This window comes from Legionella quateirensis (assembly GCF_001467955.1).
Lineage (GTDB): Bacteria > Pseudomonadota > Gammaproteobacteria > Legionellales > Legionellaceae > Legionella > Legionella quateirensis.
In genome coordinates this window covers 216,325-273,995 of record NZ_LNYR01000012.1, presented here as the reverse complement: position 1 = coordinate 273,995, position 57,671 = coordinate 216,325, and the positions used below count along the sequence as shown (strand labels likewise).

Below are 57,671 nucleotides of genomic sequence, written 5' to 3'. Positions count from 1 at the left end.
TATTTGTTGATGGGAATAATCTCATCAATAGATGGTCAGAACTTCCCCAGAATATTTATTCATTATTTAATATTGGAGAAACTGGGTTTGGTACAGGTTTAAATTTTCTTCTGACTTTAAAATTGTGGGAAGAATACGCACCAAATTCAGCACATTTGCACTATTTTTCATGTGAAAAACATCCCTTACAATTGACTGATATAGAAGACTGTTTAACTCTTTGGCCTGAACTATCGATACAAACGAATCAATTGCTGGAACAATACCCTGTTCTCACACAAGGATACCACTACTTATCATTTTGTAACGGTCGAGTTAAACTTACTCTGATGTTGGGTGATGCACTGGAGTGTTTTGAGCAATTATTAGTTTGTGGTGATTCTCAACTGGAACCAAAATTACGATCTAAATACATCAATGCGTGGTATCTGGATGGTTTTTCTCCATCCAAAAATGAGGAGATGTGGTCATATTCTCTCTTTTCAATATTAGCCATGTTATCGCAAGAAGATTCTACTTTTGCAACATACACTGCAGCTGGTGTAGTAAAAGCCGCTTTGTCCAAAGCAGGCTTTACAATAGAAAAGAAAAAGGGTTTTGGTCCCAAACGCCACATGCTTACAGGTACCTATAAAAAGTCACAGCCCTATAGAATAAAGCATCGTCAAACACCCTGGCATACAGGTATTCCTTTTAAATCTTCAAATAAATCAGTACACATAGTTGGAGGTGGACTTGCTGGGTGTTTCATTGCCCATTGTTTAGCCAACAGGGGTTGGATGGTAACACTATTCGAGGAAAAAACGACGGTGGGTGCGGCGGCTTCAGCCAATCATCAAGCTGTATTATTTCCCAAATTGTCTGCTTATAAATCACCATTAACTCAGTTAATGCTTTCATCATTTCTTTATGCGAGTAGAGTTTATAATGATCTGATTAAACATCATCCAGAGCTTGGTTGTTTAAGCGGATCGCTATTATTGGCTTATAACCAAAAAGAACAGCACGCCCAACAAAATCTTAAAAATTGGCTGCACTATTATCCCGAACTAGGGGAACTAGTAGATCCAGATAAAGCGTCAGAATTGTCTGGCTTGAATATCAGTCAGTCAGGTCTTTTTATACCTCATTCAGGATGGATTAACTCACCGCGTCTTTGTCAGATTTTAGTTGATAGAAAAGAAATCCTTTTGAACGAAAACACACCGGTTGATTCTTTTCACTTTGATGGTTCAAGCTGGATCGTTAATAATAAATCTGCAGACGCTTTAATTTTATGCACTGGAAACAAGATAAATTCGTTCAGTGAATTAAAAGATCTACCGATTAAGCACATTCGAGGACAAATGTCTTCAATTCGCTCAACACCTGACAGCTCGAAACTTAAAATTCCTCTATGTGGAGAAGGGCATGTTTTACCTGCTATAAATGGGATGCATTATTTTGGTGCCAGTTATAACCTTGGTGATTTCTCTGAACACACTTTTACCGAGGATGATATAAGCAATTTAAATAAACTGGTGAAAATCTCATCGCCAGATTTATGGTCTAAAGAAATTATTGATCATTGGGCAGCGGTCAGGGCTTCTACCCCGGACTATCTTCCTGCGGTAGGTCCTGTTGCAAAAGAAAGTGAATTTATTGAGTTATTTTCAGGTTTAGAATCAAACTCCAAAAGATGGATTGCACAACCTGGCCCTTATATTCCTGGACTATTCGTTTGTGCTGGATTTGGCTCCCGAGGGTTAACTACTATCCCATTATGTTCTGAGTGGTTGTCTTCATTAATCAATAATGAAATCAGTTGCCTGCCAAGAAGTCTTATTCATGCAATAGCACCCAGTCGGTTTTTGCGAAAAAACATAACTCGTGGAATGTATTGATTTTATTAGGAAAAACCTGAAATTCATCCCCCCGATGTGTTGACGATTCAGTGATAAATTATTAAATTGTTAGTGGTATTTATTTAATTAATAACTCAGGCTTAACTTGAACTTTCTTTATCAGCTATAATCAACATTTTCATCATGTGAGCAGATTGTGCATAGTATTGACTTTTTTCAAATTGATGCGTTTACTGATAAAGTATTTCATGGAAATCCAGCAGCTGTATGTTTACTTGATGATTGGCTCAATGACGAGCTGCTTCTGGCAATAGCCGCAGAAAATAATTTATCTGAAACGGCTTTTATCATTGAAGCCCATAATGGATTCCATATACGCTGGTTCACCCCAAATGGAGAAATCTCCCTGTGTGGACATGCAACGCTAGCTGCTGGCTTTGTCTTGTTTGAATTAGAGAGATGTTCAACTGATATCATCACCTTTAATAGTATGAGTGGACAACTTTCTGTATTAAGAAGGAAAGACCGACTTACTCTTGATTTTCCCAGGTTGAATTATGTTAACACCCATTCTTCAGAGAATATTACACAGCTTATCGATCAACCTGTATTAGAAACATACGACAGTGATCTCGATTATTTGATCCTTCTCGCCAATGAGGCACAGGTCATTAACGCTCAAATTGACTTAAAAAAGCTCATTAAACTGCCTAAACGAGGCTTAATAATTACCTCTGCATGTACTGAGGCTGATTTCTATTCTCGTTGCTTTTATCCAAGGCACAGTATTTCGGAAGATCCTGTAACCGGCTCCGCTCACTGTGTTTTAACACCATTCTGGGCAAATAAATTAAATAAATCCAATTTACGTGCGATTCAGGGCTTACACAGAAAAGGGGAGTTATTTTGCGAGTTAATGGATAATCGTGTGTTTATTTCTGGTTATTGCCGATGGTATCTCAAAGGACATTTAGTAATTTAGTAAAATCGATTGAGATGGACTTCTCATTAGAGCATAATAATAACCCTTTAGGTCAAAGGAGTAATATGGAATGACCAGTTCAATGGGAAAAGCGTTCAGACTTGCAGTGGAGGATAATAGACCGCTACAGGTCTTGGGTACCATCAATGCTTATACTGCAATGTTAGCTGAATCAGCTGGATGTAAAGCCATCTATCTTTCGGGTGCTGGCGTAGCTAATGCATCCTTTGGTTTACCCGATCTTGGAATGACTAGTTTATCGCAAGTTCTGGAGGATGCGCGACGTATAACCGATGTATCTCCATTACCCCTTTTAGTTGACGTCGATACTGGATGGGGACATGCCTTTAATATTGCTCAAACAATCAAGTTGATGGAAAAAGCAGGTGTAGCTGCCATTCATATCGAAGATCAGGTATTAGCTAAGCGATGTGGACATAGGCCTAATAAAGCTATTGTCTCAGAAAAGGAAATGGGCGATCGAATTAAAGCCGCGGTTGATGCCCGGAAGAATCCTGATTTTGTCATTATGGCAAGAACTGACGCTTATGCAGTTGAAGGAATGAGTTCAGCGATAGACCGTGCTCAACTGTGTGTTGAACTGGGCGCTGATATGATATTTCCTGAGGCAATGACGACTTTGGATGACTATCGAACATTTACTCAAAGTATTAAAGTACCCGTTCTGGCTAATATTACTGAGTTTGGTAAAACACCATTATTTACCAGAGATGAACTCAATGATGCGGGTGTCTCATTAATTCTCTATCCGCTGAGTGCTTTTAGAGCAATGTCGCAAGCGGCACTAACAACCTATGAAACTATAGTCCAACAAGGCACGCAAAAGTCAGTTCTTGATGCAATGCAAACACGAGAGGAACTGTACACTATTCTTGGATATCACAAATACGAAGAAAAACTGGACCAACTGATGGAGGAAGAAAATGAGTAGTAAGAGTGGAGGTTTAGCCGGTGTTGTTGCTGGACAATCAGCAATTGCTACTGTTGGCCTGGCAGGTAAAGGTTTAAATTACCGAGGTTATTCAATTGACGATTTAGCTGAATATGCAAGCTTTGAAGAGGTTGCTTATTTATTGAATTATGGCCATCTTCCAACACAAAGTGAACTGGATAAGTATACAAAAAAACTGATAAGTCTGAGAGGCTTACCGGAGCAATTAAAAACCGTATTGAAGTTGATTCCCAAAAACACACACCCTATGGATGTGTTAAGAACCGGCTGTTCTTTTTTGGGTAATATTGAACCTGAAGAAAATTTTTCGCAACAATACGAAATTGCAGATAGGCTATTGGCGTTATTCCCTGGAATTATGTGTTATTGGTATGCCTATCATTATGAGAATAGGGAAATTTCCGGTTACAGTGATGAGAATACCGTTGGTGGTCATTTCCTGGCTTTATTGCATAATAGAAAACCCAGCAAAATCGAATCGGATATGATGAATGTGTCACTCATACTCTATGCAGAACATGAATTTAATGCATCAACCTTTGCTGCACGAGTCACAGCAGCTACATTGTCTGATTTTTATTCTGCGATAACCAGCGCGATTGGAACTTTGCGTGGGCCTTTGCATGGTGGTGCTAATGAAGCGGCAATGGAACTGATTGAACAATTCAAGACACCTGATGAAGCCGAAGCAGGGTTAAAGCAGATGCTGGCGAATAAAGCGTTAATCATGGGATTTGGGCATAGGGTCTATACAACAAGTGATCCGCGTTCTGATATCATTAAAAAGTGGTCCTTCAGGTTAGGTGAAGCAAAGGGTGACCTGATGTTGTACCACATTTCTGAACGCATAGAAGAGGTCATGTGGAGTGAAAAGAAATTGTTCCCCAATCTCGATTTCTATAGTGCCTCTGCATATCATTATTGCGGTATACCTACACATTTGTTTACTCCTATTTTTGTGATGTCCCGAATCACAGGTTGGTCTGCACATGTATTCGAACAGAGAGCCAATAATAAATTAATCAGGCCTACTTCAGAATATATTGGACCAGAACAAAGAGCATTCATTGAAATTAAGAACAGAGGTTAATATGAGCAGTTATGTAGAAGATAATGTTAAACCTGATTACGATCAGGTTATCGCGGATATTGCTGATTATGTTTTAAACACTAAAGTAGATAGTGTACTTGCTTATGAGACAGCACGTCTCTGTTTAATGGATACTTTAGGCTGTGGTCTATTGGCGCTAAATTTTTCCGAGTGTACAAAACTCATGGGACCCATAGTCCCTGGAGCCACACTTTCAGGCGGAGCTCGTGTTCCTGGAACCAATTATGAACTGGATCCTGTTCAGGCAGCCTTTAATATTGGAACTATGATTCGTTGGCTGGATTTCAATGATACATGGCTTGCAGCTGAGTGGGGGCATCCATCGGATAATTTGGGTGCTATATTAGCTGTTGCAGATTATTTATGTAGAGAACATTGTGGTAAGGGACGTGCGCCAATTTTAATGCAGGATGTACTCACCGCAATGATTAAAGCTCATGAAATTCAAGGTTGTCTTGCTCTGGAAAATAGCTTTAACCGTGTAGGATTAGACCATGTATTTCTCGTTAAAATTGCCAGTGCAGCTGTTGCAGCGCAACTCTTCGGCGCCGATCGCGATATGATGTTAAGAACTTTGTCGCAGGTTTTTGTTGATGGCCAAAGTTTAAGAACATATCGACATGCGCCCAATGCAGGCTCCAGAAAATCATGGGCCGCAGGAGATGCCACATCACGTGCAGTTCGTCTGGCTTTAATTGCTAAAACAGGTGAAATGGGTTATCCCAGTGCATTAAGTGCTCCTACCTGGGGATTTTATGATGTTTTATTTGATAAAAAACCGTTTAAATTTCAACGCTCTTATGGCAGTTATGTCATGGAAAATGTTCTTTTTAAACTTTCCTATCCGGCAGAGTTTCATGCGCAAACAGCCGTAGAATGTGCTGTTGCATTACATCCTTTAGTGACTCAGCGATACAATGATATTGCACGAATTGAGTTGGTAACACATGAGTCTGCTATACGTATAATCAGTAAACAAGGTGCTTTGCATAATCCCGCTGATAGAGATCATTGCCTGCAGTATATGGTGGCAATTGGTTTACTCTTTGGTGATTTAAAAGCGGAACATTATGAAAATACAGTAGCAACAGATCCAAGGATAGATGCTTTAAGAGCCAAAATGCACGTCACAGAAAATGAGCGTTTTTCTCGTGAATATCATGATCCGGAAAAACGATCTATAGCAAACAGCATCAAACTTGTTTTCAATGACGGTACAGAAAGTGAATTAATCACTGTAGAGTATCCAATTGGTCATAAACGACGACGTGAAGAAGGAATTCCTGTTTTGATATCCAAGTTCAAGAATAACCTGAGTTCACGATTACCAGCTAACCGAGTAGAACAGATCATGAATGCAATGAGTGATACCAATACTCTTGCTGCTATGAAGGTTAGTGATTTTATGGCGTTATGGGTTGTACACTAACTTGCTGAGAGCTCAGGCAATGATTTAATTGCCTGATATAAACTTCAAAAGCCCTTGATTTGTTTTGTGTAACAACAAATCATATTGTTAATCGGGATAAGCCAGGGGCTTGCTGCAATTACTGCTAAGTTCTGTTGTTTACTTCGTCTCATTAGGATGTGTTACCATTTTAACGTTTGATTTATTGAGATCATTTCGTCAACGGCAGCATTAGACGATTTCTTTAATGTTGGCTCACTCGGTGAATAAATGCCGCCTTGAGAGTCTAATGAATCTTATAATCCAGGGTAACAAGGGGGTTTATCAGGCATCTTGGATTTATTTGTTGACTCCAGTTTTCCAATCAAGCCAATAAAGAGGCCTATTATAATTAAAATGGTTCCTATAAGTTGAGATTTATTGGGAAGATTATTCATAATCTGATAAGAAAAATACAATGAGAAAATAGGTATTAAAGTAGAACTTATCGATATTTCATCAATTTTTGCATACTTCAAACCTAGAAATTTGAAGTAGGTATTAAAAGCTACGATTATCCCACCATAAATCAACATCCATCCCCATAAGAATTCTGAGAAAATGTCATCAAAATGTCCCCAGCCGAACATAGCTAGCGCAATATAAAAGAAAAAGACCACACCCAGACCCATGCGGAAAAGATTTAACATTCCTAGTGGAATTATTTTACTTGTATGTAACCCAATTAAACCAGAGAAAGTACTGCTGAACACGGCAAGAAATACGCAAATCTCTCCGGAGTAAGCATGGGATTTCATAAAACTATTTAAAGCACCTTCAGATTGATTGGCAGAAGCTAACACACGTGGTGTAGCCTCTGAAGTAAAACCCCATTTTTGTAATACTGCTATAGTAATAAGGCCAAGGAGGGTAAATACTGAACCAATCAAAACTTTAGGTAGAGGTTTTTCATTTAAAAATAACCATCCAAAAAACAACGTTAAAGGAATTTGGAACGTTGAAATAATAACCACATTGACAACGTCAGTATTCATGATTCCGAGGAAATATAATGTTGGAGTAAGAACGCCGGATGAGAATGCTGACAATGTTATCCAAATCCAATTTCTTCTGGATATTGATTTCATTTTAAATGTTCGGTTCTCCTTAAAATAAAGAAGATACAGTGTAATAAGTGCGATTAAATTGCCAACAAATAGTAAATTACAAAAAGAAATAGGGTTATGACCATTAATCAGGTGTTCATTTCCAATTTGAATTAATTTTGCGGTAACTGGGGTGGCAGCACTCGAAATAACGGCGCTGAGGCTAATGAAAATCATTCCCTTATACTTGTTTTTTATGTTCAAATAATATCCAGACAAGTGCTTGTATTATTAACTAACTATATAGTCAATTTTTTTTATAGGACAGTCAATATTATTTATACTAAAGAAGCAGGATTTATCATGGGATTAGGTGCATATTAAACCGTTATTTTCATTAGTTCCCGATATTCTTCTTTTGATTTCATATTGAGCTCTTCTTTTTAAAAAGCTCAGTTATGGCAATTTCAAATTCATTGATAGGTGTATTCCCCCAAACAGTTACTTATAAAAAACTCAAACAAGAAAATGAACAGTACTTAACTCATCAATTATCCCAACAGATCTCCTGAAACCGGTAATGTGCCTGTATTTTGAAATCCCTAACTAAATTCAGGATATGGAAATTATGGTGTTATCAACAATATTTATACTTTAGATTCTAATTATTCTGCTGATCTGAATTTGGCCTATAATTGTCAAATAAGATCTGTTTTAATCATGTACCACTGTATGGTGTTCAGTGTGCAATTATCCTTCTAGAGGCTGTATATGAAAAGCAAAGTGGAAGATATTTTTTTTTATCGCAGCAAGCAATTTCAAGATCAAACTAAAAATACTTGGGGAATGAGTTTATTTACTGAAAACACCCAAACACCTCAAACCTTTTCAACATTTTGGGACAATATTCATGCTATCCAATCCAATAAGGGGAAAGAAGAATATGCAAACAGCCAATGCAATATATTAAAAAATATAAAAATTAATGATATGAAAATTGAATTTATCCCTAATAAAGGTTTGTATATTTCGGATATAAATGATGAGGATGTTTTTGCTGTACTTGATTACCGAGACAGTTCAAATGGGGAGCTCAGAGGATTAACTCTTAAAAATGTTCTGGAAAACTATTCCAATACCAAGGCAAATGAATCGGTTTACGATGCACTGAATAATCTATTGCATAGTCATCACAACCCGACTTTTAGTGGGGCAGTTAAACCACTTAAGATTGCTGAGCATGTGCAGAATATTGTATTTAAAGCGATTGATAGCGTGCTTAGTTGGGTTGATAAACTGAAACCGGCAAAAGCATACTCGGAAGAGTGGACGAAAAACGAACAACTGATCAATGAGCGATTCCCTAAGTTTCTTACAGAATTAGATAAGGCCAATATGGAACAACTTCAAGAACGTTTACATAGCAATGATTTTCAAGAAGAACCGTTTTCTACTGCGCGAGAAGATGCAATTCGGCAATTATTAAATTACAGAAAAACACTTTTTGTAGAGACAGATACTGTAGGTATAAATTTAAAAGATGAACGTAAAGCCAGTAAATGCCATTTCAGTGAACAAATGATCAATGCATTGGTAACGACAAAACCAGCAACGGGACAAAGTTATAAATCCTATATTGAAACTTGTATAAAGAAAGCAGAGCAACAATTGACTCCAGAAGAAGTCAACGATTGGCCAAAAGGTATTTTCTCTCATCGTTTGAGAGATATTGTCAGTGAAATAAAGGATAAGCCAGCTCAATCTAATGAAATTAGAAATAAACCTGAATAGAATCAATTGATCATTAAAATTAAATCAGTCCAGTGACTAACATTGCTTAATAATACTGGCTCTCATAATCCCGCAAACAATTCGCGGGATGTTGGAAATAAATTATTGAGTTGTCATCATAGTCTATATTTTTCGTTGCAGCCCAGCAGAAGCCAACACTTTTGTTGCGATTTCCTCAATAGAGTACTTCGTGGAATTGATATAGGGAATTCCTTCCTTTTGATACATTGCTTCGACTTCAGTAACCTCCAATCGGCATTGTTCTGAAGACGCATACTTGCTATTGGGTCTACGCTCGGATCGAATCTGTTGTAATCTATGTGTATCAATAGTGAGTCCAAATAACTTATGCTTATAAGGCTTTAATACTTCAGGTAAATGAAAACCGATGAGATCATCCTCTGTGAAGGGATAATTTGCAGCCAATATTCCATATTGCAAGGCCATATACAAACAACTTGGTGTTTTTCCGCATCGTGAAACACCAATCAAAATGATATCGGCTTTATCATAACCTCGAGTTTTAACTCCATCATCATGGGACAAGGCAAAATCAACAGCTTCTATTCTATGTGTGTATGATTTATCGTTGGCTACGCCATGAGTTCTACCTACGGTATAAGATGATTTTTCATTTAGTTCATTTTCTAATGGGCCAATAAAGGTACTGAACAAATCAAATACACAGGCATTAGCATTTTTAAACAATTGACGAATTTCAGGATTTACTAAAGTCATAAATACCAAAGGTTTAATACCTTGTTGTTCAAAGGATTGATTTACACGCTGAATCACATTCTCAGCTTTTTGAAGCGAGTCGATGTAAGGTATGGTTTGTTTTTCAAATTCAATATTTTCAAATTGCGTAATAAGACTGTTTCCTAAAGTCTCTGCAGTTATCCCTGTTCCATCAGAAAGCATAAAAACCTGACGTTTCATATAAATCCTTAAAGTATAAGATAAACTATGAATTTTAAACGAATTATGAAATATAACCAGTAAGTGTACTTATTTGTACCCATCTGCTATCTTAAAATTAGATATACTTAGTATATATAACACTGCGGAAGGGTATCATGGAGCAAGATAGATATTCCATTAATAACAAATTGTATGTATTGGGAATTATTAGTTTGATCCTGGCGTTGGGATTATTTTTCTTCAGTATGTACATCCTGCCATTTTTGATATGGAATCTGTATTATGATGTACCTGATTTGGTTAGTAATATAATCATGTTTTTTGAAAATCGATATGAGTACACTGAACCAGCCAGTAGGGTCATTACCTGGTTGATATTCTTTTTGCCCAGTTTACTTGCTGGCTACATCTCATACTATATTTCCAATTACATTGATGATCAAATATTGGGTCTTGCTAAAAAAGTAAGTCCTGAACTTGAAAAAGAAACTACTATAGAACATCAGAAAGAAGTTAAAGAATCATTAGGATTAGCAGCTAAAATAATTTTATTAATGATATTAATTGTTGCTGTTATATTTTTATTACAAATTATCATTCAAAGCACCGCATAACAATGACAGGAGTATTCATGTTCAATATGAAACGTTGGAAAATAAAACGACTGACCAAAAAGATAAAAGCCATGCAAAACAACCGGGTAAATAATCAACCTGGAGATGAAGTCATTAAAAGAGAAATTCTTTGTTATTATGAGTTGGCCGGATTATTCAAAAAACTGAAAGGTAACAAAAATTTTCCTTATTCTGAAATCATGTTAATTGAATGTTATCGTAAAGCAGCCGATCTGGATGACTCCGCCGCTCATTACCAATTAGCCCAAATCTTTATTGATGAAGCTAAATACAGACAAAATCTAGACAATGAAGGCGTATTTAATAGTCCAGCAAACCTGAAAAGAAGTCAGCAACTCTATGAAGAAGCACATGCACATTTATTGGCGGCTGAAAAATTAGGTCATATTGCTGCAAAAAGACTAAGAGGACTCTGCTTGATTAATGGCTGGGGACTTGATGTAGATAAAGATAAGGGATTTGAGCTGATTGTTGAAAGTATTGAGCAGGAAGGAAGTTGGGATAAAATTCCGCAAATTTTCGCCTCTATGGGATTGAATAAACCTGAGTTTTTTTCTGCAATTATGCAACGAAGAAAACCATCACATTAAATCTGCGCTTTGCTCTGGTAGATTCCGACTATCAAGTCTGCCAGATAATACTAGTGCAACTCTTCAATAAACTTACACCCCCTAAATTTGATTGTTTTTTTGCTTTATAGTACAATATGGCAACATTTTCAATGGAGTTAAATTCCTATGCCCCAGTTATCTAAGCCCGCGTTTAAATTAAACCAAGCCGTTTCTTTGGCGGAGTTCAGATTATTAACTGATTGGATTCATCGAATGAACAATCAAAGAATATATCGCGATGATCTTTCTGATAAAACTTTGGCTGACATGTACAGTACAATAGGTAAGATCAGATTAATTAGATGCCATACTTCATTTCACTCTCTGGCAACTGATTTTACAGGAAAAAATCATCTGATTAACCTTAAAATTGGCGTTAATCCAATTTATAAAAAACCCGATGAACTACTGGGGATATCATCAGCTTGTCAAGCTAATAAGTCTCTCCATTATGGTATGTCAAAAGAGAAATTAAATTTAAGTACTGACTATTATAAAAACTTGAGGTTAATACCTGGTACAGAAGAATTGTCAGAATGGGTTAAAGATGATGAGGCATACACAAATATACTTAACAATCCGACGCCAATACATCGTATCCCTTTATTTACAAAAACTATACCTCTGGATCAATTCATTCCAATAAACAAGTTTAATGAACTGGTGGCATGGATACATCGAATACGTGATCTCACACAGACTCCAGAGGATACTGCACCCGAACGATTGAAGGAAATGTATCAACTTATTGGTAAAATTCGAATAGGAATTCTAATTAACATTTATCAATACAGTACGGGTAATTATATTGATGGTCGTTCACCCAAGGGAAACATGCTCGTTGGCGCTCATAAAGAATATGCAAACCCGCAAACCTTGTTTAACTTGTGGCAACAGAATACTAATGATGTACTGTTCAATATTGTTAACGACTTTTCACTCAAATATTGGGACCTTAAATCAATAATTCAGAATTTACCTGAAGAAACAGAAATCAAATCTTGGGCTTCATATTTTGATTTGACTATTCAAAGAAAGTTATCCATCGATGGAATTATTGTTTCCTATAAAGATGTAAAAGCGGAACTAAATTCTACGATTGCAGATTGTTTGAATAGAATTAAATTATTGGAACACGATAAGCACATAAACCCTAAGGTATTGGAAGAAGCTCGGCGATTAGCAAATACATTATCCATGGCAACCAATGAGTATCTGCAATCCATCACGGATTACACAGAGAACAAGGGTAAACCTCAAAAGATATTTATTGATAAGTGTACTGATGCAATTCACAAAGCAAAACCATTATTGGAAAAAGAATTGGGTTGGGGAGATTATTTAACTAATTTATTAAAAACTCTTGCAAATGCATTGATACATGTCACTAATTTTCTGACGGGATCTAAATGTACTTTATTTACTTATGCAACCACTCCATTAGTGGCTGAGTTCGAAGAAGTTAAAGAGAGTTTAAAGAGTAGTTTAGCTGGAAGTCAATATAATACGAACAAGTAACTTTTCTTACAATTCGGATAAAGAAACGTCATCTCGAACGAAGTGAGAGATCTCCTGCAAACGGCAAGGTGCCTGCATAGGAAGATCCTTCACTACCTTCAGGATGACGAAATTCAACCGTCATCCCGAGTGTAGTGAGGGATCTCCTCAATGAGGCAAGGAACCTGCATCGAGAGATTTACTACGATCGTGATGACGTACCACGAAGAAACGTCATCACGAACTGAGTAATCCCTTCATAATTTTTAAATCCGAAAAGGAATTTATTTAAGTCTTAATGGCCCTATAAATACCCGTCATTGCGAGCAACGCGAAGCAATCTAGAAAGGAGCCTTATTGGACTGTGTTCTGGATTGCTTCACTTTGTTCGCAATGACGAAGGTTTATACTGAATAGTAGAACATTATCGTCGTTAGTATTATGAAGGGATATCTCAGATCACGAACGAAGTGAGTTATCTCCTGCAATCGGCAGGGTGCCGATAGACTTACAGCCAAAACTGTAAATACCAGGAAATTATTGCGTGTCCCCAAAACATGGAAATCAGTCCAGCGACACATAGAAAAGGTCCAAAAGGTATCGTTGTATCTCTTGATTGTTTGCTTACATGCAAATAGATCATACCAATAATTGCTCCGCTAATTGATGAGAGCAAGAGAATTAAGGGTAGATATACCCAGCCGAACCAGGCTCCAAATGCAGCGAACAGCTTAAAATCACCATGTCCCATTCCAACTTTACCGGTAATTAAATAGAACAACTGGATAAACAGCCATAGCCCTACATACGCACCAGCACAACTCAAAACAGCAACAGGAAGAGGTACAAATAAATTCTGGGTGTTGGCAATCAGACCGATCCAGAGAAACCCTAGTGTCAGGCTGTCAGGTAATAGTTGATGATCCAGATCTATAAAGATTAATGAAATTAACGTCCAAATTCCTAATAAAACAAAAAGCAATTGTAAAGTAAATCCAAAATGCCAACTTGCAAATAAGGACAACAGCATCGTTAGCAATTCTATAAAGGGGTAACGCAGCGAGATGGGATGCTTACAGGAAAAACAACGGCCTCTTAATAACAAATAGCTAAGAATAGGGATGTTCTGCCATGCCTTAACCTGAGTTTTACATTCAGGACAAAAAGATCTGGGCAAAAATAAATTAAGATTCGGCTGTTTCTTTTTATCCTTAATATCCAACAACTCACAGCACTGCTCCCTCCATTCTGTTTGTAACATGATTGGCAGGCGGTAAATGATTACATTGAGCAAGCTACCTATGGCCAGTGAAATAATGATGATGATCAGATACATCAAAGCAGGATTATAGTTTAATAATTCGTGTATCATTTAGAGTTCAATTCCTTTTATGTTCTGAATCATTCTTTAGATTAGACGGCGGATCCCAGTTTAAAGATAGGCAGGTACATAGCAACTACTAAACCGCCAACCAGAATACCCAATATTGACATAATTATAGGTTCCAATAAACTACTTAAAGCATCTACTGCATTATCGACATCTTCTTCGTAAAAATCCGCTACTTTTCCGAGCATCTTTTCTAATGCGCCCGATTCCTCACCAATTGCAACCATCTGAATCACCATATTAGGAAAAAGATGGGTATTTTCCATCGCCATATTCATTTGTTGTCCAGTAGAAACTTCTTCGCGAATTTGTTCCGTGGCATTGGCAAATATGATATTACCCGTTGCTCCAGCAACAGATTTTAAGGCTTCAACAAGAGGTAGTCCTGCAGCAAAAGTGATGGATAAAGTTCGTGTAAATCGTGCTATAGCTGCTTTTTCAAGGATAGGTCCGATTACAGGAACTTTTAATAAAATTCTATCCATATTTTGCGCAAAATTAGGCGAATGATTTTTTGCATAGAGTAAAGCATAAATAAGAGCGCCCAAAGTACCAAATACATAATACCAGTAAGCCTGCATAAATTTCGACATTTGAACTACCGCGGCGGTCAATGCAGGCAAATCAGCCCCAAAACCTTTAAACAAGGATTCAAATTGAGGAACAACAAAGATCAATAATCCAGCAGTTACGATTAGGGCAACAACCATAACAGCAATTGGATAGGTGAGCGCTTTTTTAATTTTCTTTTTTATGGTTTCAATTTTTTCTTTGTAAGTTGCAACTTTATCCAACATCACATCCAGAGAACCTGATTTTTCACCAGCATCAACAAGATTACAAAATAATTCATTGAAAAAAGCAGGGTGCTTGACTAAAGCTTCAGATAAAGTAAGACCTGTTTCAACATCATGCTTAATCGTCTCAATCAGATCTTTAAGTCGTTTATTGGATTGTCCCTTTGCAACTATATCAAATGATTGTACCAGAGGAATTCCCGCCTCGATCATAGTAGCTAACTGACGGCTGAATACTGTGATATCTCCTGGTTTAATTTTTTTATTTTTTCTATCAAAAAAAGGTTTTCTTTTCTTTACTACTTTATTGGCGACAATACCTTGCTTTCTTAGGTCTGCTTTAGCAATGGCCAAGCTTCTTGCCTCAATTTCGCCAATCATTTTTTGGCCCGATTTATTAATTCCTTCATAATGAAATGTAAGTACTGGATTAGCTTTTTTATCCATGAAATTAATCAACGGTTACCCGATTGACCTCCTCTATGGTGGTAATTCCTTGTCTCACCTTTTCCAAACCGGATTCAAAAATAGTAAGCATTCCTTCAGATTGGGCCAGTTTTAAAATTTCCAAAGAATTTCCTCCAGACATAATGAGTTGACCTAGTGTTTTAGTCATGGGAAGTACTTCAAAAAGTCCAACACGTCCACGATAACCATTCGTACATTGATTGCAGCCCACAGATTTATATAATTTGATATCCTGCAAATCACTTTCTTTAAAACCCAGCTCCAATAAACCCTGATTAGTGAAATCATCTCGAACTACTTTACAATGTTCACATAACTTTCTTGCCAGGCGCTGGGCAATTATAATTGTCACTGAACTGGCTATATTAAAAGTCGGGATACCCATATTAACTAACCGGTTTAAGGTTTCTGCAGCACTATTTGTATGAAGGGTTGATAGGACTAAATGGCCCGTTTGTGCGGCTTTAATTGCGATTTCAGCCGTTTCAAAGTCTCTAATCTCCCCAACCATTATAATATCTGGATCTTGGCGTAGAAAGGAGCGTAAGGCTCCTGAGAAGGTTAAACCAGCTTTTGGATTAATATTAACCTGATTAATCCCTGGAACTTTAATTTCAACGGGATCCTCAGCAGTTGATATATTGACTTCAATGGTGTTGAGTATATTCAATGCAGTATATAACGTAACTGTTTTACCACTTCCAGTAGGCCCAGTTACCAGAATCATGCCCTGAGGACGCTCAATGGCTTTAACGAAATGTGATCGTTGAATAGGGCTAAAGCCAAGGGCTTCAATCCCTAATTTGGCTGCTCCGGGATCAAGAATCCTCATGACAACCTTTTCTCCACCCGAAGTAGGGCAGGTACTGACCCTGAAATCAATGGATCGGGCTTTAGAAATCTTCATTTTAAAACCGCCATCTTGTGGAATTCTTCGTTCCGAAATATCAAGACAGGACATTACTTTTATGCGTGCAGTAATACGAGATGACAAACTAACTGGAGGCGTAGCTACTTCATGTAGAATACCGTCTTGTCTGTAGCGAATACGATATTCGCGCTCATAGGGTTCGAAATGGATATCTGACGCACCTTGTTTAATGGCATCCAGCAATATTTTATTAACAAATTTTACAATAGGGGCGTCATCAGTAACCGAAGTAGAGACCTCACCTTCATGTTCCTCATCATCCGCACTGATTTCCAGGCCTTCCAGGTCATTGGAGTCATCAACATATTCAGATAAACCCTGACTTTCTTTTGCAGTCAATAACCGTTCGATTAATACAGACAGCTTATCGGTTTCAACTACGATCGCATTAGTATTTAACCCTGTATGAAACTGTATTTCTTTAAGCGACGTTTGTTTACTGGGGTCATCCGTTGCAAGGTATAAATTACTGCCCCTTGTAAATAAAGGAATCATTGAGTGACGTCGAATCAATTTTTCGTTAACTAAATTGGCTGGAATGGCATCTACATCAATACAATTAAGATCAATCATTGGCACACCAAAGTTTTGTGCCGCAGTTAAAGCAATTTGTTCAGCAGTCAATATATTATTTTTTACTAAATATTGGATTAAAGAAATTTTTTCAGAAGCTGCCGATTTATAATAATCAATAGCCTTAGATTTTTCTAATAGCTTTTCAAGGACAAGAAGTTGCCCGATACCCTGCAGTCTCTGTTCGTCCGTTATCAGAACCATATTTAATATTCAAAGTGTATATTATTTCTAACTATAGTTAAAAACTCATTTAATTTCACGAATTTTACTCACAAATTAACATTTAATCCTATAGTTAAGTTATATATTTGATATCTTTAGTAAAAGTACGTGAAACCTCATCGAGAATGTAATGCGGGACCTTGCCGTGCCTAAATATTAAGAAGGTTCACTGCGTTTTGAATGCATTTATCGAGAAATGATGCTACTTGAATGGATGAAATATAAAGTACGTTATGTATAAGTGAACTTCTTTTATAATAATTTATAGAGAAGAATTTAAATCTACAAAATGAATTGTCTGCATCTGAATCTCGTTGTATTGTAGATAAATGAATAAATAACCATTAAAAACAGGTACTATTTTGTTGATCGCTCAGCAGTTAAAACATTATCAAGCTCTAAACTTGTGGTTTCAAACTCCACTTGGCTTGTCTGTTGTGCACGAGTTTGCCAATCAATTAGAACCTCTAAAAGAATGTTTAAAAGGGGATACTCTGTTACAACTGGGTAATTGTGGTGATAATCCCTGGATGGATTCATTACGTTATAGCAACAAATGGTTAGCTTCTCCGTTTGATCTTCATAAAAAATTCAGTCTGGAATGCTCATTTAGCCAAATACCATTAAATAGAAACAGTCTTGACTGTGTGATTGCACCTCTGGTTTTAGAACCTTTTGATAACAGCTATACCCTGATTGATGAAATTGATCGAATTCTTAAACCTATGGGCCTTGTCGTATTATTAAATATCAATCCCTGGAGTTTATGGGGTGCCGCAATGAAATGCGGATTATTACATTGTTATGATAATCGTAAAATTAAAATGCGTACTGCCTTTAATCTTAATAGAATTTTTCTACAAAGAGGCTACAGGCAATGCTCGTTAAACAATTTTGGTTATATTCCGCCTATTAATAAAAAATCTATTCTAAATAAACTGACCTTTTTTGATGAGGTGGGTAAGATGATTTGGCCATTCCCCTCTGGATTTTATTGCTATATTGCACAGAAATATGAATACATTAGCCCATCTCTATTAACTCAACCGGTAGAACAACCCATTGTTAAAGAGTATAAATCACCCTTGCAACCAGCAACGAATTAATTATTAATGTATAATTATTTGAACAATACACTCATATTTTTGTATACTTCAGTTTGCTTTAAGAAAAGGTTAAATTCATGACGAAAAAAACATTGTTTAAAATCACTTTTGCTAATCAAGAAGCAATTTATGAGATATATGCACGATCTATTAAAGAAAGTGAAATGTTTGGGTTTCTTGAAGTTGAGGAATTGGTATTTGGTGAACAAACGGCATTGGTTGTAGATCCTTCTGAAGAGAAGCTGAAAATGGAATTTAACGGTGTTAAACGTACGTTTATACCTATGCATTCAATCTTTCGAATCGATGAAGTAACAAAACAAGGTACAGCTAAAGTCAAGGACAATCTGGGGTATGGAAACAAAGTCAGTCCATTTCCAGGAACAGGTAAAATAAAAGATTAATTTATTTTTGAGTTAGACCATTCATGTTCTATAACAAATCAGTCTCTATATCGAAGGAAACTAAATGACTATCCCTAGTAAAATAAAGGAAGTTTATGAAAAATCAACCTGTTTATTTACTACCAATGAAGTAGAAGCAGCGCTTGATAGAATGGCCATTAAAATCCATGAAAAACTACAGGATCAAAATCCAGTCATTTTATGTGTCATGATTGGCGGATTGGTTCCCTTAGGCAACTTGCTGCATCGTCTGGATTTCCCTTTAGAAGTGGATTATGTTCATGCAACTCGCTATAGAGGGGATATCACTGGAGGTGAAATTCATTGGAAGGTTAAACCTTCTGTTAATTTAGAAGATCGAACTGTATTAATAGTGGATGACATACTTGATGGTGGAGTAACGCTAGCTGCAATTATTGAAGAAATTAAGGCCATGGGTGCAAAACAAGTTTACAGTGCTGTATTGGTAGATAAATATCGCAAAAGAGTGACTAATGGTCTGCAAAAGGCTGACTTTGTGGGACTTGAGGTAGAGGATCATTACATCTTTGGATATGGCATGGATTACCATGAATACCTACGCAATGCGCCAGGTATTTTTGTTGTGCATCCTGAACACGAATAAGTAGACTTTTGCGTTTTCGGCAGTATCGTTACACAAAGTGTCACTTCTCAATAAACTCGGGATTTTCCCATCATCAGCATCTGGAGCAGGATTCAAATCTGCTTCAGTATCTCTCGCCTGAATCTCTTGGGAGGTTACTACCTGGTAACTAATTGACTGATTTTTATAGGTTTTATATTCTTTAACTGCACATGCATTTACATTTAAAGGGAGAATATTCATGAAAGATCAGATTATAAACAAGATAATCCAACAAAAAATTCTGAAAATAAATCAAGGTTGGTGTGGCCCTGGTACTTGTGTCGGATAGGCCTACGATCAAGTCATGTATACTCTAATTTAAGCAATTTCAATCCAGATAAGAACAGTCAGCTGCTTCAACAGGGGACGAAAGAATCGTCCCCAAAATTAACTTGAAACAATTGAATATTTACCAGATTTCTTCAATGGAAGCCTATATGGCATAGTCTTTAAGTTTAATTCCGTTTGATGCCATAAGAAATTGTTGTCGAAGTTTTTTTATCGCATAATCCTTTGGCAATACCCAGGAGCTCAATTTATTTATCCATCCAGAAATTCGAGATTTGCTTTTCGGAAGTATGAACTGCATCACGGCTTCACCTAAGTCTTGATTCAATTTTACATAATTGCTCATGAGTTGTTGATAAGAACCAAAAGCGATTTCATAATTTCCACCAGCAGCAAACAGCTCTCCGGCCAACACATAGGCTCCTACAATAGCAATACTACTTCCTTGGCCTGAAGTTAATGCAGGGCTATAAGCCGCATCGCCAACCAAGACAACTCGGCCTTTAGACCAACTCTGCATCCGGACTTGTCTTACTGCGTCAAAATAAAAATCAGAAGCGCTATCCATGGCTTTTAATAAAGCAGGAGTCTCCCATTTACCGTGTTGGTAGTGTTTATTAAGTGTCGCCTTGTGCTGTTCAACATCTCGATAATTAAAGATTAATTGGGTATCTTGAAAGAGATAAATTACTTTAAAAGCATCCTGTTTATTAGTAAATGACATGTTAATCTGCATATTATTTTTCGAGTAAAAAACTTCTTCATTTGCGAAATCCAAATAATTTTCAACGCTGTAAATACCATAATAATAGTGTCCGAGATCATATAAAAACTTCTGTTCATCACCAAATATTTGCCTGCGCACATTTGAATGGATACCATCAGCCCCAACAAGCAGATCAAATGTTCTGGATTGTCCATGTACAAATTGAACTTCAATTTCATCATCAGTTTGATTGATGGATTTAATGGAGTCACCCAATATATAATCACAGGTATGTCGCGATGCTTCATAAAGAAGATTTGATAAATCTCCTCTTAGAAGTTCTACATCATCTTTTTCTCGCATTCCCAATTCAGAAGCGGGCATTTCCATAACAGTGTTGCCTTCATCATCAACGAATATCGCTGATTTTGTATGAACATGACATTTCTTGACTTGTTCATATAATCCCATCGCTTTAAGAACATCGATGCATTTTCCTCGAGTATCAACTTTGTATCCCCCAGTTCTTAATTGCTGAGACTGTTCTATAACTGTTACTGTAAAACCATAGCGTTGTAGCCAATAGGCTAGAGCTGGCCCTGCTATGCTTGCACCAGAAATCAGAATTCGTGTATTTTTTAATGGATTAGTTAACATATTTGCTTCTTATTCATGTTTATATTAAAAATTTGGATGTACATTCAGTACAAGTAGGAGCTATTTCTATTTATGAGGTACCGCAGTTATTTCAATTAAGGAAGTTTATATACAACAATCGAAAATTAATGAGAGGTCACTTTACCGCTCATCCAATAGTAACACGTATTGTAGTATCTCTTCAATGAATCGATATGATCTGATTCAGGATAAATGAATTTACCCTGACTCTAAAATCATATGAGCTATACTCAATACAGAAGGGTGTAGCTTATGAACTTGAAAAAACAGTACAATAAAATTTCTTTGTGTGTTTATTTTGCTTTATTGATGGGATTTACTTTTCCACTTTTTGGAGATGATGCCCCTCAGTCAGTTATGGAACAATTCAGTTTACCAGAGGAAATAGACCCCGATGAAAATGGTTGGCTCCCTGATATCGTTGGTTTGCCTGATGAAGAACAGGTTGAAAGCCTGACCGAACATGTTGCTGAGGTGATGGCTGAAGAGCAAGACCCGAAATGTAATGCAATAGACTATAGTCTCAGGATGCTTGTTTTTCAGAACTTTGTAATATATCAGCATATGGCCAATGCACAACACCATTATTTCAAAGAAAATTTGCCTTTAAAATATGCCCATGTACTTGCCATGATTCTAAAAGAAAGCAGTGGTGATCCTACCAATGTCACTGACATGAGTGGCCACTCAATATCCACAAGCAGACCTGATACCAATTTGCAGCGTTGGTATAATTTGTTAAAACTAACAACGAAAAACGGAGTCAGATTTAATGATCAAACTAACTTTGGCTTAACTCAACTGTCAGTAGACAGGTTGTTTGTTGCCTTCAAGTTGGCTCATGGTTCGACTCATAGCAAGGATTTTTTGGAAGGAAAATATGGTGATGCAACTCCTGACAGAGTAACTTTGAATACTGCTATTGCCATTCGCCGAATGATTTGGTTTTATCAGGATATTGCACAAGGACGATTATCACAATTGGAGGAACGTATTCGTCAAGAAGATATTTACAAAACTGAATTTAATGAACGATACCAAACTGGATTAAAGATGGCGCTAATATTCTGTGGTACTCGATATTTGTTTCATATTGATAAGCAATACATCTGGACTAATCAAAATTCAACCTTTGAAAATGCGATGGCATCTATTGCTTTTTGCAAACTGGGTAATGCAGAAACGGGATACGGCAAATATGAAATAAATGAACAATGTTTTGCAGAGTGGGTAACACTTTGTCCTGCTTTAAATATGAATATTGCACTGCTTACACCACTCAGTTATTTTCAGACTAGAGAAAATAAACCCGTCTGTCTGGATACATTTAATCGTCTGCTAAATAAAAAACCTCAAAACCAATAGTCTGATACATCTCACCGATATAATAAGCGAATCCTGTCCGAGCGAACATAATATTAAATGCATTTGACAGGAGATGGCACTACGAATCGATTATGTCGAGCAGTGTCTTGAAAAAAAGCACAACATGGTCAACACTTAGGGTAGTTTAATAGTTTTTTGAGGTTTCAATTATCCACTTTTAGAGACTAATTTAGAGATCCCTATAGGGTACTGAATGACACAAACTATGGCTCTATGAGATTGAATAAATAAGTCAAGACATTGCACATGTTGAATCATCAGTATTTGTACAAAAAATCCATGATTAGTGCCTTTAATCAAGAGGTGTTCAATGAATGATATGAAACAAGTCCAACTTAACCCTGACTGCCGATTTATTTGTTTAAAATGTGGCAAGGAGGATTCTTTAAGCCTCAACTTTCATTGTAAAGCGTGCAATGGACTCATCGCCTGCGACTATCCAGATACTGCGTTTTCCATAGACATGCGCTATTCCGGGATCTGGCGTTTTCATAAAATTTTACCGATTTTATTTCATCCGTTTTATGATTGTACAGAAACTCCTTTGATTCCATTAGTAGAAGGTGAGGGCATCTTGTATGGGAAGAACGAAGGAGTATTACCCAGTATCAGTACCAAATACAGGCAATGTGTCATGTCTGTTCCCAGTTTAATTGCCTTGGGTTGCAAAGAAGTTACTTTGGTTTCTTCGGGAAACACAGGCTCAAGCTACATGTATTGGGCCAATCAAGTTCAGGGTGCCTTACGAGTTCATATTTTTGCATCAACACTTCATGCACAAAGACTTTATTTTACCAATCCCTATGCAACAGTCCATGTAGCAGAAAATAACCTCTCAGCTGCAGATGAGGCCTGCATGGAATTTTCTAAAAAAGAACATATTTTTTATGAAGGAGGGTTCTTTAATCCCTTCAGACGTGAAGGTTTAAAAACCTCATACCTTGAAAGTTTATTACGAATGGATTGGGATGTGGATGTGTTTATTCAAGCAGTCTCCAGTGGTATGGGCATTATTGGGTTTCACAGTCTCGTAAAGTTGCTTTATAAACAAGGCTTTATCAAGAAAATCCCCAAAATTGTTTGTGTACAACAAGATACCTGCCAACCCATGTGTCTCTCCTATACTGAAGGGGCAGATGAGATCATCGAATCTTATATTCCAGAAGATCCCGTGGGATCAGCCAAAGCAATTTTACGCAGCAATCCTAAAAAATCATATCCTTATGTCAAACAGGTGGTCGATGAAACCAAGGGCTGTTTTTGTATGGTAACCCAGGACGAGATAGAACACAGTTTTAATTTTCTGGCAAAAAAATACGTCAATGCATGTCATACTTCTGCCGCTACAGTGGCTGCTTTTGAGAAATTAAAAAACACGGGCTGGATTCAACCTGGCGATAGATGTGTCGCAATGTTGACTGGGGGATTATATCATGGACAGGATCTCTAATGACGAATACTATGAAGGTGTATCTTACGCTCATTTCGGAGAACTTGTGCAAGGATGGTTGCCATCCAACACTCCCTTTTTAGTGTCTTGTCCAATCACTGTGCGATGTATCTGTCGTATATTCAAACACATATTCGTTAAAGACCAAATTCTGGAGTTCAAGAAAGCACAGTTTTTAGAGTTATTTAATTCTCTGGCGCACACTACAATCGACAATAGAATAATGTTTGACAGTGTGATACCTCGCGGAGTTGGGCTCGGAAGTTCAACTTGTGACCTGGTTGCCTTTTTTCGTGCGTTAAATCTGATGGCTGGAAATAAGTATTCTAATGAACTATGTGGACAAATTTTATCGCAAATAGAACCCTCAGACAGTACTTTATACCAGGGATTACTGGTGTTTAATCATTATACTTCTGAACCGATTTATTTTATTAAAAACATTATTTCTGACATGGTGATTGTGGGGGTATTTGATGACAAAATCGTCGATACAATTCAATACAATAAGACAGTGTATTATTCTAAGCGTGAACAGGAACGCTATGCCAATTTATTGAAAGATTTCATCTATTCCTGTGAGCATGGAGATGAGGAATTATTTGGGTCTATCACAACCACAAGTTTCATTATGAACCAAAAACGCAATCCGAACCGATATGTGAAACAGTTAAAACAACTGATGGATGACAAAGTTGTTTATGGGGTAATTGGTTCTCATAGTGGTTCTTGCGCTGGAGTCTATATTTCCCTTAAAGACCATGAGCTTCAAAACAAAGTGGATTACATTAAAAGTTATTTGATTAAACAAGGGTTGAAACCGCTGATCTTTCGAACCGATTTTGGAATTAAAGATTAGGAACTTGTTGGACGTTTACCCAAAAAGTTGCTCACCCTGACTGTTCATAGTTTATACAAGGGAGAGGCTCATGCACGATATCATAATCATTGGTGGTGGCATAGCCGGGCTTTCATTGGCCTATCGATGCATGCAATCCCACAAAGTGATTCTTATTGAACAACAAGATTTTTTTGGAGGCACCACATCGCAATCGCTAGCAGGGTTTTCATCGTCTTATTCTTCAGGACTCTTTACCCCCTATCTGCAAGAGTGTATCAATTTCTACAACAACCTAAATCCAAACATTATCAAACCACGTGGTCGCCTGATTACCTCTTTGTTTCCCTCCGGGCAGATGAGCGACCCCAACTACAAAGACCTCATTCCTATATCTTCAGTTAATGCTCTATCTAACTATGGCTTTGTTTCAGAAACCATTGAGGCCACAAAGCGTTTAATTGATTTTAATCAATTCAAAACCCTCTATTTTGAAAAAAACTATTTCGATCTGGAAATAGAATGCATAAAAAAGGAATACTTATATGCCTTCCAGAGTTGTAAAAACCTGGATCTTCATCCGTTTGAATCCGTCCTAAACATTCAGAAACAACAAAACTGCTGGCAGATAAAAACAGCATCAACTACCTACAGCTCGCCCATAGTGGTTAATGCAACCGGACCATGGACCAATCAATTATTTAAAAATCCATATGTTCATCTGCAACGTCAAGACTGTGCTTTGATTGGTTTTGATGGGTTAACAGAGGAAGCCAACTATATCCCTGCCATCACTGACGATGCGATGAATTTTTTCATAAAACCCAAGTTGCACCAAAACAATGAGTTTATTTTGGCCTCCAACAGCTCAAAAAAGGCGATAAACAATCTCAACTCATCTTCGGTGCCTGATAAAAAAGCCATTGAACACATGCTTGATTTACTCAAACAAGTCACATTGCCAATGCCTTTCTTAAGATCGACTTGGGTGGGCGTAAAAACCATCACCGAAGATTCACTTCCTTTGATTGGTTTTGATGCCAATAAAAAGGGATTATTTTGGTACACTGGTTTTGGTGGATACGGTAATAAACTTGCTCCATTTTTCTCGCAGCTTGCCTTTGACCTAATCATTCAACAGGGTTCGGTTAAGAATGATATTGCTAATAAATTATCACCCAATAGATATTCTATCTCGCAAAATGACGACTGAATCTGGGCGTTATGTCATTCATACTCCCAAGCCACTTTTACTACTTCACTAGGTAATTTTTGTATCATTTTCAATTTTCAATCGAGGGTACTATACTCAATTTAGGCTTTTACCGCAAAGGCACATAGAGCCAATTTTAATAGAGTAGGCTAATGGAAACTACACTAAGTTGTATTGAGCTAATTGAACATTATTGTAAAAATTATGAAATGAAGCCCGCACTTGGTTTTCGTAAAACAGAACTCATAAAAATTAATCATAGAAATAAAATAAATTATTTACCCGAATTTGAAACTCTAAACTATAAGCAAGTTTGGCATCGAATATCATACATTGCTACTGGATGGAATAATTCAAATCTTGTGGGTCCAAATGATTTTGTGGGTATTTGCGCATTCGGTAGTCCCGAGTTTGTTTTAGCTGAACTGTCTTGTCTCTATCTAAGTGCTATCTCTGTTCCATTACAAACAAATATGCGAGAACAAGAACTGACAAAAATTGTTATAGATACCAATATGAGATGTTTGGTTGCCAGTTTAAAACAATTAAATTTGATTTGTAATGCAGTAACGCATTGCTCATCAGTGAACAGCATTATTGTGATCGACTGTCATTTAGAAGATGACGAACAATCCGAGCTGATCAATACAATGCGGACAATGTTTAGAAACAAAAAAATAAATTGTCACATACTGACCTTGGATGATTTAGAGAGTTTGGGAAAACAAACTGTTGCTTTGGAAAAAATCCTTCCACAAAAAGGGGCAGATCAACTTGTAACACTGGTTTACACTTCAGGAAGTACCGGTGTACCCAAAGGTGCAATGATCACAGAAAAAGCATGGAGAGAATTATGGGGTAAACCTGGATTTTATAATTATGATCCTGATATTCCTACAATTTCACTTAATTTTATGCCGCTAAATCATATGTTTGGACGAATGATTGTTATAAATTCTTTTATGCTGGGAGGAATTACTTATTTTACTTTAGAATCAGATATGTCTACTTTTTTTGAAGACATTCTTCTTGTAAGACCCACTGTTTTATATCTCATTCCACGAATTTCTGAAATGATTTATCAGAATTTTCAAATTAATGTAAGTAATCGTTTGCAAACCACTAAAAATTCCAAAAGGTTAGATGTAGAAAATGAAATAATATCTGAAATGAAATACAAAATTTTAGGTGACCGACTGTCTATTGCCATTACAGCATCAGCCCCGACTTCACCTGAAGTAATGAGTTTTTTAAAGCGGTGTTTTGATATACCCGTGATTGATGTCTATGGTTCTACGGAACTAGGTATTCTGCTATTAAATAATCAAACATCACCTCAAAATGTACTAGATTATAAACTGGTGAGCGTACCTGAACTCAATTATTTCACCACGGATAAACCTTATCCCCGTGGTGAGTTATATATGAAAACCAATCGCGCTGTGATTGGCTACTATCAAGATCCGAGTGCGACTGCAGATTTATTTGATGCAGATGGATATATTAAAACAGGTGATATTGTTGAAGAACACGCACCTAACAACCTGTTTTTGATCGATAGGGTAAAAAATGTAATTAAATTAGGAAATGGTGAATTTGTTACTTTGTTGCGTTTAGAGCATATTTTTTCAAGTGGCGGCAGATTAATTAATCAAATATACCTCTATGGAAGTAGTCTGCGCTCTTATCTATTATCTGTTGTAGTACCCAATATCAGTCTTATAAAAGAGAAGCTCGTTGAACAAGGTTTACCTCCAGATACACTGCATATGAAACAAATCCTGCTTCAGGAGATTCATTCAATTGCCAAATCCGCAAAGCTACGATCTTATGAAATCCCATTAGACTTAATCGTGGAAATGGAACCATTTTCTCAAGAAAATCAATTGATAACAGAAAGTAATAAATTAGCACGAACCAATTTAAAGAAAAAATATAAAAAATCACTGGAAGAACTGTATGAGCACATTGAACAAAAGCAACTTGGAGAGCTAGTCAGGGTAGAGCATACAGATTCAAGTACAGAACAAATGATCTGCGCCATTCTTGGTGTACAAAATGGTGAATTTGGCAATTCCAGTTTTGTTGAATTAGGTGGCGATTCATTGGATGCTGTAAGATTGACACATATGATTAAAAATATTTATTCAGTTTCAATACCCGTTAGTCTCGTTTTAAATCCTACTTACAGAATAAAAAGTTTAATCAAAGATGTGAACAATAAACGTCAAGGCACAGCAGCGAGTATCAAAACGCATGCAATTTCTTTTTCAGATGTACACCCATATAAAGCAAACACACCAGAAGATATTAAACTGTTTGCTAGTGATTTAAAGTTGTCGACATTTTTTAATGCCCATGAACTAGAACATGCTAAACAATTATTGAAAGAAAAAAAAGTGGAACAACGTTCCATTGTATTATTAACAGGTGCAAATGGTTATCTGGGACGATTTCTAGCACTGGCTTTATTAGAGAGGTTATCAATTAATGGTGGAACATTAATATGTTTCGTTAGAGCACAAGATGACATCCAGGCCCGTGATCGAATGTTACATTGTTTTCAACACAGTGAATCAACACTTAAAGATCGCTTTAGCCAACTAGCCCAAAAACATCTCATTGTCTATGCTGCAGATTTAACCTCGCCGAACTTTGGTTTAAGTGATGAAATATATAATTTATTGGCAACTGAAGTCGATATGGTTTTGCACAATGGAGCACTTGTAAATCATGTATTTTCCTACGAGCAATTATTTGAAACTAACGTAATGGGAACAGTGGAAGTCATTCGTTTTGCAATTAAAAATAAATTGAAGCGAATAAGTTTTATTTCCAGTGTTGCAGTTTCCAGAGGATTACACGATCGCTCTATTATTTTAGAAACAGAAGATATTCGCAAACAATGGCCAATTCGTTATAACGGAAGAAGTTATGCAGAGGGGTATGCAACCAGCAAATGGGCAGGGGAGGTTTTACTAAAAAATTTCAGTGAGGAGTTTAATCTTCCTGTACATATATTCCGTTGTGGAATGATTCTCGCCCATAGTACATATTCCGGTGAAATAAATGCCGAAGATTTTTTTACCCGATTAATAGCAGGACTAATAATTACAGGAATAGCACCTGATTCATTTTATCAAGTTGCCAATGAAAAAAGCCTTAAACCTTCTTTTGATGGTCTCCCAGTTGACTTTATTGCAAACATCATAGCAGATGATGTATTAATTGCAGCAACGGGGCATGCTACCTACCTTGTTACTAATCCAAAAGGAAATAGTTCAGTAAACTTTGATGTCATTATTAATTGGATAGAACAATTAGGCTATAAATTAGAGAGAATTGAACATTATGAAGAATGGTATCATGAATTTACCAAACGCTTGGAACGATTAACAGGTATAAAAAATAAATACTCACCCTTGCATATCATTTACAAATGGGAAAAACCCGGAGATATTGAGCAGGAAACAAAACTAGATAATTCACAATTTTGTAACTTAGTAAAACTGCGCTCAAATTCCGATTTACCAAGTATCAATAAGGCATTTATTTATAAATGTTTAATGGATATGTACACCCTAAAAATAATCGACTTGCCGCCCGCAAAAGGGGATTAAGCGGCTTATTACATTATAAAACCACCCTTTTACCGACGCACATTCCTATGCTTAAGATTACGTTAAGGAAACATATTTATAATAATCATTATTTAATTTTATGTTTTACAAATTATGACCCAAAAAAATATAATTCTGCCGAGAAAGCGATTTAAGGATACAAAGCAACAACTCGTGGGCGGTAATTCAACACCAATTATTACTGTTAAAAAAACAAAATCTAATGAACATAAAAATTTTGCTTTGAAAAAATTTCAAAACTTCAATGCGGAAGAAAATTGTGCGTTAGAGAAATTAAGTTATGACCTATTGGAGTTATGTGGGGTAAAAGTTCCTAAAACGTATATTCTTCCAGATGAAAAAGGAAAATATTCTATTTTAGTCTCTCGTATTGAACCTGGTTACAAAGATTTATTGATTTGGATGGGAGGAAAATTAACTGCAAAGGATAGGATAATAGTTTTTGATACAAAGACGCACATGGAAAGCTTTCCTAAACAATATGTTTTAGCAAAACATACCCGTAATAATCAGAATAAACCAATTATTGGCCTTTATGAAAATGTTGCAGTATTTGCTTTTCTAGGAGATTGGGATGCAGTGGGCAACACCTTACAAAATGTAGGATTAGTCGAATATGATGAATACTGCCAACTTGTTAAAATTGATCCAGGGTACTGTAATTATAATGATTCCTCAGGATATGGGTTTAAACAATATTTAACTAATTTAACTAAATTATTAAAAGGCGAGAGTGGATTTTTTTACTGGGGAGATCGTGGTAAAAACACTGAGATATTTCAATATAGTTCTCCTAGGCAAGTTATCGATGGTATGGAGCGAGTAAGCACATTATCCAATGAGGCTCTTCATTCAGTTATTTTCAATGAGAAGATTCCTAATTTATCTCAAAAAGCTAGAGATAATATTTACACAGTTCTCACGACCAGGCGAGATGCTTATATAGAAGTGCTTAACAGTAAAAAGGAGATTATAGAAACTGAGAACGATGAACTTCATAAAAGTTTTACAAAACACTCATCAACTAAACACTCTGATGTACAATCCTATCAAACAACAGAAACATCTTCTTTGTCAACGATGGATATTAGTATGATAGTCTTAAGTGGTTTTATTGGCGTTGTAGGGATTGCCGCTTTAGCTATCTCATTTATAGTGCTTAATTCTGCAACTTTAGGTGTAACAGGATTAGTAGTGACGGGTATTGGAATTGCAACAGCCCTTTGTGGGATAGGTTTTTTTGATATGGGTATTTGCAAAAACAGGCAAACAACCTCTGATATATTATTAGATTTCTCAGACAATTCAGCAAGGCCGGGCTAACAATTAGCCCGGCAAATCACTTTCACAAAATGATCGTTTTTGAGACTGGCATATTCTTCGACTGAAGAGGAAGATAAATTAATCCCAATGAAAGATATTGACGGTAAATTACTTTACATTTTGTGGGCAAAAAATTTTGCTAGGATAGGCACACGCGTTGATTAAAATTAGTTGTAAACTTTTTCTAGTCATAAAATTGCTAAAGTGATATTGGGACGCTCGCATAAGATTTGAACCATTCGAGATTTGATACCTTTTTCCCAAGATCGGGGCCGGACCTCTAATTCTGGTTACTGGGCTTGGCGGACCAGCTACGCTCACTACCGCTCATGGATTTTCATCCTGAAAAAAAGATGAAGGCAACGCTAACCGGTTGTGTTAAATTTATCAATAGTTTGGTTAATATATGGTCGAAAAATTTGACTGGGAAAACGGGTATTGGTTAGAATGCAGGCTTGCCAAAAATTCACCTTAGAAAGCAAAATAGGTAGTATTTCCCATAAAATGCTTACAAACCTTAAGGATATTGCAACGATATGGATTTATTACGAGGAAAGATCATCCCGGAATTGTTTTTTGAAGAATGATGTTAACGTAGTCAAGAACTGTCCGTAAATTTCTGACTTGCAGGCCTGGACAGAGACAATCACCGTGCAGATCTTTTTGTTTTCAATATGCTTTCACAGAGCAATATTGCAGCTGATGAGGAAATTCATATGAAAATTAAATCAATTACGTTAGGGATATTTTGTTGGGGCCTTTGTCTGGCCACATGGGCAGTTACTGCTCAATTGCCAGCATCAAATAACAGTGACGCCTCCATGAATAAATCATGCCCATGTTCATTACAAAATGATGACTTAACCAAAGCAAATCAATCAGATGTTGCGGTACTTGTTTGGGCAAATGAAGCAGCTGTTTCGGCATTTAGCTATAATTTTCAGAATCAAAAAACACAATTGCAACACTTATCTTCTTTTTTTACAGAACAAGGGTATAGTCTATTTTTAAAATCATTAAAAGAATCTGGAAACGAAAAGGTTGTGCAATCGAAGAAATTAATTGTATCAGCAGTAGCAACTCGAGCACCTGTTATTCTACAGAAGGGTTTGTTGGATGGCGTTTATTCCTGGCGAGTGCAAATACCTCTCTTGATTACTTACCAAAGTCGTAGTGAATATGTACAGCAAAATAGTATGGTAACGATGTTGATTGTCCGTGCACCCTCACTAAATTTGCCGCGCGGCATAGGCGTTAGTCAGTTTCTTGTGGAACCATCCAAATAAATAGGTTGTTTAGGGCAGAAAGTCCGGACGATGAGAGTGAACGTTCTATTTGAACAGAGGCTGTTATCAAGGTCAGCGAGCAGCTTAACGTTCACGTAGTGCGGAATGTTTGGCTTTTATTATGGGTTTAAGTATGTACTCTAAAACTGATTTCTTACCAGTAAGTATGTCAACAGTAGCGAGCATACCAGGAATAATTGGCAATGGTTTTTGAGCGGTTCCCAAGTGATTTTTATAAGTACGAACTCGTATTACATAATAACTTTCATTTTTTTTATCATTTTCATCTATGATAGTGTCAGCACTAATTTGCTCGACTTCACCTTCAAGTCCTCCATAGATTGAAAAATCATAGGCCGTAATTTTTACCACAGCTTTTTGTCCTGGATGTATAAACCCAATATCGGATGGTCTTATTTTAGCTTCAATCAAGAGTGTATCATCAAGAGGAACGACTTCAATGATATCACTTCCTGGTTGAACCACACCGCCGATAGTAGTTGTTTTAATTTGCTTTATAATCCCGTAAACCGGTGATCTTACTGTAGTTCGAGTTAAACGATCCTTGTCGGCTTTATTTGCTTCAATTAAAGCCGAAAGATCGCCTCTGGCTTTATTTAATTTATCCAATTCATCGGATTTAAATTTATCAATATTTCCCTTTATTTCGTTTACAGTACGATCCAGACGGATTACTTCAACTTCAGAAACAGAACCATTTTTTAATAATGGTCGAGTCATGTCTAATTCTTTTTGGGCTAATTCAAGAGATTTTTGTAATTGCACTAATTCTCTCATTCGTGATTCGTAAAGTGATTGCTGGTCTTTAACCAGGTTTGGATAATTCTTTTTAAGATCCTCCGGAAAAACAGGTTGAGTTTGACTAATTTCCGCATTAATCCTTATAATTTCCAACTTTAGTGAATCAATTTTTTTCTCTGCTTCCGCATAACTTGACATAAATCGAGTATTGTCAATTTGCATCAATATTTGATCTTTCTTAACTATTTCACCTTCTTTTACAAAGATCTTCTGTATGATTCCACCTTCAAGATTCTGGATGACCTGTATCTCACTGGATGGTATAACCTTTCCTTCACCAGTGGTCACTTCATCTAGTATTGCGTAATTAGCCCATATTATAGCGACTAAAATGAATACTGCAGATGTCCATAAAATAATATGGGTAAAGGCTCGAGACTTGTGAGTTTTACTCATGTTATTGTTTCCTTATAGTCACGCCGGCTTTAAGGGCATTGAGCACTGCTTCTTTGGCGCCATCAGCAATTACTTTACCATTTTCCAAAACAATTATTCTATTGACCAACTCAAGCATGGACAATTTATGAGTAATTAAAATTAAAGTATGATTATCATCAAGATACTCATGTAATCTTTTTTTAATTTGCCGTTCATTGTTATCATCCATGGCAGAAGTGGGTTCATCCAAAAGTAAAATATTAGGACGCATAATCAAGGACCGGGCAACCGCAATCGATTGTCTTTGGCCTCCAGATAGTTCTGAGCCTTTTTCACCGACAGGTCGATCAAAGCCTTTCGGGTGATTATTAGTAAACTGGGTAACTCCGGCTATTTCAGCTGCGTTTAAAAGGGCGCTGTCATGAATAAAGGGCGCGCCAACACAAATATTATCTCTAATGCTACCATAAAACAAAATAACGTCCTGAGGCACATAACCAATTTGTTGGCGCAAATCATCCGGATTAATTTGTTTATAATCTGTACCATCCATGAGAATGGTGCCTTCCGTTGGTGTGTATAGTTTTAACAATAACTTGCCCAGTGTTGACTTACCTGAACCAACACGTCCGATTATTGCAACACGCTCTCCAGTTTTTATTTTAAAATTAATGTTTTCAAGAACGTTAACATCGTCGTCTTTATAATGAAATGAAACGTGCTTAAACTCGATATCGCCTTTTAATGCCGGTCTGTGAAGAAAACGAGCATCCTCGCTGATATCAGTCTCCAGTTGCATGATATTATTTAATGACTCTAAAGCGTTCATTGATTGGAAATAGCGTGTAAATAAAGTTGAAACCTGTGCCATAGGCGCCAAGGCACGACCTGTTAATATGGTACAAGCAATCAAACCCCCAGTAGTTAATTCATTATTCGAAATCATATAAACACCAGCAATAACAATTGCTATAGTTGCTACTTGAGTTGCAAGATTGGTGATACTGATACTTGTATTCGATACCAGTCTTAAATGCATGGCATTTTTCGATGCTTCATTAACAATTCTTTCCCATCGGGATTGCAGAATAGACTCAGCACCTGTTGTTTTGACCGTTTCGATTGTTGATAAGGATTCAAATAAGGTAGCTTGTTTTTCAGAAGCGTATTGATAAGCCTTTCTAGTTAATCGAATTAATGGCCATTGAAGAAGGAGACCAATAATTAAAATAATGGGTATTACAAGAAAGGGTATCCAGAATAGACTGCCGCCAATTAAATATACGACAAATAAAAAGATACATACGAAAGGAAGATCGACTAATATCGTCATTGTGCTTGACGTGATGAAATCTCTGAACATCTCAAACGATTGCACCGTGTTTGCTAATGAACCAACAGAACGCGGTCTATTAGACATGCTTAATCCTAGTACCTGCTGAAAAATAACAGCCGATAACTCAAGATCACTGTGTTTATTTGCTACATCAATGAAGTAGGATCGTAACGTTTTTAGCAGCATATCGAAAATAAAGACTACAGCAACACCACTGGCTAAAACCCACATTGTATCTATAGCATGATTAGGTACAACCCGGTCATACACATTCATGGTGAATAAGGGAATAACCAGAGCAAAGATGTTAACTAACAAAGATGCAAGCAGCACTTCAGAATAAAGTGGCCATGATTTAATCATGACACTCCAAAACCAGTTTTTAGACTCTTTTTTTAATGTTTCCTGAGATCGGTGGGAATGTTTAAATTGCTGAGTCACTAATATAACCTGGCCACTTAGCTCGGAGGCAACATCGTTAAGTTCAATGCGAGTATCTGGAGTCTTTGGATCAAGTATTGTTTTCTTTCCTTCGTCATCCAAAATCAATAAAACAGCACTACCATCATTTTTAAGTAATACCAGAGGAATATCTTCTTCATCAATATTCTCAGGTTTTATAGTTTTTAACTCAGCATCAAGTGAAGCACGCCCGGCAGATCTTGGAAACAATTCAACGGTGAGTTTATTATCAACCAAGGGTAGACGCGCCACAAGGGATAGGGGAGAGAATGGGTTTTGATAATACCTTGTAAGCAAAACAAGGCATGCTAAAAGCGGATCATTTTCAGCTGTGTCGCCAAGATCAATGTGAGACCATGATTGCCTTCGTGGAGTTGTCATAGTATCCAAAATTTATTGTTTTAAATAAGTATATACTTAAATCAAATAATTTGTGATTTTTATACTCAAACAGTATATTTAGGTTTGTTAAAAGGCTTTAACGATTCAGATATCTGTTTATAGAGTTCAGGCAACCATCTTGGTTGAGCAAATGTAGAAGTTGATGGTTTTTGATGACGCAAATCATTTGGAGCAATAATGAGTTTTATATTATTTAATCCAACTCGTCTGGCCAATATAAACAACTGATCAATAGCCAGATCACCTATTGCCAGACATCCTACAGATAAATTGCGCCCATGGATAAAAATATTATTCCCTAATTCCCTACGACCATCCAAATATCCCTTTTCACGATCAAAACTATTAGGATAATTAATCATCATAGATAAATGCATGCTGCTAAATGGGTTAAAATTAACCAGTTTATATACGCCTTCAGGAATTTGTTTATCATTTTCGCGTAGCTTAGGACCTAATCGACCACTAAATCCAGTTAAAGGATAATTATGTATATGTGTCCAGTCCTGATTTGGATTTTTCGCCCACAGCTCTATCTTGCGTTCAGATTTGAATGCAAGTAATGCTATCTCTCGTGGAGGATAACTAACACCAGCTTTGGAAAAAAATGAAATCAACTGAGGTTCTACTCTCAATCCATAACGTTTTATTGCATGATCTATAGCATTATCCCAATTCAATTTTGGCGCCATTGAATAAGCGCTTAGGGATAGGAAGACAAAAACTATAAAAATCAAACGTCTCATGTAAGTACTGGATTCGTAAATTATAGGCATAGTATCAAATAATATTCTTAAGAACAATTTGCAAAATTAATTCTCTAATTCGTTTCTACTCTTTTTTTTTGTAACAATAACATTTGCTTTTTACTCGGTACAGATAATTGTGTCGTAATAAAATCGGGGCTTATCTCCAAACGTCCTATGGAAGGTACTAATCCATAATGATTGGGACATAGATAAAGCACTGAACCATCAGATGCGACCTTATAAAATATGTATCTATAGGAACAATATTCAGGTTTCTGTAGCAATGCAACCTGCATTACAGGAGTTCCTGTCATTCTATTTTCAATAAAATAAGCATTAATCCAGAGATTCGTAATGAGCAGAATACTTCCAATTACAATAACTGATTGAATGAACGTACTAACGTATCGGAACAGAGAGCTATCACTGCTTAAATGATCAATTACCTTAACTAACGCAACAAAAAGGATTATCAAATTGGCAGAATAGATTGCAGCATTCACATAATTAAAATAACTGCCGAGAATTTCGCCGCCAGAACTTTGGAAATGTATAACTAATGCGATAAGACTTAACCATAATGCTGAGATAACATAATAAATTGCTTTTCTTTTGATTCCAATAATTAAAAGTACTAAAGCCATTAATGGAAAAAGACAGTGGATAACTTTAGCTAAGTTGTACATTGATCCATTCCCTTGTTATTCGATGGTTATTTTATAAAAGTTCTATATTTATATCAGTAATTTAATATCATAGCTAGTAGCATGTTCAGCTTTGATATATTTAACAAGGTTAAATCAATTAAACAACTTCAACGTTAATCTATTAACATAAAACAGCACAATAAAACGAATAAATCGAATGGTATTAAAAAACAGCCATATTCAATTCAATAGGTCAGGATTTCTTATTAGCAGTATGTAGGGAGAGGTAGGATAGGAGCTGGTTCTAATCATGTCCTGAGGTACTTCTATACGTCTTAGGGTAAATTGATTTAATGCGGGAAGAATAAAAGGAATTGGATTTATCAGTTGATTTAACGAACTGTGGTTGCTCTTTTGCTTGTCCTTATTATGGACGTTTTGATGAACAGTACCTATCCATATAGGATGTTCGAAATTATTGATAAAGTAATTGGACTCCCATAAAGTCAACTCCAGAATCAACTTTGATTTTTTATCCTGATAAGTCATCAGTAGGGCCGGGCGTTTGTTTTCGAATAACTGAGCAAGTAAAGGTAGTTTGATTCCTTCATTTGATTTGTTCATTCTTAAAAGTAGTTTTGTAAAGAATGACTCGCTATGAGACTTCCATCCATGCTGCTCCAAACTGGTTACCAACAAATCCAGATTACCGTAATATTGTAGATTTAACAGACTAATTCTGTGACCTATCCTGTTTAATCTGTATAGGGGTAAAACAGGGTTTAATTGGTTCCACCATGCATTCTCTGTCAATGTATACTCTTTATGATAGGGGGCATGATTATGTACGAGAATTTTGTAATTCATATTGGTTGAGAGGGCAGTGAAAACAATGATGGTAACCAATACCGTTGACATTTTTTCTACAGACTCTCCTTTTTTCGCGGCTATATAATTTGATTTTCTGTAGATAATCCAATGAATTAAACAAACGATAATACCAAGTAAATAACCTGCTACTACATCAGTAAGCCAATAATCTCCTAAATAAATTACCGCAAAACCGCTTAATCCAAGAAAGATTAATATAATGGTTCTGAATGTGTTGGTCAGTAGTGAATGGCTGTTGTTAATGTAAAATAAAATAAATCCATACAATGCTGTAGCCAGAACAAGATTCGTTACCGGAAATGATGAACCAGGCATAGTTACCAGCAACCCCTGTGGTCTTGGAGTGCAATATACATAAGACAGTAAAACGACAATGACCACACTAAAAAATAATACACTGCTTAAATAAGCTATTATCTTATAATTACGATGACAGAACGCCCATATACAGCAAACCAGAAATAATCCTGATAAAGTAAGTGTGCTGGTTAATTGCGCACAAATGATGAATATGGACTCTAGTAGGGACGTATGTAAACTTTGAGTGAACAGGTGTATTGGGATATTAATGGCCTGGAGCCATTGTGTCGTCATACCTAATGCGAGCAGGACTATAAACAAAAATAAAAAAAACACCGTTAACAACAATAATCCTGCGGTAGGATAATGATCCTTTTCATCTTCAGGAGTTATGGCATTAAATAAACTGAATAATTTTGAATTATTTTTTGAACTGAGCCAGAAACCATGTAAATTATTTTTTAAAAATAAATTGATTTTGAGAAAGGCTGATTTTATAAAAATACTGGTGAACCAAACTCCAACAAGAATAACTAATATTAGAATAAATAAGCGAGTAGCTCCTTCAGTAGATAGTTCGTGTCCTGCTGTGCCAATCAAAACTCCTGGCATAACATATAAAAAAGACCATCCTATTGCGGATAATACATTTGCAATCAAAAATCGCCATTGTTTCATATGCATTATTCCAGCAATAACAGGAATAATGGATCTCAAGGGTCCAACAAAACGACCAATCAAAACACTTTTGCCACCATGTTTTGAAAAGAACTCCTTACCATATTTGAGTAGATTAGGATATTTTTTAAAGGGCCAGACTTCAAGCAGTTGATCGCTGTAAAAATAACCTAAAAAGTAACTAAGACTATCACCGCATACTGCGCCTAAAGTTGCGGCAATCAGAGTAAAATCAATACGCATGATCCCGGAACCTGCAAGTATTCCAATCGCAGTCATGGTTACTGAACCAGGGACTATGCTTCCTATTATTGCTAATGATTCTGTTAAGGCAATAATGAACGTTATAAACAAAGACCAATGGGGATTTGCCTGTAACCAGCTGGTAAGTGGATGAACATAATCAGCGAACAAATTCATAGTATCTCATTGGCAAAATTGATTAATAAAACTTTGTTCAAAACACTGACTTACTTCTTCGAGTCGAATTTCCGGATAAAAATAACTCATCTGTGTCATTTCCATTTTGGCGTATCCGCAGGGATTAATTCCTGAAAATGGGGTTAAGTCCATATCAATGTTTAAGGCAATTCCATGATATGTGCAACCATTTTTTACTCTTAAACCAATAGAAGCTATTTTTTTATCAGATACATAGACTCCAGGAGCTCCACATCGAGTAGTGGCTGATATTGAATAATGAGCCAAGGTAGTTATCAGAACCTGTTCCAGCTGAGAAACCAAAGTTCTTATTCCAAGATTCCGTCTTCGTATATCCATCAATACATATGCTACTAACTGTCCAGGACCGTGATAAGTTACCTGTCCACCACGATCTGATTGTACAATTTTAATAGCATTGGAATTGAGTATATGTTCTGGTTTTCCTGCCTGTCCTTGTGTATAAACAGGGAAATGTTGTAATAACCAGAGTTCATCGGTACTGTGTTCATCCCTGTTAATAGTGAACTCTTTCATTCGATGCCAAACTTCATCGTACTCCTGTATGCCCAGGTTGTGAATATTCATCATAAAACCATCTTCACATCAGGATGTTTGGTGAGATCCTGATAAAATGAATCGAGCATTTCCTGGTTTATGGCATATACAGTTACAGTAATTGCCAAATAGCTGCTCTTTTCACTTAATTTATGAGTCAAATTATCATGATTAAAATCAGGAAAGTGCTCATTGACTATCATTCTGATTTCTTCCAGAAAAATCTCGGAGTTAACACCGATAATTTTAATGGGAAAATCACATGGAAATTCTATAATTGATTTTTTAGTCATAATTTAATGTATTAATCGTTGATATGATTCATTTATTATACGCCAATAATCTCCAACATGACCTTGATTAATGAGTGAATCATTAAGTCTGGTAATTGGAAAAATTTCTTTGGTAGTACTGCTGATCCAAAGTTCCTTTGCATTAAATAATTCAGAAGACTCAATATTATCTTCAATAAAATTCAAATTTAACTGATTTATTAACTCAATAGCTACTTGTCGAGTGACTCCTGGTAAACAGAAATGAGTTAATTTAGGAGTTTTAATTACATTGTCATGAGTAACAATAAATACATTTGATGTACTTCCTTCTGTTACAAGTCCATCGCGTACCAGAATCGAGGTATGAAAACCTGAGGATACAGCTTCATCATTCAGTAGTATATTGGCGAGCAGTGAGGTTGTCTTTATATCACAACGATCCCAACGAATATCTTCTATCAATTTTGCATTAAGTCCTCGCTCTTTTTCCTGTTGAGTTGGATAGGAAGTATGTAGCGTAAATGCAATAACGGAAGGTTTAATTTGGGATGGAATATCGTGCTTACGAGCGCCTTGATTACCTCGAGTAACCTGAATGTATATCTGTAAATCACCACCATTATTTTCAGAAATAAGTTTATGTATTAGTTTATTCCAATCCATATCGGGCGTCTCAATTTTAATTTTTTGCAAATTAGAATTGAGACGATCTATATGCCGTTCTACAAAATAAGGCTGGCCATGATAAACGGGTAATACTTCATAGACAGCATCGCCAAAAAGAAAACCTCGATCAAAGATTGAAATTTTGGCGTCCGTCAGATTACAGTATTCTCCATTAACATATGCGATATTCATCTATCGATAACCCTAAGAACCAAACCATCGTTTGAAGGCCAAGCGAATTGAATCCTTAGTACGCGTGTAAAAACCGCCAGTTTCGATTGTTTGAAGGGCGTAAAGTGGTCGAGTTGAAATAATATTGTTATCAAATTGAACAACCAAATCACCAACTTTATCCCCTTTCTTAACGGGAGCCTGCAAATAAGCAGGTATTTTGGTTGAAATATTAAGTCTTTGGTATTGACCTGCGGGTATCGTAATAAACTGATCATCAGTCAAACCAACTGTAACTTTATCTACTGATCCTTTATAAAGAGGAAGTTCCGTTATGGATTGACCCGATTTGTAGAGTTGGTGTGTTTCAAAAAATCTAAATCCATAATTGAGTAACTTTTCACTATCGTCAGCACGTGATGAATCATTTGGCTCACCAAGTACAACTGCCAGTAAACGCATGTTGTCGCGTTTTGCAGATGAAACAAGGCAAAATCCAGCTTCATTAGTATGGCCAGTTTTTATTCCATCTACCTGGTTATCACGCCATAACAAACGATTTCTGTTAGGTTGACGGATTCCATTATAAGTAAACCATTTTTGTTTATACCATCCATAATATTGAGGGAAGTCAGAGACCAACGCACGACCCAAAATGGCCAAATCTTTTGCCGTTGTATATAAATTAGGATCAGGAAGCCCGGTACTGTCAGTAAAATGACTGTTCTTCATTCCCAGGTTTTGAGCCTGCTGGTTCATTATTTCAGTAAAGGCTCCTTCAGTTCCACCAATGTGTTCGGCCATTGCGACACAGGCATCATTTCCTGAATCAACAATAATACCTTTTAACAATTCTTCGACTGAAACTTGTTGGCCTTCTTTAATAAACATGCGCGAACCGCCAATTTTCCATGCATCACGGCTCACTCGAACACTGTCGTTTAAATGAATTTGTTCATGATGCAGCGCATTAGAAACTACATACAAAGTCATCATTTTAGTCAAGCTTGCAGGAGGTAAACGCTCATCACTGTTTTTTTCAGCAATAATTTTTCCACTATTCACATCAATAAGAATATATGCTTTGGCGTTTAAAATAGGGGCAGCAGGAGTTACTAGTGGTTTGTTTGATATAGTAGGGGAGGGTTTCGCCAGGTCTGTGGGTAAAGAGTCCTCGGCAACCGAATTGCTGGATTGTACAAATAATGTAATAAAAAACAGGGTCGTCAATAAAAAAGACGTGGCTTTAGTCATGTTGTTACCTGAAGTAGTTGCAAAATGGTGTTATCTTAACACAGCCTTTTGCAGGCATCCAAATAGCATGATGCAAATATTGATAATATTTTCAGTGATTTTCCAATATTCCAAATTAATTAAATACAAAACTACGAATTCTTTATAAATTTAGGTATATTAGAAAAAAATAATAATAAAAATTAAGAGAACATGCGAAAAATACTTATAGTTTTAACTATTTTACTTTCAAGTTGTCAAACTACTAACTCCCCCGATTCATCATCAACATCTTCTGGAAAGAACAATTCAAATCATTCTCGCCAATACCAGCAAGGTTCGGTTTATGACCGATATAAAAATAAAAATAATCGATATACCATTCAACAGGATGGGGCTCCTTCCCAACAAAAGAAACTCAGTTTTAAAGAGCCTGTACCTGCCAACGAACCTCTAAGCCGCTATGGAAATCCTTCGGAATATTATGTTGATGGAAGGGCATATAAAGTAATGAAAAGTTCTAGCGGATATAAAACAAGAGGCGTTGCATCGTGGTATGGTACAAAATTTCACAAACAACGAACCTCCAGTGGTGAGCCGTATAATATGTATGTAATGACAGCAGCCCATAAAACACTGCCATTACCCACTTATGTCAAAGTAAAAAATCTGGATAATGGTCGTTCAGCTGTAGTTAAAGTAAACGATAGAGGTCCTTTTCACGCAGATCGTGTCATCGATCTGTCCTATGCAGCTGCTCTAAAATTGGGCGTATTTCCCAAAGGCACCGCGAATGTAGAAATTGAAACATTGAAGGGACCTGCTGGTGTTGCGCATTATTATCTTCAAGCGGGCGCATTTTCATCCGAAGCTCTTGCAAAAAAACTTAAAGAAAAATTGGTTCATATTACACCATCACCTGTTTTTATTGAGCATTATCAGCAACACTATGTTGTACGAGTCGGGCCTTTTGGTAATAAAGCCATGTCGGATAACCTCAAAACTAAATTAGCCCAAAATGGGGTAACAGGCTCCTTTTCGGTATTAATATAATAATGCATTGATCCGGGTTTATACCCCGGATCCAAAAAAATGAATCTGTGCGTGCTGTTTTCAGTTTGAATATTTAATATGTGATTACGACAATTATTCTGTTGACTGTAATCTTATAAAACAAACTGAATACCGCTATATTTTTCAATATTAATAAATTAAGTCCGGAAACAGAATAATTAATAGCTAATTCAGGGATTAATGGATAAAATTACATAAAAATCTGATTATCAATATCCAATTTATTTATGAGGCACTCTACCAATGCATAATGGCTCTGTATTTTATACAATATTTTTAATATTTGCTGGGGCTGCATTCTTTTCCACTCTGGTTTTGTACACCAGACAATCCTTACTGGTTGCTTATATCTTATTGGGTGCCGTATTTGGTCCTTGGGGTTTAAAACTGGTATCCGATGTAACTACCGTACAGCAAATTGGCGATATAGGAATTGTGTTCCTTCTTTTTTTACTCGGTCTTCATTTGCAGCCACAAAATCTGGTTCACATGTTAAAGAAAGTGACCTGGATAGCGATAGTAAGCTCTGTTCTCTTTGCAGGCATAGCTTATGGCATAGGAAGATGGTTTGGACTTACTGTTACAGAATCATGGGTTCTCGGTGCATCAATGATGTTCTCAAGTACCATCATAGGCTTAAAGTTACTTCCCACAACCATCTTGCATCATCAGCACACGGGTGAAGTAATGATAAGTGTCTTGTTAATGCAGGACGTCATTGCGATAATTATATTAATCCTGATTAATGGAGCCCATCAGGGAGGTGGATTATCGCTAGATGATTTAATGCTGGTTCTTATTGCACTTCCAGCATTATGTTTATTTGCTTTTGCATTTGAACGTTACATATTAATAAAACTGCTCGCACGTTTCGATAGAACCCAGGAATATGTCTTTCTACTGTCGATAGGGTGGTGTCTCGGATTATCTGTACTTGCACAAAAATTAGGGCTTTCAGAAGATATAGGTGCTTTCGTGGCCGGTGTAGCTTTGGCAGCAAGTCCCATTTCTCTATTTATAGCAGAAAGCTTGAAGCCTTTAAGGGATTTTTTCCTGGTTATGTTTTTCTTTACAATTGGAGCAACGTTTAATTTCAGTTATGCCGCGCAAGTAGTTATTCCAGCGGTAATTCTTGCCGCATTAATCCTAATTATTAAACCATTATTATTTTATATCCTGCTGTTCAGAGCAGGTGAGAAAAAACAAGTTGCCAAAGAAGTAGGTGTACGACTTGGACAGGGAAGTGAGTTTTCATTACTTGTTGCAAGTATTGCTTTAAGTACTAAACTCATCTCTGATGTCGCTTCCAATTTAATCCAGGCAACGACTATTTTAACTTTTATAGTTTCATCGTACCTTGTAGTATTGAAATACCCAACACCCATAGCCCTTTCAGATAAAATGCGTAAGGATTAATATTATGAAATTACTGGTTGTAGTATTGTGCTTGCTTAGTGAACGCTTTTTGATCCATTCGCTATCCTATCAACGATTTTCATGGTTTGGAGATTATTTTTTAGTTATAACCAATGCTGTTGAGAAGCGCTCTCATAATAACAATCCATGGCTGTATTTAGCCGCATTAATACTGCCCATTGTTTTAACTACTTCAATTATTTATCTAATTTTTCATAATCTTTTTTTTGGTTTTACAGGATTACTTTTAAGTACTTTGATTTTTTTCTATTGCCTTGGTCCTCAGAATGCTTTTTATCCTCTTTCTGAAACTGATTCAAAAAATAACCACAGTGAATTTATCGGTGATTATTTTGCCCTGGTAAACAGTCAATTATTTGCTGTCATTTTCTGGTATATACTCGCTGGACCAATTGCTGTTTTGATTTATAGATTATTCACATTATGCAAAAACTATGATGAAGTAAGCTCGCAGGCTAAACAGGTTACTGAAATCCTTGAATGGGTACCTGCACGTATTACCGCTTTACTGTTTTTATTGGTAGGGAATTTTCAACGTGGTTTTGCAACCTTTATGCAATATTTTCTTAACAACCCTGATTCCAACAACCAAATATTAAGTGAATGTGGTTTACAAGCTGTTCGAATCAATGAATCTGATGATATACCGATACCCAATGCTGAAGCCTTGGTAGAACATGCGGCTATAGTATTAGTGGTTTTCATTGCGTTATTTACATTAATTGCATGGCTCTAAAGATGTAATTCACCATAATTTATTGTAGGACTAAACTATGAACTACTTTTTACGCTTCATTTTTTGCATAGTACTTTTGGTGCTATCGGGTTGTGCTACGCAACAACCCGGCATAGGTAAGTCCAAGGAACTAAGCCAATGTTTGCAATTATGTGAGCAGCGTGCCGATTCATGCAAGCAACAGTGTTCCAATAACTGCCCAAGATGTTCATTAATTGCATCAGATGAGGCAGCAATGAATTACCTGGGATATGTGCATGACAAACAAGTTCAAGGGGGATATGTGTCACGTGGGTTGAATTCTTACCGTGATCCACTACAATGCCGCAAAGTAACGTGTAACTGTACATCGGACTACTTAACCTGCAAACAAGGTTGTACTGGTGTAATACAAAAACGATTACAAGCTGTACCATACTGTACATAAAATTTTGAAAGTCGGGGAACTTTTTCATGGCAAATGAAACTAATTTTGATTTGGATCCAATTGAAACACGTGAATGGCTGGATGCCCTGCAATCTGTTTTTGCCAATGATGGTAGTGAGCGTGCTGCATTTCTTTTACAACAACTCTTGAATAAAGCTAATGCTGAAGGAGTTAAATTAACCAGCTCTATTAATACTCCTTATAGAAATACCATTAAACCTCATGAAGAGAAACAAATGCCTCCTGATGAGGGTCTTGGTAAACGGATTAATGCCTTGCTTCGCTGGAATGCTGTTGCAATGGTTCTACGGGCTGGAAAATACGCTCCTGAATTAGGAGGGCATATCGCGTCTTATGCATCTTCTTCAACTTTATATGAAACAGGATTTAATTATTTCTTTAAAGGTCCTAATGGAGAAAATGGTGGTGATCTGCTCTATATTCAAGGTCATTCTTCACCAGGAATTTATGCACGAGCATTTCTTGAGGGACGACTTTCTGAATCAAAACTACAAAAATTCAGACAGGAAGTTGACGTTGATGGGCTATCTTCTTACCCACATCCTTGGCTTATGCACGATTTTTGGCAATTTCCGACTGTATCAATGGGACTTGGCCCCTTACAAGCAATTTATCAGGCTCGTTTTTTAAAATATCTTGAAAATAGAGGATTAATTAAAGCAGAAGGTCGGAAAGTCTGGGCATTCCTGGGCGATGGAGAAATGGATGAACCAGAATCAGTAGGTGCATTAAGTATTGCTGCCAGAGAAAAACTGGACAACCTTATTTTTGTTGTAAATTGCAATTTACAAAGGCTTGATGGTCCCGTTAGAGGTAACGGAAAAATAATACAGGAGCTTGAAGGTCTATTCAGGGGTGCCGGTTGGAATGTGATTAAAGTTATCTGGGGTGGGCGTTGGGATCCACTATTTGCCCGCGATAAGGAAGGCTGGATGCAAAAAAGGATGGAAGAGTGCCTTGATGGTGACTATCAATCCTATAAAGCAAATGACGGTTCTTATGTCAGACAACATTTCTTTAATCAATATCCCGAATTAAAGAAAATGGTTGATAATCTGAGTGATGATGAGATTTGGCGTCTGAATCGTGGTGGCCATGATCCTCAAAAAGTATACGCTGCTTATGCACAGGCGGTAGAACATAAAGGAACTCCTACGGTTATTTTAGCTAAAACCATTAAAGGTTATGGAATGGGTGCTGCGGGTGAGGGTCTGAATATTACTCACCAACAAAAGAAAATGACTCTGGAACAATTAAAGGCTTTTAGAGATCGTTTCAGTATACCCATCAGTGACGATAAAATTGCAGAAGTACCTTTTTACAGGCCTGATGACGATAGCCCTGAAATCAAATACATCAAAAAGCAAAGAGAAGCTTTAGGTGGATATTTACCACACCGATCTACAGAGGTTCCAGCGTTACAAATTCCCCCTTTAGATGAATTTGCATCGGTGACTCATGGCTTGGGTGATAGAGAAATATCAACAACAATGGCTTTTGTACGTATTTTATCAATACTACTGAAAAATAAAGAATTGAGTTCCAGAATTGTGCCCATTGTTCCTGATGAATGCCGAACCTTCGGTATGGAAGGCTTATTCCGTCAAATCGGAATATATTCTCCAGTTGGTCAATTATATACCCCGGTAGATCGTGAACAGGTAATGTATTACAAAGAAGCGCGTGATGGACAGATACTTGAAGAAGGGATTAATGAAGCCGGAGCATTTTGTTCATGGATTGCCGCCGCAACTTCATACAGCTCGAATAAACTCACGATGATTCCTTTTTATATCTATTATTCGATGTTCGGATTCCAACGTATCGGTGATTTAGCCTGGGCTGCAGGTGACATCCAGGCACGAGGATTTTTACTTGGAGGAACAGCAGGACGTACTACATTGGCTGGAGAAGGATTACAACATCAAGATGGCCATAGTCATCTTTATGCTTCGACTATACCTAATTGCGTCTCCTATGATCCTACATTTGCCTATGAACTGGCCGTTATTATCCAGAATGGTTTATACCGTATGTATGAAAAGGGCGATAACGTGTTCTATTACATAACAGTAATGAACGAAAATTATTTACAACCCGATATGCCAAAAGGGGTCGAAGATGGCATAGTTCGAGGAATGTACGTATTTAAAGACAGCAAAAAGAAATCTAAAAATCATGTCCAATTAATGGGATCTGGTACTATTTTACGTGAAGTGATAAAAGCAGCTGAAATGCTCGAAAACGATTATTCAATCACTTCGGATATTTGGAGCGTAACAAGCTTTAATGAACTTCGTCGTGATGGCTTGGCCAAAGAGCGGCATAATGCGATGCATCCAGAAGCTGAAGCTCAGGAGTCGTATGTTGCTTCCCAGCTTAAAGATCGTAAAGGACCAGTAATAGCCGCAACAGATTATATGCGCATTTACGCGGATCAGATTCGTCCTTATGTACCCAATCGCTACGTTACATTAGGAACAGACGGTTATGGAAGAAGTGACACACGTGAACGATTACGACATTTCTTTGAAGTAGATGCAAAATATATAGTCCTGGCAGCATTAAATGCATTGGTTGCTGAAGGTTCTATAGATAAATCTAAAGTTGTAGATGCGATAAAACGTTACTCTATTAATCCAGATAAATTAGATCCAGTTACCCATTAGTTAAACTAACTGAGTACAAAGGTTTTGCTACAGTTTAACTGAATGCTGAGGATAGATATGGCAAATGAAATAGAAATAAAGATACCTGATATAGGCGGTGCAACTCAGGTTGATGTAATCGAGATATTAGTTAAGGCTGGAGATCAAATAAATGTTGATACTCCGCTGATTACTCTTGAATCGGATAAAGCGAGTATGGAAATTCCTTCTCCTGTAGAAGGAACTATCAGTCGGATCACATTAAAAGTTGGGGATAAAGTATCCGAAGGGGATGTAATCCTTGTGGCATCAACCGATCAGGCTGCTGTCATCCCTAAAAATGAGACCTTAACTGAGACCACTCAAATCAGTAAATCCACTGAAACGGTTGAAGAAACTAAACCCATAGCCAGGAACACTAACACAAGAGTCGAAGTAACCATTCCTGACATAGGTGGTGCAACCGACGTAGATGTCATTGATATTCTGGTAAAACCTGGAATGAATATCGAGAAAGATCAGGCTTTGATTACGCTTGAAGGAGATAAGGCGACTATGGATATACCTTCTCCTTATTCCGGGATAATTAAAGAACTAAAAATTAATTTAGGTGATAAAGTAGCACAGGGCACACAAATATTAGTCATGGAGGCTACTACGGCCGAAGATCTGGAAGTACAAGAACCTCCCGTTAAAGCACCTGAACACACTAAAGAACAGCCGGTTCAATCCACTCCAGTAGCTGTTTCACGTCCAGAAATAACACCAGCCTCAGAACCAAATGAGCTGTCAGATGTCATATCAGCAGGTCCTGCAGTACGACGAATGGCAAGAGAGTTAGGGGTTAATTTACACCTGGTAAAAGGTAGCGGACGAAAAACTCGCATTACCAAGGAAGACATACAAAATTATATAAAGACTCGCTTGAATGAACAGCCGACTGCAAGTACTTTTAATTTTCCAGCAAATCCAATAATTGATTTTAGTAAATTCGGTGACATAGAATCCAAGCCACTGAATAAAATAAAACGATTAACAGGTGCCAATGTACATCGCTCCTGGATAACCATTCCGCATGTCACTCAGTTTGATGAGGCAGACATCACTGATTTAGAAAAATTTAGAAAATCAGAATCTGAACGTATCAAAGAACCGGGTTACAAACTGACAATATTAGCATTTGTTTGCAAAGTAGTTAGCAGGGCCTTACACGCTTACCCGCAATTTAATTCATCGTTAGATGCTAGCGGCGAACAGTTAATTTATAAAAAATATTGCAATATAGGCATTGCTGTCGAGACTAATAATGGTTTGGTAGTACCGGTTATTAAAAATGTAGATCAGCTGACAGTTAGTGATATTGCTCTTGAAATGGCACGATTAAGCGGCAAGGCGCGAGATAAAGGGTTGATGCCAGCAGATATGTCTGGGGGCTGCTTTACAATTTCCAGTCTTGGAGGTATTGGTGGTACTTCATTTACCCCCATAGTAAATAGCCCGGAAGTCGCGATTCTTGGATTATCGCGTTCTTCATTTAAACCGATTTATGATAAAGGAGAATTCAGGCCAAGATTAATGCTACCTCTGTCTTTATCTTACGATCATAGAGTAATTGATGGTGCTGAAGCTGCACGATTTACTCGTTATATATGTGATAATTTATCTGATATTAGAAGAGTTCTCCTCTGAATCTATGAGATAATTTAACTATAATTTACAATATGAGGCATTAATGATGGCTAACAAAATTAAAACTGATGTCGTGGTTTTAGGCAGTGGACCAGGTGGATATACTGCGGCTTTTAGAGCTGCGGATTTGGGGAAAAAAGTGGTACTGGTTGAGCGATTTGACTCACTGGGTGGTGTGTGTCTCAATGTGGGTTGTATCCCTTCAAAAGCACTCCTGCATATTGCAAAAGTAGTTGACGAAGCTCATGAAATGGCAGAGCATGGCGTTGATTTTGGAAAACCGAAACTGGATAACAAAAAATTAGTAAACTGGAAAAACTCTGTTGTATCAAAACTGACAGGTGGTTTAAAAGCCCTCTCCAAACAACGTAAAGTTGACATATTGACTGGCGTTGGCAAATTCTCAGGAACTCACCAAGTCACTGTTGAGACTAAAGACGGCCCAGTTGAGGTTGATTTTGAAAATGCCATTATTGCTGTGGGCTCTGAATCAATTAATTTACCCTTTATTCCAGAAGATAAACGCATATTCAGTTCAACCGGTGCTTTAGAACTTGCTGATATCAAAGGTAATCTGTTGGTTTTAGGCGGCGGTATTATTGGTCTGGAAATGGCAACTGTTTATTCTTCACTTAGCGTTGATGTTACCGTTGTTGAATTTATGGATCAGCTAATACCTGGCGCTGATTCTGATTTGGTTAATATATTACAAAAGAGAATGGTTAAAAAAGGAGTTAAATTCCTGCTGAAAACCAAAGTAACCGCTGTTGAAGCCAAAAAAGACGGTATTTATGTATCTATGGAAGGGGAGCACGCTACTGATAAACCATTATGCTTCCAACAAGTCCTGGTTTCTGTTGGACGAAAACCTAATGGTGGTACGATCAATGCTGAAAAAGCTGGTGTACACGTTGATGAGCGTGGATTTATTAAAGTTGATAATCAACTGAGAACTAATGTTCCGCATATTTTTGCCATTGGTGATGTTGTAGGTCAACCTATGTTGGCTCATAAAGCAATTCCGGAAGGTAAAGTAGCAGCTGAAGTCATTGCCGGTAAAAAACATTATTTTGAACCTAAATGTATCGCCAGTGTTGCTTATACTGATCCTGAACTCGCCTGGGTTGGTTTAACTGAAAAAGAAGCAAAAGAGAAAGGCACTAACTACGAAAAAGCAACATTCCCCTGGGCTGCAAGTGGTCGAGCATTAAGCATGGGACGTGAAGAAGGGATGACCAAACTTCTGTTCTGTCCTGAAACAAACCGTATTCTAGGTGCTGGCATAGTAGGTATCAATGCGGGTGATCTTATTGCAGAAACAGCATTAGCCATCGAAATGTGTTGCGATGTTGAGGATATTGCATTGACAATTCATCCTCATCCCACTTTGTCTGAAACTATTGCTCAATCAGCTGAGGCTTTTGAAGGAACGATTACCGATCTTTATTTACCCAAAAAAAAAAAGAAATAATTAGGAGAATATCAGTAAATTGTAATAAGGATAAAAGCTTCAAAAATAAAGCTGATAAATGAATGGTCAATGTGAGATATTTTGTCTATTCATCAAGCAGGGAGATCAAGATTTTAGTTAAGCTGTGTAGACGCCGTACATCGCTTAACTAAATGCATTTCGCACTAAGAACATTCTCAAATTAATTTATTTGAATTGATTCAAAATACCCTTGCAGTTTAAAAGTAACGTAATGACGCAGAGCACCAAAAAAGCACATTATAAATGAGTTATTATTGATAATTGATGCTCATTTTAATAGGTTATTAACCACGTGTTGAGCTATTATTTTATTAACTTATTTGAAAACTATCTATAATCTGTATGTAAAGCTGCAAAACACCGGGAGCATCGAATGATACTTAACATTCGTCGTATGAAAGAATCTGATATTGACAATGTTTATTCTATTGAAACCAATGTTCATATTGCTCCATGGAGTAAAGATATATTACGAGACTGTGTTTTGGTTGGCTATGATTGCCGCGTGCTTGAAATAAACAATGGAGATAGTCCAATTCTTGGCGGATATATTATTTCCCGAATAAGTAACAATAGTTGTCATATATTAAATTTTTGTATTGCTAAACCACTTCAGTCAAAAGGATTGGGGCGCAAACTCTTACAAACGGTGCTTTATTCCTTGTCAAAATTTACAGAAACAAAAAATGTAGTTCTGGAAGTTAGGCCAAGTAATTATACTGCAATACACCTATATCAATCTTTAGGCTTTGAAACCGTTGAAATTAAAAAGGATTATTATAAAGATAACAACGGGGTAGAAGATGCCATGCTCCTCAGAAAGAACCTTAGCAGTTAATGCGTTTTTCTCTGATAATATGAAAGGATGACGGGGTGTGACAATCCTTTGAACGAAAAAGTACTCTAAGGTAGTCGTTGACTGCTGATACCCTACAACTTTCTAATCTTCTGATAAAACGACTTGAGTATTGTATTTTGTTCGGTTAAGACAAAAACTGCTTCGAAACTGTTTGATATTCGCCTCATTAGCAAACACCCTTCTTGCAAATTCATTATAATCGTTCATATCTTTTACATGAATAATGAGTAAATAATCAGTATCACCAGAAACAAAATAGCATTGCATTACCTCAGGTTCCGCGGACATTTTTCGCTCGAAATGAGCCAAAAGATCTTCTCTTTGCTTTTCAAGAGTAATATTTACAAAGACAATTAATGGCTTACCCACTTTAAAAGGATCAACTAAAGAAACGTCATGAAGAATAATACCTTCATCACGCAAACGTTTTACCCGCCTAAAACAAGGAGGAGCTGATATGCCCACTTTATCTGCAAGTGCTTGATTTGTAATTTGATTATCTTTTTGAAGGATATTTAGGATTTTTCTATCTGTTTTATCTAACAATTCGTTGACGTGATTTTTATTATTCAATTTCAATTGATCAGGATTGATATTCTTTTTCATATATTACCAAAATTAGAAATAAAACATTATAAATAGTAATTTTTATAAAATAAATAAGAAATTTTTTTATTTAAATTCTATGCTACATTCTTTTCTCCTAAAAACCTGGAGAAAATCATGATTAACATAAGATTAGCAAATATTGATGATGTTAAAGTCTTAAGTGAATTAATTAGTGTCTCTGCAAGGGAGTTAAGCCGAGATATTTATTCAGATCAAGAAATCGAAGGTGCAATTAAGTACGTATTTGGTGTAGACACTGAATTGGTTAAAGATATGACTTATTTTGTTATAGAAAAAGATGGAGAAATAGCTGGTTGTGGGGGATGGAGTAAACGTAAAACATTATTTGGAGGCAATCAATTTGCAGGCAGAGAAGAACCAGAATATCTCGATCCCTTAAAAGATGCAGCAAAAATAAGAGCTTTTTTTATTCATCCCAAATTTGCCAGACAGGGTTTAGGAAGTACCCTTCTAAAACATTGTGAACGCGAAGCACATATAAATGGATTTACTCAACTAGAAATGATGGCAACACTTCCTGGAGTTAAACTATACACTACATTAGCTTATAAGGCAGTTTCTGATGAAGTTGTGATGCTTCCTAACAATGTTCCTTTGAGGTTCGTGCGTATGATTAAAAATTTAAAGGAACATATGCTTGATAAAAACTGGCACGCGATATTTTAAGTGTTTTACAAATATCATCAATACTCATCCCATGATTTTTATGCATGCGCTTAGCAGTTAATACTTTAGGATTATCAGAGGCAATTTTTTTTCTTCCCCCACTTCTACCCCTTGCACGTGCAGCGTCTAATCCAGTTGATGTTGGTGGTGCTCGGTTTTGGAGAATTGATTCTAAAGCCGATTATGGTGTGCTCAACGATAGTTCAAATCACAAAGTTAACAAAGCATCAATACGCAAGCATTGAATTGTATTGTGGAATACAGTGTACATGCAGGCTGCAGTAGATTATTTACGCGCACAAGGTGAGGTGATAAATGAAGAAGATGAACAAAGGTTGTCACCATTAGGACGGAAGCATATTAATTTCTTGGGACACTTTTCATTTATGTTGCCTAAAGTTGTGGCAGAAGGTCAATTGTGACCACTCGATGTCGCTGAGAAGCTAGAGCTGGCCTAATGATTATTACTTAGAGTACCTTTTCGTTCCAATGATTGTAACACCCCATGACTAATACAATTTCAAAAAACTCAAATTAAGAATGTAATTTAAAATTAGATTTGTTATAATTTTCCCCCACTTTCAATTTATTCACATTGTTATAACCTGTGGATAATTCAAGCATATTTTCTTAAACTACCGCTGCTTTTGCAACTATGTTTGTTGTAGAATCACGCTATATATGAGCTGTAGCTTCACTATTTAAATTGTGTTATCCACAAATTCTGTGGATAACCTTGTGTATAGAGTTGTGAATTCATTGATAAATAAGCTCATTTCAAAACTGCATCATAATCAACCATTATAAAAAGTATCAATACCAGCACAACATGACTTCTTTCTTGAAACACGTTGTTTTTGATTGAACTGAGTATTTGAAACTTATATCCAAGTATACAGATTAGATCTGATACACGTTTTGAAAACTCTATTGATGATGCAGGTTAATTCGAGAGTAAAGCAACGATACAACACACCTTACCAGTTATTGACAGTACGGGGAAAAAAGCATACAATTGTACTTTTTTTAGACTTAATGCCGCTTCGAAAATCAAACGGATTTTTAAAATTGTAGTATTTGCTGCAATAAATCATAAGTAAATTGTACAGATTATTCCAGTGTTTTAACTAAAAACACATACTATAAAGAACTGATTAATAACGGAATTTTTTCGAGTTGGCTCCTGAGAAGTGGAGCTTTCCATGCCGAAACATAATAATTTGCACTCACTACTGCAAGTTTTATTAGAACAACCAGTAGCACAAAATCCAGATTATTTTTTGTTCATGCTGGGAACAGATACCGTATATACTCATATACCTACATACCCGCATCAACTTACGAAAGATACTGTAGTTCCTAAAGAACAGAGAGCCTATGTCAATGGCGAAACCTTATCTTATATGGCACGAGTGGTCGCTGACAGGCTAGGTGAACACGATCCTGAACTTAGTATGGTTCAACCTTTATCATTCAGCACACCATCAGTAGATGTAGTGAATGGGCCTACAACTCTTGGTTCCGAGGTTGGCGAGCGAATAGCCCAGGGAGTTTTTCTCATACTCAAAGCCCTTGCTGAAGGGAAAAAAAACATTCAAATATCCGCTCATAGCCGTGGAGCTGTAGAATCCATACTAATAGCCCATGAAATAGAACGAATAAAAACAGAACTTCAAACAAAACCATCTCAAACCATTTTTCAAATAATGGCAAACTCACCGTGTACTTATACTTCAAAGGCTGTGAAGAAGCTCTTTGCTGAAGTGAATGAGTCAATTGAGGTAAGGACAAAACTGGCTGATAGATTATCATCTTCGAAAATCAATATGTTTTTAATGGATCCAGTCCCAGGAGGAAGCTGGCGAGGTATCGGAAAATTTATCGCCTGGAGGGATGAGCGATTTTATATTAAACCACCTTGCACCAATGCAGAGTTATTAATTTTTCGTGATGAACGTACCCGATGTTTTATTCCCATAAAATTCAATGGTCAGACACCATTAATTTTACCAGGACATCATGGTACAGCGAGTGGAAATCTATATACCCAACAGTTTGACGATATTTTAGTGGATGAAAATTGCAATGATTCCTCCCTTGTCCAAAAATTAACGGTTGTCAAATTACTTAATTTTATCAACAGCAGTACCGGTCTTTTTGATAGAGTGACTTCTCCTGTAGCTCTGGAACATCTGGCATTGGATGAAATTTCAAATGAATTTTTTTCGGCAGGGAAACAAGAACGAGTCGAATTAATTCTGGAGCTGTATAGAAAAATTCAGCTTAATGATAAAGCATACCGATTTTTGGCTGGAACAGCTTATGCGTATCTGGGCAGTGAAGCATCCAGTTCTGGTGCTCGATATGTACATGCCGATGGGCACAACTATACTTCTTTAGACTCTTTATCTCCATCATTAGGTGGGCAATTTATTAATAAAGAACATGCATTTTTATATTTGCTTAAACACATGGCATTTAAGCTGAATAGTGATGAATATCAACCCGACGCACTTATTACTCAATTAGGATATGTTCTTAGTACTATATTCACGGGATATGTTCAAGCTCTAGAACCTAAAGCAGCAGATATGTCGAGTAGTTTATCATTGCACTCACAAGCTTTATTAGATTCTGAAGCAGATCGTAAAACAACTTTCGAGGCAATCTCCGTTTTTTTAGAAACGATTAGTCAGAAATATTTACGAAATCATCTATCTTTAGAAGTGAAAACTAATTTATTAGCTGAAATTGATAAAGTTTTTGCTATCTTGCAGCAATTCAAAAGACAACCTCAGGATGCGGTTATTAATAAAATAATTGGTGAATGTGAACTGATCTTACGTTCCAGTTTTAAAAATTCAGTACAAATACACCATGCCTCACTTATTGATCAATCAAACAAACTTAATGATCGATTAAAAAATTATCTGGTTCCAGATGCACAATTTAACGAAACTGTTAGGGTGTTCCTTGAAAAACTAGAGTTAGCTGCTTCTGAGGAGAGTGAACGCTCTTATATAATCAGATCAGTAGCTAAAGCATTAAAAGAAGTTTCACCTGTAACAATAATTAACATCAAGACTGTTTTAAATGAACAACTGGAAGCATTACAAGATGGTGAAAATCCAGAAAAACGACAGGCTTTAGCGCAAATTTTAGAGTGTACTTTATATAAAGAATGTAATCTTGACCGGTATTTTGAATTGGATACTGTAGATGATGCTTCTTCATTGACCGAGCTGGATCAGCTGTATGACAATATTGATACGTTAATTAATGGATTTGATCATGTCAAGCATCTATCAGGAGATCTGCCTCTTGATATAGATATTGATATTCTCTCCACTCATAGAGACAGAGTAATCAAACTTGCAGCTAATATTTTAATCAAGAAGAATTGGGATCTGCATAATAAACCAGTTAATATCAAAGATGATTTTTTTCAAAAAGTGAAGCTTCAAGCAATAGTTTTGGGAGGAATAAATCCCGAAGTTGCTGATTTAATCAAAGATCTAAGAATTTTAAGATCACAGTTAAATGAAAGCAACGAGGTAATTGATCAATTAGCCAGAACGCAACAAAATCATAATCTGCATATAGATGAGTTATATCGTAACTATCAACAATTAAACGAGATAATTACTCTCAACAATGCACATTTGAAACAATTAGCTGAGGAATCAACTCGAACTAAAAAAGAATACAGCATTGAAACCGAACAATTAAAAAAACAGCAACAGGAATTAAGAGAACAGCTTTCTGAAAGCCAGCTG

General features: G+C 36.6%; 46 protein-coding genes and 1 pseudogene (1 of these 47 running past the window's edge). 31 read left to right on the top strand and 16 right to left on the bottom strand.

The window, feature by feature from the left end; genetic code table 11:
- The 5 genes from mnmC to Lqua_RS05805 all read left to right on the top strand — a co-directional run.
- Nucleotides 1–1,883 carry the 3' portion of a bifunctional tRNA (5-methylaminomethyl-2-thiouridine)(34)-methyltransferase MnmC2/FAD-dependent 5-carboxymethylaminomethyl-2-thiouridine(34) oxidoreductase MnmC1 gene (gene mnmC / locus Lqua_RS05825; protein WP_058473343.1) on the top strand. Its footprint begins 124 nt before the window's first position, so only the last 1,883 of its 2,007 coding nucleotides appear in the window; its start codon lies off the left edge, out of view; it ends in the stop codon at nt 1,881–1,883.
- A 157-nt stretch (nt 1,884–2,040) separates the two neighbouring features.
- Nucleotides 2,041–2,826 (top strand): PhzF family phenazine biosynthesis protein, encoded by a 786-nt coding sequence (locus Lqua_RS05820; protein ID WP_058473342.1) that lies wholly within the window; start codon nt 2,041–2,043, stop codon nt 2,824–2,826.
- A 70-nt stretch (nt 2,827–2,896) separates the two neighbouring features.
- Nucleotides 2,897–3,778 carry a methylisocitrate lyase gene (gene prpB, locus Lqua_RS05815; RefSeq protein ID WP_058473341.1) on the top strand — a complete coding sequence of 294 codons (882 nt, stop codon included), beginning with the start codon at nt 2,897–2,899 and terminating at the stop codon, nt 3,776–3,778.
- Nucleotides 3,771–4,889, top strand: coding sequence for a bifunctional 2-methylcitrate synthase/citrate synthase (prpC, locus tag Lqua_RS05810; protein WP_058473340.1), 1,119 nt, complete (start codon nt 3,771–3,773; stop codon nt 4,887–4,889). Before prpB ends, prpC begins: the two co-directional genes overlap by 8 nt.
- Nucleotide 4,890: 1 nt before the next feature.
- On the top strand, nt 4,891–6,339 hold the full coding sequence (locus Lqua_RS05805) for a bifunctional 2-methylcitrate dehydratase/aconitate hydratase (protein ID WP_058473760.1): 1,449 nt from the start codon (nt 4,891–4,893) through the stop codon (nt 6,337–6,339).
- Nucleotides 6,340–6,614: 275 nt separating this feature from the next.
- Here Lqua_RS05805 and Lqua_RS05800 read toward each other — a convergent pair whose 3' ends face one another.
- The gene (locus tag Lqua_RS05800; protein WP_058473339.1) at nt 6,615–7,640 is read right to left on the bottom strand and encodes a DMT family transporter; all 1,026 of its coding nucleotides are present in this window, start codon (nt 7,638–7,640) and stop codon (nt 6,615–6,617) included.
- 534 nt (nt 7,641–8,174) lie between these two features.
- Between Lqua_RS05800 and Lqua_RS05795 the strand changes: the two genes are divergently transcribed.
- Complete coding sequence (locus Lqua_RS05795) at nt 8,175–9,194, top strand: hypothetical protein (protein WP_058473338.1); 1,020 nt, start codon at nt 8,175–8,177, stop codon at nt 9,192–9,194.
- A gap of 123 nt (nt 9,195–9,317) precedes the next feature.
- On the opposite strand, the gene ppsR is transcribed toward Lqua_RS05795, so the two are convergent.
- Entirely contained in the window at nt 9,318–10,133 is an 816-nt protein-coding gene (gene ppsR, locus Lqua_RS05790; protein ID WP_058473337.1) for a posphoenolpyruvate synthetase regulatory kinase/phosphorylase PpsR, read from the bottom strand.
- 137 nt (nt 10,134–10,270) lie between these two features.
- Between ppsR and Lqua_RS05785 the strand changes: the two genes are divergently transcribed.
- The 3 genes from Lqua_RS05785 (at nt 10,271) to Lqua_RS18885 (ending at nt 12,879) form a co-directional block, all read left to right on the top strand.
- Nucleotides 10,271–10,729 (top strand): hypothetical protein, encoded by a 459-nt coding sequence (locus tag Lqua_RS05785; protein ID WP_058473336.1) that lies wholly within the window; start codon nt 10,271–10,273, stop codon nt 10,727–10,729.
- A gap of 17 nt (nt 10,730–10,746) precedes the next feature.
- On the top strand, nt 10,747–11,340 hold the full coding sequence (locus Lqua_RS05780) for an SEL1-like repeat protein (RefSeq protein ID WP_058473335.1): 594 nt from the start codon (nt 10,747–10,749) through the stop codon (nt 11,338–11,340).
- 147 nt (nt 11,341–11,487) lie between these two features.
- Nucleotides 11,488–12,879, top strand: coding sequence for a hypothetical protein (locus Lqua_RS18885; RefSeq protein WP_058473334.1), 1,392 nt, complete (start codon nt 11,488–11,490; stop codon nt 12,877–12,879).
- 487 nt (nt 12,880–13,366) lie between these two features.
- Here Lqua_RS18885 and Lqua_RS05770 read toward each other — a convergent pair whose 3' ends face one another.
- From Lqua_RS05770 to pilB, 3 genes are read right to left on the bottom strand one after another with little or no spacing between them, the layout of a single operon-like run.
- Complete coding sequence (locus Lqua_RS05770) at nt 13,367–14,230, bottom strand: prepilin peptidase (RefSeq protein ID WP_058473333.1); 864 nt, start codon at nt 14,228–14,230, stop codon at nt 13,367–13,369.
- A gap of 41 nt (nt 14,231–14,271) precedes the next feature.
- Nucleotides 14,272–15,492: a type II secretion system F family protein gene (locus tag Lqua_RS05765; protein ID WP_058473332.1), complete on the bottom strand. Its 1,221-nt coding sequence runs from the start codon at nt 15,490–15,492 to the stop codon at nt 14,272–14,274.
- A 4-nt stretch (nt 15,493–15,496) separates the two neighbouring features.
- A complete protein-coding gene (pilB, locus tag Lqua_RS05760) occupies nt 15,497–17,221 on the bottom strand; it encodes a type IV-A pilus assembly ATPase PilB (protein WP_058473331.1) in 1,725 nt (574 codons plus the stop codon).
- Between the two features lie 383 nt (nt 17,222–17,604).
- On the opposite strand from pilB, the gene Lqua_RS05755 reads away from it, so the two are divergent.
- The 3 genes from Lqua_RS05755 (at nt 17,605) to Lqua_RS05745 (ending at nt 19,377) form a co-directional block, all read left to right on the top strand.
- Nucleotides 17,605–18,348 (top strand): methyltransferase domain-containing protein, encoded by a 744-nt coding sequence (locus tag Lqua_RS05755; protein WP_058473330.1) that lies wholly within the window; start codon nt 17,605–17,607, stop codon nt 18,346–18,348.
- A 77-nt stretch (nt 18,349–18,425) separates the two neighbouring features.
- A complete protein-coding gene (locus Lqua_RS05750; protein ID WP_028384641.1) occupies nt 18,426–18,752 on the top strand; it encodes a DUF1820 family protein in 327 nt (108 codons plus the stop codon).
- 64 nt (nt 18,753–18,816) lie between these two features.
- Nucleotides 18,817–19,377, top strand: a complete 561-nt coding sequence (locus Lqua_RS05745; RefSeq protein ID WP_058473329.1) for a hypoxanthine-guanine phosphoribosyltransferase — start codon at nt 18,817–18,819, stop codon at nt 19,375–19,377.
- Nucleotides 19,378–19,831: 454 nt separating this feature from the next.
- Here Lqua_RS05745 and Lqua_RS05735 read toward each other — a convergent pair whose 3' ends face one another.
- Entirely contained in the window at nt 19,832–21,049 is a 1,218-nt protein-coding gene (locus tag Lqua_RS05735; RefSeq protein WP_058473327.1) for an FAD-dependent monooxygenase, read from the bottom strand.
- A gap of 273 nt (nt 21,050–21,322) precedes the next feature.
- Between Lqua_RS05735 and Lqua_RS05730 the strand changes: the two genes are divergently transcribed.
- The 7 genes from Lqua_RS05730 to Lqua_RS05700 all read left to right on the top strand — a co-directional run bounded on the left by Lqua_RS05730 (nt 21,323) and on the right by Lqua_RS05700 (nt 32,207).
- Complete coding sequence (locus Lqua_RS05730; RefSeq protein WP_058473326.1) at nt 21,323–22,435, top strand: hypothetical protein; 1,113 nt, start codon at nt 21,323–21,325, stop codon at nt 22,433–22,435.
- A 331-nt stretch (nt 22,436–22,766) separates the two neighbouring features.
- Entirely contained in the window at nt 22,767–23,906 is a 1,140-nt protein-coding gene (locus Lqua_RS05725; protein WP_058473325.1) for a pyridoxal-phosphate dependent enzyme, read from the top strand.
- Entirely contained in the window at nt 23,890–24,765 is an 876-nt protein-coding gene (locus tag Lqua_RS05720; protein ID WP_058473324.1) for a GHMP family kinase ATP-binding protein, read from the top strand. The genes Lqua_RS05725 and Lqua_RS05720 overlap by 17 nt, the downstream gene beginning before the upstream one ends.
- Nucleotides 24,766–24,835: 70 nt before the next feature.
- Nucleotides 24,836–25,957, top strand: a complete 1,122-nt coding sequence (locus tag Lqua_RS05715; RefSeq protein ID WP_058473323.1) for an NAD(P)/FAD-dependent oxidoreductase — start codon at nt 24,836–24,838, stop codon at nt 25,955–25,957.
- A gap of 152 nt (nt 25,958–26,109) precedes the next feature.
- Nucleotides 26,110–29,577, top strand: a complete 3,468-nt coding sequence (locus tag Lqua_RS05710; protein WP_058473322.1) for a thioester reductase domain-containing protein — start codon at nt 26,110–26,112, stop codon at nt 29,575–29,577.
- A gap of 114 nt (nt 29,578–29,691) precedes the next feature.
- Nucleotides 29,692–30,921, top strand: coding sequence for a hypothetical protein (locus Lqua_RS05705; RefSeq protein ID WP_058473321.1), 1,230 nt, complete (start codon nt 29,692–29,694; stop codon nt 30,919–30,921).
- A 716-nt stretch (nt 30,922–31,637) separates the two neighbouring features.
- Nucleotides 31,638–32,207: a DotI/IcmL/TraM family protein gene (locus Lqua_RS05700; RefSeq protein ID WP_238585538.1), complete on the top strand. Its 570-nt coding sequence runs from the start codon at nt 31,638–31,640 to the stop codon at nt 32,205–32,207.
- An 84-nt stretch (nt 32,208–32,291) separates the two neighbouring features.
- On the opposite strand, the gene Lqua_RS05695 is transcribed toward Lqua_RS05700, so the two are convergent.
- The 9 genes from Lqua_RS05695 to Lqua_RS05655 form a co-directional block, all read right to left on the bottom strand.
- A complete protein-coding gene (locus Lqua_RS05695) occupies nt 32,292–33,425 on the bottom strand; it encodes an HlyD family type I secretion periplasmic adaptor subunit (RefSeq protein ID WP_058473319.1) in 1,134 nt (377 codons plus the stop codon).
- A gap of 1 nt (nt 33,426) precedes the next feature.
- Nucleotides 33,427–35,586: a type I secretion system permease/ATPase gene (locus Lqua_RS05690; RefSeq protein WP_058473318.1), complete on the bottom strand. Its 2,160-nt coding sequence runs from the start codon at nt 35,584–35,586 to the stop codon at nt 33,427–33,429.
- A gap of 65 nt (nt 35,587–35,651) precedes the next feature.
- Complete coding sequence (locus Lqua_RS05685; RefSeq protein ID WP_172459548.1) at nt 35,652–36,353, bottom strand: L,D-transpeptidase family protein; 702 nt, start codon at nt 36,351–36,353, stop codon at nt 35,652–35,654.
- A gap of 74 nt (nt 36,354–36,427) precedes the next feature.
- On the bottom strand, nt 36,428–37,042 hold the full coding sequence (locus tag Lqua_RS05680; protein ID WP_058473316.1) for a hypothetical protein: 615 nt from the start codon (nt 37,040–37,042) through the stop codon (nt 36,428–36,430).
- 201 nt (nt 37,043–37,243) lie between these two features.
- The gene (locus Lqua_RS05675; RefSeq protein WP_058473315.1) at nt 37,244–39,292 is read right to left on the bottom strand and encodes a bifunctional DedA family/phosphatase PAP2 family protein; all 2,049 of its coding nucleotides are present in this window, start codon (nt 39,290–39,292) and stop codon (nt 37,244–37,246) included.
- Nucleotides 39,293–39,298: 6 nt separating this feature from the next.
- Complete coding sequence (gene lipB / locus Lqua_RS05670; protein WP_058473759.1) at nt 39,299–39,901, bottom strand: lipoyl(octanoyl) transferase LipB; 603 nt, start codon at nt 39,899–39,901, stop codon at nt 39,299–39,301.
- Nucleotides 39,901–40,164, bottom strand: coding sequence for an HP0495 family protein (locus Lqua_RS05665; RefSeq protein ID WP_058473314.1), 264 nt, complete (start codon nt 40,162–40,164; stop codon nt 39,901–39,903). The genes lipB and Lqua_RS05665 overlap by 1 nt, the downstream gene beginning before the upstream one ends.
- A gap of 3 nt (nt 40,165–40,167) precedes the next feature.
- Complete coding sequence (locus Lqua_RS05660; RefSeq protein WP_058473313.1) at nt 40,168–41,004, bottom strand: D-amino acid aminotransferase; 837 nt, start codon at nt 41,002–41,004, stop codon at nt 40,168–40,170.
- A gap of 12 nt (nt 41,005–41,016) precedes the next feature.
- Nucleotides 41,017–42,237, bottom strand: coding sequence for a D-alanyl-D-alanine carboxypeptidase family protein (locus Lqua_RS05655; protein WP_058473312.1), 1,221 nt, complete (start codon nt 42,235–42,237; stop codon nt 41,017–41,019).
- A 192-nt stretch (nt 42,238–42,429) separates the two neighbouring features.
- Here Lqua_RS05655 and Lqua_RS05650 point away from each other — a divergent pair, with 192 nt between their 5' ends.
- From Lqua_RS05650 to rimI, 8 genes are all read left to right on the top strand, one after another.
- Nucleotides 42,430–43,269, top strand: coding sequence for a septal ring lytic transglycosylase RlpA family protein (locus tag Lqua_RS05650; protein ID WP_058473311.1), 840 nt, complete (start codon nt 42,430–42,432; stop codon nt 43,267–43,269).
- Nucleotides 43,270–43,533: 264 nt separating this feature from the next.
- Nucleotides 43,534–44,706: a cation:proton antiporter gene (locus Lqua_RS05645; RefSeq protein WP_058473310.1), complete on the top strand. Its 1,173-nt coding sequence runs from the start codon at nt 43,534–43,536 to the stop codon at nt 44,704–44,706.
- A gap of 4 nt (nt 44,707–44,710) precedes the next feature.
- Nucleotides 44,711–45,463: a regulatory signaling modulator protein AmpE gene (gene ampE / locus Lqua_RS05640; protein WP_058473309.1), complete on the top strand. Its 753-nt coding sequence runs from the start codon at nt 44,711–44,713 to the stop codon at nt 45,461–45,463.
- A gap of 37 nt (nt 45,464–45,500) precedes the next feature.
- A complete protein-coding gene (locus Lqua_RS17895) occupies nt 45,501–45,890 on the top strand; it encodes an acyltransferase (RefSeq protein WP_083501265.1) in 390 nt (129 codons plus the stop codon).
- Between the two features lie 26 nt (nt 45,891–45,916).
- A complete protein-coding gene (gene aceE, locus Lqua_RS05635) occupies nt 45,917–48,580 on the top strand; it encodes a pyruvate dehydrogenase (acetyl-transferring), homodimeric type (RefSeq protein ID WP_058473308.1) in 2,664 nt (887 codons plus the stop codon).
- A 57-nt stretch (nt 48,581–48,637) separates the two neighbouring features.
- The gene (gene aceF, locus Lqua_RS05630; RefSeq protein WP_058473307.1) at nt 48,638–50,248 is read left to right on the top strand and encodes a dihydrolipoyllysine-residue acetyltransferase; all 1,611 of its coding nucleotides are present in this window, start codon (nt 48,638–48,640) and stop codon (nt 50,246–50,248) included.
- Nucleotides 50,249–50,294: 46 nt separating this feature from the next.
- A complete protein-coding gene (gene lpdA / locus Lqua_RS05625; protein WP_058473758.1) occupies nt 50,295–51,719 on the top strand; it encodes a dihydrolipoyl dehydrogenase in 1,425 nt (474 codons plus the stop codon).
- 394 nt (nt 51,720–52,113) lie between these two features.
- Nucleotides 52,114–52,578 carry a ribosomal protein S18-alanine N-acetyltransferase gene (gene rimI / locus Lqua_RS05620; protein ID WP_058473306.1) on the top strand — a complete coding sequence of 155 codons (465 nt, stop codon included), beginning with the start codon at nt 52,114–52,116 and terminating at the stop codon, nt 52,576–52,578.
- Nucleotides 52,579–52,680: 102 nt separating this feature from the next.
- Here rimI and Lqua_RS05615 read toward each other — a convergent pair whose 3' ends face one another.
- Nucleotides 52,681–53,205: an Lrp/AsnC family transcriptional regulator gene (locus Lqua_RS05615; protein ID WP_058473305.1), complete on the bottom strand. Its 525-nt coding sequence runs from the start codon at nt 53,203–53,205 to the stop codon at nt 52,681–52,683.
- A gap of 117 nt (nt 53,206–53,322) precedes the next feature.
- Here Lqua_RS05615 and Lqua_RS05610 point away from each other — a divergent pair, with 117 nt between their 5' ends.
- From Lqua_RS05610 to Lqua_RS05600, 4 genes and pseudogenes are all read left to right on the top strand, one after another.
- On the top strand, nt 53,323–53,895 hold the full coding sequence (locus tag Lqua_RS05610) for a GNAT family N-acetyltransferase (RefSeq protein ID WP_058473304.1): 573 nt from the start codon (nt 53,323–53,325) through the stop codon (nt 53,893–53,895).
- 44 nt (nt 53,896–53,939) lie between these two features.
- Nucleotides 53,940–54,140 (top strand): hypothetical protein, encoded by a 201-nt coding sequence (locus tag Lqua_RS18685; RefSeq protein ID WP_058473303.1) that lies wholly within the window; start codon nt 53,940–53,942, stop codon nt 54,138–54,140.
- Nucleotides 54,141–54,317 (top strand): annotated as a pseudogene (locus tag Lqua_RS17885) (Tn3 family transposase); the annotation flags it as partial.
- A 780-nt stretch (nt 54,318–55,097) separates the two neighbouring features.
- Nucleotides 55,098–57,671 (top strand): hypothetical protein (locus Lqua_RS05600; RefSeq protein ID WP_193787174.1); only part of this gene is annotated, 2,574 nt, incomplete at its 3' end.

Coding starts and splice junctions, on each gene's coding strand:
- prpB (WP_058473341.1), top strand. CDS start 2,897: ATGACCAGTTCAATGGGAAAAGCGTTCAGACTTGCAGTGGAGGATAAT.
- prpC (WP_058473340.1), top strand. CDS start 3,771: ATGAGTAGTAAGAGTGGAGGTTTAGCCGGTGTTGTTGCTGGACAATCA.
- Lqua_RS05805 (WP_058473760.1), top strand. CDS start 4,891: ATGAGCAGTTATGTAGAAGATAATGTTAAACCTGATTACGATCAGGTT.
- Lqua_RS05800 (WP_058473339.1), bottom strand. CDS start 7,640: ATGATTTTCATTAGCCTCAGCGCCGTTATTTCGAGTGCTGCCACCCCA.
- Lqua_RS05795 (WP_058473338.1), top strand. CDS start 8,175: ATGAAAAGCAAAGTGGAAGATATTTTTTTTTATCGCAGCAAGCAATTT.
- ppsR (WP_058473337.1), bottom strand. CDS start 10,133: ATGAAACGTCAGGTTTTTATGCTTTCTGATGGAACAGGGATAACTGCA.
- Lqua_RS05785 (WP_058473336.1), top strand. CDS start 10,271: ATGGAGCAAGATAGATATTCCATTAATAACAAATTGTATGTATTGGGA.
- Lqua_RS05780 (WP_058473335.1), top strand. CDS start 10,747: ATGTTCAATATGAAACGTTGGAAAATAAAACGACTGACCAAAAAGATA.
- Lqua_RS18885 (WP_058473334.1), top strand. CDS start 11,488: ATGCCCCAGTTATCTAAGCCCGCGTTTAAATTAAACCAAGCCGTTTCT.
- Lqua_RS05770 (WP_058473333.1), bottom strand. CDS start 14,230: ATGATACACGAATTATTAAACTATAATCCTGCTTTGATGTATCTGATC.
- Lqua_RS05765 (WP_058473332.1), bottom strand. CDS start 15,492: ATGGATAAAAAAGCTAATCCAGTACTTACATTTCATTATGAAGGAATT.
- pilB (WP_058473331.1), bottom strand. CDS start 17,221: ATGGTTCTGATAACGGACGAACAGAGACTGCAGGGTATCGGGCAACTT.
- Lqua_RS05750 (WP_028384641.1), top strand. CDS start 18,426: ATGACGAAAAAAACATTGTTTAAAATCACTTTTGCTAATCAAGAAGCA.
- Lqua_RS05745 (WP_058473329.1), top strand. CDS start 18,817: ATGACTATCCCTAGTAAAATAAAGGAAGTTTATGAAAAATCAACCTGT.
- Lqua_RS05735 (WP_058473327.1), bottom strand. CDS start 21,049: ATGTTAACTAATCCATTAAAAAATACACGAATTCTGATTTCTGGTGCA.
- Lqua_RS05730 (WP_058473326.1), top strand. CDS start 21,323: ATGAACTTGAAAAAACAGTACAATAAAATTTCTTTGTGTGTTTATTTT.
- Lqua_RS05725 (WP_058473325.1), top strand. CDS start 22,767: ATGAATGATATGAAACAAGTCCAACTTAACCCTGACTGCCGATTTATT.
- Lqua_RS05720 (WP_058473324.1), top strand. CDS start 23,890: ATGGACAGGATCTCTAATGACGAATACTATGAAGGTGTATCTTACGCT.
- Lqua_RS05715 (WP_058473323.1), top strand. CDS start 24,836: ATGCACGATATCATAATCATTGGTGGTGGCATAGCCGGGCTTTCATTG.
- Lqua_RS05710 (WP_058473322.1), top strand. CDS start 26,110: ATGGAAACTACACTAAGTTGTATTGAGCTAATTGAACATTATTGTAAA.
- Lqua_RS05705 (WP_058473321.1), top strand. CDS start 29,692: ATGACCCAAAAAAATATAATTCTGCCGAGAAAGCGATTTAAGGATACA.
- Lqua_RS05700 (WP_238585538.1), top strand. CDS start 31,638: ATGAAAATTAAATCAATTACGTTAGGGATATTTTGTTGGGGCCTTTGT.
- Lqua_RS05695 (WP_058473319.1), bottom strand. CDS start 33,425: ATGAGTAAAACTCACAAGTCTCGAGCCTTTACCCATATTATTTTATGG.
- Lqua_RS05690 (WP_058473318.1), bottom strand. CDS start 35,586: ATGACAACTCCACGAAGGCAATCATGGTCTCACATTGATCTTGGCGAC.
- Lqua_RS05685 (WP_172459548.1), bottom strand. CDS start 36,353: ATGAGACGTTTGATTTTTATAGTTTTTGTCTTCCTATCCCTAAGCGCT.
- Lqua_RS05680 (WP_058473316.1), bottom strand. CDS start 37,042: ATGTACAACTTAGCTAAAGTTATCCACTGTCTTTTTCCATTAATGGCT.
- Lqua_RS05675 (WP_058473315.1), bottom strand. CDS start 39,292: ATGAATTTGTTCGCTGATTATGTTCATCCACTTACCAGCTGGTTACAG.
- lipB (WP_058473759.1), bottom strand. CDS start 39,901: ATGAATATTCACAACCTGGGCATACAGGAGTACGATGAAGTTTGGCAT.
- Lqua_RS05665 (WP_058473314.1), bottom strand. CDS start 40,164: ATGACTAAAAAATCAATTATAGAATTTCCATGTGATTTTCCCATTAAA.
- Lqua_RS05660 (WP_058473313.1), bottom strand. CDS start 41,004: ATGAATATCGCATATGTTAATGGAGAATACTGTAATCTGACGGACGCC.
- Lqua_RS05655 (WP_058473312.1), bottom strand. CDS start 42,237: ATGACTAAAGCCACGTCTTTTTTATTGACGACCCTGTTTTTTATTACA.
- Lqua_RS05650 (WP_058473311.1), top strand. CDS start 42,430: ATGCGAAAAATACTTATAGTTTTAACTATTTTACTTTCAAGTTGTCAA.
- Lqua_RS05645 (WP_058473310.1), top strand. CDS start 43,534: ATGCATAATGGCTCTGTATTTTATACAATATTTTTAATATTTGCTGGG.
- ampE (WP_058473309.1), top strand. CDS start 44,711: ATGAAATTACTGGTTGTAGTATTGTGCTTGCTTAGTGAACGCTTTTTG.
- Lqua_RS17895 (WP_083501265.1), top strand. CDS start 45,501: ATGAACTACTTTTTACGCTTCATTTTTTGCATAGTACTTTTGGTGCTA.
- aceE (WP_058473308.1), top strand. CDS start 45,917: ATGGCAAATGAAACTAATTTTGATTTGGATCCAATTGAAACACGTGAA.
- aceF (WP_058473307.1), top strand. CDS start 48,638: ATGGCAAATGAAATAGAAATAAAGATACCTGATATAGGCGGTGCAACT.
- lpdA (WP_058473758.1), top strand. CDS start 50,295: ATGGCTAACAAAATTAAAACTGATGTCGTGGTTTTAGGCAGTGGACCA.
- rimI (WP_058473306.1), top strand. CDS start 52,114: ATGATACTTAACATTCGTCGTATGAAAGAATCTGATATTGACAATGTT.
- Lqua_RS05615 (WP_058473305.1), bottom strand. CDS start 53,205: ATGAAAAAGAATATCAATCCTGATCAATTGAAATTGAATAATAAAAAT.
- Lqua_RS05610 (WP_058473304.1), top strand. CDS start 53,323: ATGATTAACATAAGATTAGCAAATATTGATGATGTTAAAGTCTTAAGT.
- Lqua_RS18685 (WP_058473303.1), top strand. CDS start 53,940: ATGCGCTTAGCAGTTAATACTTTAGGATTATCAGAGGCAATTTTTTTT.